The sequence below is a fragment of the Pseudoramibacter alactolyticus ATCC 23263 genome (genome assembly GCF_000185505.1).
GTDB lineage: Bacteria > Bacillota > Clostridia > Eubacteriales > Eubacteriaceae > Pseudoramibacter > Pseudoramibacter alactolyticus.
In genome coordinates, this window is sequence record NZ_GL622359.1 from 1,819,391 (window position 1) to 1,862,040 (window position 42,650).

The 42,650-nt window shown below is 54.3% G+C and carries 37 protein-coding genes, 1 tRNA gene and 1 pseudogene; 26 read left to right on the plus strand and 13 right to left on the minus strand.

Annotation, left to right across the window (positions count from 1 at the left end):
- Window positions 1–15 precede the first annotated feature (15 nt).
- From HMPREF0721_RS08710 to HMPREF0721_RS08740, 7 genes are all read right to left on the minus strand, one after another.
- Complete coding sequence (locus HMPREF0721_RS08710) at window positions 16–1,200, minus strand: sensor histidine kinase (protein WP_006599341.1); 1,185 nt, start codon at window positions 1,198–1,200, stop codon at window positions 16–18.
- A 94-nt stretch (window positions 1,201–1,294) separates the two neighbouring features.
- On the minus strand, window positions 1,295–3,829 hold the full coding sequence (locus tag HMPREF0721_RS08715) for a glycyl radical protein (protein ID WP_006599342.1): 2,535 nt from the start codon (window positions 3,827–3,829) through the stop codon (window positions 1,295–1,297).
- A gap of 342 nt (window positions 3,830–4,171) precedes the next feature.
- Entirely contained in the window at window positions 4,172–5,476 is a 1,305-nt protein-coding gene (locus tag HMPREF0721_RS08720; protein WP_006599344.1) for an MATE family efflux transporter, read from the minus strand.
- A gap of 47 nt (window positions 5,477–5,523) precedes the next feature.
- The gene (locus HMPREF0721_RS12135) at window positions 5,524–5,811 is read right to left on the minus strand and encodes a hypothetical protein (protein WP_006599345.1); all 288 of its coding nucleotides are present in this window, start codon (window positions 5,809–5,811) and stop codon (window positions 5,524–5,526) included.
- A gap of 142 nt (window positions 5,812–5,953) precedes the next feature.
- Window positions 5,954–8,332, minus strand: a complete 2,379-nt coding sequence (locus HMPREF0721_RS08730; protein WP_006599346.1) for a glycyl radical protein — start codon at window positions 8,330–8,332, stop codon at window positions 5,954–5,956.
- 633 nt (window positions 8,333–8,965) lie between these two features.
- On the minus strand, window positions 8,966–9,673 hold the full coding sequence (locus HMPREF0721_RS08735; RefSeq protein WP_006599350.1) for a helix-turn-helix transcriptional regulator: 708 nt from the start codon (window positions 9,671–9,673) through the stop codon (window positions 8,966–8,968).
- Between the two features lie 32 nt (window positions 9,674–9,705).
- Window positions 9,706–10,494 (minus strand): glycyl-radical enzyme activating protein, encoded by a 789-nt coding sequence (locus HMPREF0721_RS08740; RefSeq protein ID WP_006599351.1) that lies wholly within the window; start codon window positions 10,492–10,494, stop codon window positions 9,706–9,708.
- Between the two features lie 252 nt (window positions 10,495–10,746).
- Here HMPREF0721_RS08740 and HMPREF0721_RS08745 point away from each other — a divergent pair, with 252 nt between their 5' ends.
- Window positions 10,747–10,935, plus strand: coding sequence for a hypothetical protein (locus tag HMPREF0721_RS08745; RefSeq protein ID WP_006599352.1), 189 nt, complete (start codon window positions 10,747–10,749; stop codon window positions 10,933–10,935).
- Here HMPREF0721_RS08745 and HMPREF0721_RS08750 read toward each other — a convergent pair.
- Complete coding sequence (locus HMPREF0721_RS08750) at window positions 10,909–12,129, minus strand: NAD/NADP octopine/nopaline dehydrogenase family protein (protein ID WP_006599353.1); 1,221 nt, start codon at window positions 12,127–12,129, stop codon at window positions 10,909–10,911. The two genes, HMPREF0721_RS08745 and HMPREF0721_RS08750, sit on opposite strands and share 27 nt — an antisense overlap.
- 376 nt (window positions 12,130–12,505) lie before the next feature.
- Here HMPREF0721_RS08750 and eutH point away from each other — a divergent pair, with 376 nt between their 5' ends.
- The gene (gene eutH, locus HMPREF0721_RS08755; protein ID WP_006599354.1) at window positions 12,506–13,612 is read left to right on the plus strand and encodes an ethanolamine utilization protein EutH; all 1,107 of its coding nucleotides are present in this window, start codon (window positions 12,506–12,508) and stop codon (window positions 13,610–13,612) included.
- Window positions 13,613–13,674: 62 nt separating this feature from the next.
- Here eutH and HMPREF0721_RS08760 read toward each other — a convergent pair whose 3' ends face one another.
- Entirely contained in the window at window positions 13,675–14,868 is a 1,194-nt protein-coding gene (locus HMPREF0721_RS08760; protein WP_006599355.1) for a bactofilin family protein, read from the minus strand.
- A gap of 175 nt (window positions 14,869–15,043) precedes the next feature.
- Between HMPREF0721_RS08760 and HMPREF0721_RS12450 the strand changes: the two are divergent.
- A pseudogene (locus tag HMPREF0721_RS12450) lies at window positions 15,044–15,766 on the plus strand (HAD hydrolase family protein); the annotation flags it as partial.
- 56 nt (window positions 15,767–15,822) lie between these two features.
- Here the strand turns inward: HMPREF0721_RS12450 and HMPREF0721_RS11560 are convergent.
- Both HMPREF0721_RS11560 and HMPREF0721_RS08775 read right to left on the minus strand, forming a co-directional pair.
- Complete coding sequence (locus tag HMPREF0721_RS11560) at window positions 15,823–16,260, minus strand: Rrf2 family transcriptional regulator (protein ID WP_083798163.1); 438 nt, start codon at window positions 16,258–16,260, stop codon at window positions 15,823–15,825.
- A 98-nt stretch (window positions 16,261–16,358) separates the two neighbouring features.
- Window positions 16,359–17,258, minus strand: a complete 900-nt coding sequence (locus HMPREF0721_RS08775; RefSeq protein ID WP_006599357.1) for a LysR family transcriptional regulator — start codon at window positions 17,256–17,258, stop codon at window positions 16,359–16,361.
- Window positions 17,259–17,442: 184 nt separating this feature from the next.
- Between HMPREF0721_RS08775 and HMPREF0721_RS08780 the strand changes: the two genes are divergently transcribed.
- The 12 genes from HMPREF0721_RS08780 to HMPREF0721_RS08835 all read left to right on the plus strand — a co-directional run bounded on the left by HMPREF0721_RS08780 (window position 17,443) and on the right by HMPREF0721_RS08835 (window position 28,230).
- Window positions 17,443–18,468 (plus strand): YeiH family protein, encoded by a 1,026-nt coding sequence (locus HMPREF0721_RS08780; RefSeq protein ID WP_006599358.1) that lies wholly within the window; start codon window positions 17,443–17,445, stop codon window positions 18,466–18,468.
- Between the two features lie 136 nt (window positions 18,469–18,604).
- A tRNA-Arg gene (locus HMPREF0721_RS08785) sits at window positions 18,605–18,681 on the plus strand.
- A gap of 157 nt (window positions 18,682–18,838) precedes the next feature.
- The gene (locus HMPREF0721_RS08790) at window positions 18,839–19,429 is read left to right on the plus strand and encodes a TetR/AcrR family transcriptional regulator (RefSeq protein ID WP_006599359.1); all 591 of its coding nucleotides are present in this window, start codon (window positions 18,839–18,841) and stop codon (window positions 19,427–19,429) included.
- Between the two features lie 3 nt (window positions 19,430–19,432).
- Complete coding sequence (locus HMPREF0721_RS08795) at window positions 19,433–20,659, plus strand: radical SAM/SPASM domain-containing protein (RefSeq protein WP_006599360.1); 1,227 nt, start codon at window positions 19,433–19,435, stop codon at window positions 20,657–20,659.
- 19 nt (window positions 20,660–20,678) lie between these two features.
- A complete protein-coding gene (locus tag HMPREF0721_RS08800; protein ID WP_006599361.1) occupies window positions 20,679–21,695 on the plus strand; it encodes a 3-oxoacyl-ACP synthase III family protein in 1,017 nt (338 codons plus the stop codon).
- A 21-nt stretch (window positions 21,696–21,716) separates the two neighbouring features.
- Window positions 21,717–21,944 (plus strand): phosphopantetheine-binding protein, encoded by a 228-nt coding sequence (locus tag HMPREF0721_RS08805; RefSeq protein WP_040640440.1) that lies wholly within the window; start codon window positions 21,717–21,719, stop codon window positions 21,942–21,944.
- A gap of 15 nt (window positions 21,945–21,959) precedes the next feature.
- Entirely contained in the window at window positions 21,960–22,661 is a 702-nt protein-coding gene (locus tag HMPREF0721_RS08810; protein WP_006599363.1) for an ABC transporter ATP-binding protein, read from the plus strand.
- A gap of 5 nt (window positions 22,662–22,666) precedes the next feature.
- A complete protein-coding gene (locus tag HMPREF0721_RS08815) occupies window positions 22,667–24,976 on the plus strand; it encodes an ABC transporter permease (protein WP_156788723.1) in 2,310 nt (769 codons plus the stop codon).
- A 107-nt stretch (window positions 24,977–25,083) separates the two neighbouring features.
- Window positions 25,084–25,401 carry a hypothetical protein gene (locus HMPREF0721_RS08820; RefSeq protein WP_040640018.1) on the plus strand — a complete coding sequence of 106 codons (318 nt, stop codon included), beginning with the start codon at window positions 25,084–25,086 and terminating at the stop codon, window positions 25,399–25,401.
- A 147-nt stretch (window positions 25,402–25,548) separates the two neighbouring features.
- Entirely contained in the window at window positions 25,549–26,109 is a 561-nt protein-coding gene (locus HMPREF0721_RS08825; protein WP_006599367.1) for a biotin transporter BioY, read from the plus strand.
- 340 nt (window positions 26,110–26,449) lie between these two features.
- Window positions 26,450–27,517, plus strand: a complete 1,068-nt coding sequence (locus HMPREF0721_RS08830; RefSeq protein ID WP_006599368.1) for an ATP-binding protein — start codon at window positions 26,450–26,452, stop codon at window positions 27,515–27,517.
- Window positions 27,518–27,804: 287 nt separating this feature from the next.
- On the plus strand, window positions 27,805–28,230 hold the full coding sequence (locus HMPREF0721_RS08835; protein WP_040640441.1) for an Hsp20/alpha crystallin family protein: 426 nt from the start codon (window positions 27,805–27,807) through the stop codon (window positions 28,228–28,230).
- A 521-nt stretch (window positions 28,231–28,751) separates the two neighbouring features.
- On the opposite strand, the gene HMPREF0721_RS08840 is transcribed toward HMPREF0721_RS08835, so the two are convergent.
- Window positions 28,752–29,816 (minus strand): response regulator transcription factor, encoded by a 1,065-nt coding sequence (locus HMPREF0721_RS08840; RefSeq protein ID WP_006599371.1) that lies wholly within the window; start codon window positions 29,814–29,816, stop codon window positions 28,752–28,754.
- Between the two features lie 7 nt (window positions 29,817–29,823).
- Entirely contained in the window at window positions 29,824–31,101 is a 1,278-nt protein-coding gene (locus HMPREF0721_RS08845; RefSeq protein ID WP_006599372.1) for a sensor histidine kinase, read from the minus strand.
- A 365-nt stretch (window positions 31,102–31,466) separates the two neighbouring features.
- On the opposite strand from HMPREF0721_RS08845, the gene HMPREF0721_RS08850 reads away from it, so the two are divergent.
- From HMPREF0721_RS08850 to metK, 11 genes are all read left to right on the plus strand, one after another.
- On the plus strand, window positions 31,467–31,826 hold the full coding sequence (locus tag HMPREF0721_RS08850; protein WP_006599374.1) for a cupin domain-containing protein: 360 nt from the start codon (window positions 31,467–31,469) through the stop codon (window positions 31,824–31,826).
- A 1-nt stretch (window position 31,827) separates the two neighbouring features.
- The gene (locus HMPREF0721_RS08855; protein WP_006599375.1) at window positions 31,828–32,358 is read left to right on the plus strand and encodes a hypothetical protein; all 531 of its coding nucleotides are present in this window, start codon (window positions 31,828–31,830) and stop codon (window positions 32,356–32,358) included.
- A gap of 23 nt (window positions 32,359–32,381) precedes the next feature.
- Entirely contained in the window at window positions 32,382–32,945 is a 564-nt protein-coding gene (locus HMPREF0721_RS08860; protein ID WP_040640019.1) for a DJ-1/PfpI family protein, read from the plus strand.
- Between the two features lie 25 nt (window positions 32,946–32,970).
- Window positions 32,971–33,153, plus strand: a complete 183-nt coding sequence (locus HMPREF0721_RS08865) for a hypothetical protein (RefSeq protein ID WP_006599377.1) — start codon at window positions 32,971–32,973, stop codon at window positions 33,151–33,153.
- Window positions 33,154–33,492: 339 nt separating this feature from the next.
- Window positions 33,493–36,084 (plus strand): glycyl radical protein, encoded by a 2,592-nt coding sequence (locus HMPREF0721_RS08870; RefSeq protein WP_040640443.1) that lies wholly within the window; start codon window positions 33,493–33,495, stop codon window positions 36,082–36,084.
- A gap of 23 nt (window positions 36,085–36,107) precedes the next feature.
- Window positions 36,108–37,040 (plus strand): glycyl-radical enzyme activating protein, encoded by a 933-nt coding sequence (locus tag HMPREF0721_RS08875; RefSeq protein WP_207635244.1) that lies wholly within the window; start codon window positions 36,108–36,110, stop codon window positions 37,038–37,040.
- Between the two features lie 283 nt (window positions 37,041–37,323).
- The gene (locus tag HMPREF0721_RS12605; protein ID WP_006599380.1) at window positions 37,324–37,455 is read left to right on the plus strand and encodes a hypothetical protein; all 132 of its coding nucleotides are present in this window, start codon (window positions 37,324–37,326) and stop codon (window positions 37,453–37,455) included.
- Window positions 37,424–38,725, plus strand: coding sequence for an aldehyde dehydrogenase (locus HMPREF0721_RS08880; protein WP_006599381.1), 1,302 nt, complete (start codon window positions 37,424–37,426; stop codon window positions 38,723–38,725). The genes HMPREF0721_RS12605 and HMPREF0721_RS08880 overlap by 32 nt, the downstream gene beginning before the upstream one ends.
- Before the next feature lie 213 nt (window positions 38,726–38,938).
- The gene (locus HMPREF0721_RS08885) at window positions 38,939–40,159 is read left to right on the plus strand and encodes a sensor histidine kinase (protein WP_006599382.1); all 1,221 of its coding nucleotides are present in this window, start codon (window positions 38,939–38,941) and stop codon (window positions 40,157–40,159) included.
- Complete coding sequence (locus tag HMPREF0721_RS08890; RefSeq protein WP_006599383.1) at window positions 40,152–41,177, plus strand: response regulator; 1,026 nt, start codon at window positions 40,152–40,154, stop codon at window positions 41,175–41,177. Before HMPREF0721_RS08885 ends, HMPREF0721_RS08890 begins: the two co-directional genes overlap by 8 nt.
- Window positions 41,161–42,393: a methionine adenosyltransferase gene (gene metK / locus HMPREF0721_RS08895; RefSeq protein WP_006599384.1), complete on the plus strand. Its 1,233-nt coding sequence runs from the start codon at window positions 41,161–41,163 to the stop codon at window positions 42,391–42,393. The genes HMPREF0721_RS08890 and metK overlap by 17 nt, the downstream gene beginning before the upstream one ends.
- Window positions 42,394–42,650 lie beyond the last annotated feature (257 nt).

Genomic DNA, 42,650 nt, shown 5'->3' on the forward strand with positions numbered 1-42,650 from the left:
GTTTGCTTTTGTGCTTCAGCCATCTGTGCTGCGATAACTGCCCGACGACTGCGCTAAAAGATTGGGAACGCGAATCAGCCAGCCCTCTCCCCTTTCGAGGGAGAGCGCCTCGACTTCACAGATCCCTTTGCCAAAGATCGCTTCCAATTGCTTTTGAATCAGCCCGGCGTTTGGAAGCGGAGCCGAGGTGCATGTCGAAAGAGCCGCGTAACACTGCCGGGGCTGATCCTTATAAGGCGGGGTGTGAATGCGTCTCAGCACGATCTGATCCCCCGTCATAGCTGCCTCGATGCGCAAACTGCCGCCGGCCATCAGAAGCGGTCCCGTCGTGTGGGTCATAAAGGCCAGCCAAATGCCTGCCGGGATCTGGCAGAACGCAAGCTCTTCCGGAACCTGCAGATCAATCTGCAGCTTATCCCCCAGGCGGACACCTTGCAATTTGAGAAAATCAGCGATGTGCGCGGTTTCTTTTTCCACGGTCCAATAGGTTTCGTCGCCGAAAATGGCCGTTTTTATAAAATCCGACAGCTGCACCAGATACGCGTTGGTTTCCACGGCCCCCTCGATAATCGCCAGATTTGCCGCGGATATCAGGCTGTCCAAAATCATTTGGCGCGTTGCCGGCTGCTCCGGGCGCGCCTTGCTGCTGTGCGGTTGCGCTTTGGCGCCTTGTTTTGCCGGTTTCAAACAGACCTGCTGGCAAAATTGCGAAATCAGCTTTTCAATTATTTTGGCCAGCGCGCTGCACTGGGCATAGCCCATGGTCGGTATTTTGCGGCAGAGTGTTTTTTCCGCCGCCGTCAGCGCCAGGGTCGGGCTTTGGGTCAGGCGGTTCACCCGGATCATCTCCGAGGGTGCATCCGGGCAATGAACCTGCCCGGTGATAAAACCGCCCAGATACCGGCCGTCAACCACAATGGGAACGGCGATTTCTAAAAGCCCCACATGGCAGAGATAAAGGTGGCTTTGCAGGTCAATGCTGCCCTGAACACAGCCGTAGGCGTCGGAGGCCATGCAGCTGGTCAGTCCGTCCCGGCGTTTGCGCATTTCGCAGCAGAAGGGACAGAAGCCTACCAACTCGGATACCGGTTTGCCCTGCGCGTTGACAATGACGTTGGCCATGCCCGTCGCATCAGAAATGAGCTGCTGCAGCGCCAGCAGTTCTTCGCCCCGTTCTGTCATCAGTTGGGTGATTTCCATGACATGATCCCTCGTTTCATCTTGATGTTTTCATCATATCATGGTCCGGCGAGGATGTAAAATCGCCCAATCGTTTTTGCCGGCGCTTGCCGCCTTAGAAGGACTGCTCTGTCCGGTGGATGATATCGTCCTGCACTTCCTTGGCCAGTTCGACAAACATGGCGCTGTAACCGGCGACGCGGACCACGAGATCCCGATATGCTTCCGGATGCTGTTGGGCATCCAGCAATTTGTCGCGGTTGACGACGTTAAACTGAATGTGCTGACCTTTGTGGGCAAAGTAACTGCGCACCAGCCCGGCGAAGTTCTTGAGCCCCTGATCTCCGTCGACGCTTTCCGGCAGTAATTTCATATTGTAGAGGCTCCCGTTGGAGACCAGCTCGTGCTCCAGCTTGGCCACGGAGTTCGCCGCGGCCGTCGGGCCGTTGGTGTCCATCCCCGCTCTTGGCGAGCAGCCGTCGGCCAGAGGTTTTGTCGCCAGGCGGCCGTCGGCCATGGCGCCGACATCCTTCCCGAAGAGCACATTGGCCGAGACCGGATAAATCCCCGCCTGGAACTGACCGCCTCTTGGGTTCCTGTATTTTTGAACCTCGTAGCAATAGGCCTGTCCTACCTGCCGCGCGACCATATCCGCCGCGTCGATATCGTTGCCGTACCAGTCGGTGTTTTCCATGATGCGTTTGATCCGTTCGTATGGATTGTCACCGGCCGCTGCCGCGGGTTCGGCTTTTATGGTGCCGCCCGCATCGCCGATCACCTTGATGATTGTGTCGTAAATCGTCTGCTGGAGATCGGCCGGCGCCTGGGTGGTGATGGTTTTGACGTCCGGGCAGCAGGCGATCGGTGTCAGCTCGCTGCTCACCGGATAACCGAAGTTGTGATCCAGCGCATCTTTGAGATCTTCAAAGGTGACGTCTTTCTGCTCGAAGACATGTTTTTTGATCGCGCAGAGAGAATCCCCGGCATCGGCCACCCCGAAGGCCTGCGGACCGCTGAAGTTATACTTCGCGCCGCCGGCGTTGATATCCGTCCCCTGGGCGATGCAGTCGGCCACAAAACCGGAGAGGAAGGGCAACGGCACCCGTTCCCGATGGGCGTAGTCCATCGAGTTGATGGCGTTGACCACCTGGCGGACGAAAAAGGCCAGCTGCGTTTTGAAGGCAGCGATAAAGGCCTCATAGGTTTTGAAGTCGCTCACTTCCCCGGTCTTCGGACCGATCTGATCGCCGTCGACCCGGCCGTTGTTCATGGTGATCTCGAGGACCTTGGCCACGTTGAAGAATCCGGCGTCGTGCCAGCCCTGCTCTTTTCCGGGAACCGAGGGCTCCACACAGCCGATCAGGCCGAAGTTTCTGGCGTCGTAAAGGTCGATGCCCCGGTTGACCAGCGCCGGGATGATAACCTCGTCGTTGTACATGGCCGGCAGGCCGTAGCCCAGGCGGCAGAGCTCGCAGGCGCGGTATAAGAATTCGTCCGGCGTGCCTTCCCACACGCGGATAGAGAACGACGGTGCGCTCAGCCGCAGATGGGCCACCGTTTCGATCATCATGTAGGAGATGTCGTTGGTTGCGTCCTGACCGTCCGCCGTCTGTCCGCCGGCGCCGATGTTCTGGAATACCTGATATCCGGCGAAGGCCTGAGCCGAGACCGCGTCGCGGACCTTGTTCAGATCGTTCAACTTGACAAAAACGCAGTCGAGCAGCTCCTGGGCCTGATCGCGGGTTAGGCTCTGGTCGGTTTTGAAATACGGATACATATACTGGTCGAAGCGCCCCGGCGAGACGGAGTGCCCGCTGGATTCAAGCTGTACGATCATCTGGGTGAAGATGAAGGCCTGGCAGGCTTCCCAGAAGTTTTCCGCCGGATATTCCGGAACGCGGCGGCAGTTGGCGGCGATGCGTTCGAGCTCCGCCTTGCGGGCCGGATCCGAACAGCCAGCCGCCAGGCTCTGCGCTTTGTCTGCATAGCGGTGGGCAAATTTGATGGCCGCCGAGAAAATAATGATTTCCGCCTTTAGGAATGCCGCCTTTTTCTGATAATCCGGATCCTGGGCTTCCAGCTGCTGCAGCACGGCCGCCGCTTCTTCGACGATGGCCCGGTAGCCCACGCCAATGGCTTTGGCGTAATCGATGATGATGTGGCCGATTCCCGTGAACCAGTAGTTGCCGATGTTAAAGACCGAATGGTTCATGCTGTTTTTGCTGTCTTCTTCCATGTAACTGAGGGTCAGGTCATTGATCGTCTTGCCGTCCCAATAGGGCAGCACGTCGCGCAGAATCTGCTTATCCGCTTCTTCAATGACGAATTTGTCCGTCATCCGGTCGGCAATGGTGTCGAATTCTTCGATCAGCCATTTGTATGAGAATTCCGGATAAACCTGGCAGGAGCGGGTATGGCGGGTCAGCGTTCCGACGAGGAGTTCGTCGTCGCGGATGACTACCGGCAAATGGGTCAGGATATGATCCATCGCTTTGGCCCGGCGCAGCACCATGGGCTCGTTTTCCGTGCGCCTGTAGGATTCCGTCAGCAGTTTTGCCCGATCGGATTCGATATGCGGGACCGCATCGATAATTTGGTTTCTCAGCCGTTCAACACGTTCTGTGGGCTTACTGAAGCCTTTTGCAATCATACTATTACCTCCTCAAATGTGTCTGACACACCGATATATTTTGTATGATCATTATAGAAAGTCCATCGGCAGTCATACAGACACAATAAAGACTAAATTCTTGCCAATTCGTTGACAGCGGCTGCCGTAAAATCGGTACGATCGAATACCGTCGGGTTTGAAAGCGATGATTTTTGGCATCGGCCAGGCCGACTCCGGCTCGCCTGTCCAATCCAGACCATCCGCCTGCCAACGGATGGTTTGAATTTTATCGGGTTTCGGCGTTTTTTGTCCCCTTTCGATAGGTGCGGCTTGTTCCAACACAAAAAAGCACGGCGTATCCGTGCTTTTTTTGCGGGAGATTTATCGGGGATCCGACGGGGCAGCGGCGGCCTGAAAGATTTTATTGCGTTTCCACAGTCCGCTGAAATAATAGATCGCAAAGCTCATGGCAGCGATGCCCCAGGTGGCGGGGAAGACGATGCCGACAATTTGGTTCAGGGTATGCAGATAGTGCAGGGCGATGTTGAGGATCAGCACTCGAAAACCGCAGAGGGTCACCATGGTGATCACCATGGGCGGGGTGGTAGTGCCGGATCCGCGGATCGCCCCGGCCAGCACTTCCACAATGGCATAGAGAAAATAAAGCCCGTAGGCCGCGCGGGCGCTGCGCACGCTGATCTCGATCACCCAGGGATCAGCGGAGAAGGCGCGAAAGATCGGGTAAGCGGCGAGGATCGCAATGCCCGAGGTGATCAGGGTGATGCCGATGCCCATGGCCAAGGCCACTTTGGTGCTGCGCTCGGTGCGTTTTAAATTGCCGGCGCCCAGATTCTGGCTGACAAAGGTGGTGTTGGCCTGTCCCACCGACCATTGGGGAAAATAGATAAAGCCCTCCACTTTGCCGTAGGCGGCGTAGGCGGCCATGCTTGAGACGCCAAGGCCGTTGATCCCCGTCTGGATCAGGATGTTGGCGAAGGTCATGAGCATGCTGCGGATTGCCTCGGGAATGGCCAGGCGCATAATGCGGCGGGTGAGCGCCCAGTCGATGGTGATTTTGCGCAGTTCCAGCCGCCATCGATCCGGCAGGCGGCAAAGATAGCGCAAGGCCAGCGCGGCCGACAGCGCCTGGGAGAGTACCGTGGCGAGGGCCGCGCCGGCGATGCCCATGCGGAAAACAGACATCAAAAGCGCATCGGCGCCGACGTTGACGAGCCCGCCGATGATGGCATAAATCAAAGGCGAGCGGGCATTGCCCAGGGCCCGGATGATGCCGGTGGCCACGTTATAGCAGACAATGGCGAACATCCCCAATAGATACAGACGGATGTAGGTCAGGGCGAGGCCCGTGATGCGTTCGGGCACATGCATCCATTTTAGAAAAAACGGACAAATGGCCAGACCGATGGCCGTGGCGACGACGGACAAGGCGACGGCCAGGCCGATGGCGGTGTGGATGGTATTCTTGAGGGCTTTGTCTTGCCGGGCACCAAAAGCGTGGGCTGTGATGACGCCGACACCGACGCCCATCCCCATAAAGAAGCCGAGGATGCACACCGTGAGCAGACTGGTGGATCCCACGGCGGCGGAAGCTTCCTTGCCGACGATGTTTCCGACGAACATCAAGTCCACGGTGTTGTAAAGCTGCTGGATCAGGCTGCTGCCCAAAAGCGGCAGCGAAAAGAAAAAAAGACCTTTAAAGATGGATCCCTGGGTCAGGTCTTTGCTTTGGTTGGCGATGGCGGGACCTCCTTCGGGGTTTTTCGGCAGACGTCGCGGCGGGCGGCGCCGTCGTCGGCGATGTAAATCAGATGGCGGGTATTCATGGCAGATACGTCCGCACAGCAGACCTGGCATCCGCAGATCACGTAAACGGCGTCATAGGGGACGCCGGGTGCGGCGATCTCGACGGGATCGGGCAGACGGGCCATGAGCTGTTCGGCGCAGGCCTTGCGGTCGTATTGCGGATTACAGCCGCCGCAGAATTTGATACCGGTTGTCATAAGGGCCTCTTTTTATTGTCGCAGAATACATGAAAGAACAGAAAGAACAGCCAGAAAACAACGATCATTTTCTGGCTGTTCTTCAAGAAGATGCGCCGAGATGTCTGGCACCATCTTTCGCGCATGGGCTTAAAGCTGGGGGTTACCAGGCGCCGATTTCGGTCCGCTGGATGATATCGTCCTGGATGTCTTTGCCCAGTTCGACAAAAAAGGCCGAGTAGCCGGCCACGCGGACAAGCAGATCCTTGTGGTCTTCCGGATGTTTCTGGGCATCGATCAAAATATCGCGGTCGATGATGTTGTACTGGGTGTGATAAATATCCAGGGTACACTGGGTCTTTAACAGGTAGACCATGTTGTTGAGCCCGGTCTCGCCTTCCAGCATTTCCGGTTCGATCTTCAGGTTCATCTGGGTGCCCTGGGTGAAGCGCGAGTGCGGCAGGTGGGAGATGGACTTGAGCAGGGCGGTGGCGCCTTTCACATCGGTGCCGCCGGTGGCGCCGATCCCATCGGCCAGCGGGGCCCAGGCATTGCGGCCGGAGGGCAGCGCGCCGACGGATTTGCCGATCGGCACATTCCCGGAGACCGGCAGCATGCCGGCGGTCAGACGGCCGAATTTAGAGCCGTGGGCCTCGATGCAGTCGACCAAATAGTTGTAGATTTCGCCGACGCAAAAGTCCGCGCGTTCGTCGTCGTTGCCGTATTTCGGCGCGCCCAGGCACAGCTGCTGAATGTCTTCATAGCCTTCAAAGTTGGCATCGAGAGCCTTGCACATCTTATCCATAGAGACTTGCTTTTCGTCGTAAACCAGGTATTTGATGTCGGCCACTGAGTTGATGACGTCGGCCTGGCCGATGATATTGATCCCGTTGCCGACGTTGTATTCGGCGCCGCCGTTGGCATAGTCCTTTCCGACGACCATGCAGTTCGGATAGGTCAGGGAGAGGGCGGGCACCGGGCGGTAGCGTTCGCTCAGATAGTCGAGGTAGGAGTTCATGGATGCCATGACATCGACGAAATAGGCGATTTGTTTTTTAATGGCGCTCATGAAATCGTCGAAGGTCGCAAAGTCGCGGGGGTCGCCGGTCCGGATGGAGACCTGTTCGCCGGTGAGCCGGCTTTTGCCGTTGGTCATCACCATGTCGACCACGCCGCCCATGCTGATTTCGCCGATATCGGTGTAGGATTTGAGCCGACCTTCCAAATTGGTTTCCACACAGCCGCAGGGCGTCCAGTCCCAGGCTTCCGACAGCGGAATGCCTTTGTTGAGCAGCATGCGGATTCCGGCATCATCGTGATAGATGGCCGGCATGGTGCGGCCCATGCGGATGCACTCGGCCGCCTTGCGCAGGAAGCTGTCCGGATTCTTAGCGATGTTGTAGCGCACCGTCATGTTGGGTTCTTTAAGCGCGGTGTCTTCGGTGGCTTGGATGGTCATGTAGGACAATTCGTTGACCGCATCGTTGCCGTATTTATCGATCCCGCCGGCACAAACCTGAACGGTCATGTTGTAGCCTGCGGAGAATTCGGCGGAAGCCGCATCCTGGAAGAGGCCCATTTCGGCAATTTTGATCCAGAAACAATCCATGAGTTCCTGCGCGCCGTCTTCGGTGAGGATGCCGGCGGCCAGGTCGTCTTTGTAGAATTTATAGAGATATTGGTCCATCCGGCCCAGGTTGTAGGACGAGGCATTTTGTTCCATAAAGATGCCGTATTCATAGGTGAGCATGCACTGCAGGGCTTCATAGAAGGTGCGCGGGGCGTTTTCCGGCACGGTGCGGTTGATTTCGGCAATTTTGAGCAGTTCGGCCTTTCGGGTCGGGTCGTTTTCTTCGGCGGCCATCTTTTCGGCGAGGTCGGCGTGGCGGTTGGCCAGCGCGATGATGCCTTCGGCGACGATGATTTCCGATCGATAGAAGATGATCTGTTCGACAACGTCTTCGCCGGCAGCGTCGTCGAGGGCGGCGAGCTTGGCTTCGGCTTCGGCCTTGATGCCGCCGACGCCTTTCGCGAGCAAGGTGGTCCAGCCCGGGGTGTTTTCGCCGTAGCCGCGGACAAATTTCTTATCGACATAGAGCATGCCGCCGTCGCGCATGGTTCGGACATCGTCGGGCATCATCGCGTTCCAGCGGTCGAGCACGCATTTGCCGCGCCAATAGGGGGCGATTTTATCCATAAAGACTTTTTTCGCATCTTCGGAAAGGAAGAAGGGATCATAGGGGCGGGTGCTGATGGTGTCGAGTTCCTTTTCGATGACGGAGCAGGCGGAGTCGGGATTTAAGATCCCGCAGCGGGGCTTGAAGCCGACGCCGCCGACGAGCAGCTCGTGATCCTGAATATAGATGTCTTTCTTTTCGCAGACATTTTTGTAGCCGGTGGCCTTCTGAATGGCCCAAGGCTGGCCTTCGGACGCCTGGAAGCCTTCGGTCATATAGAGCGCGTCCCAAACGTCCATGTCGACGCGGGTGCTCAGATACTGCTGCCTTAACGCTTCGATGCGTTTCATATAATCCTTTGCCATAGTGATACCTCCCTCAAAATCAATGCATGATACATCGGGCCCGCCGGATGCGAGCCGCTTTGCTTATTTATATACGCAAGCTTTATGCCAAAAAACGGAAAAGCTTCGAAAAAAATTTTTATTTTAGAAAACGTTTGTTTTTCGCTCTTTTAAATGCCCGCTTTTGGACGCAGGGATTGAAAGGTTCATAGGGAGCGAGGGCAAAAAGCAAAAAAAGTTTCGGTTTTGGGCAAAACGACGCAAAAAAATAGGCACTTTTGCGTTGACTGCGGCAGAAAAAACGGCGCTGGGCGCTGTCGGAAAAAGAAGTTCAGCGCCCTTAGGCGGCTTCGGTCTCAGCCAGAGATAAGCCCGAATTTCAGGGGGTCAAGATCATTGTTTTCGCTGGTCGTCCGAAGGCCAGGCGGAGATAAAGCTCAGGCACCGCCCTTTGAAAGGTGAGGCGGCCGACCGATTCAAAATAACGCCCGGCGAGGGAAAGGCCGCTCATCGGTGGACCAGCCTTTCGGCATGGGCGGGCCCGTTGCGTGTTCGCGGGCTTCGCCAAAGAGCTCGGGATAGGCGGCGTGGGTAGCCTTCAGCGCGAATGGTGGACAGGAAGTCAACGCAGAATTGGATCAATGCTGTTATCGGTTATTGGGCCAGGGGTATTGTCCGCTTACGGTAGGCCTTGGGGGTCATACCGGTGATGTTGCGAAAGGCGCGGGTAAAGGTGGAATTGCAGCTGTAGCCCACCATCACGGCGACGTGGGTCACGCTGAAAGAGGTGTTTTGAAGCAACTCCTTGGCCTTTTCTACCCGGGTGCGCCGGAGATAGATCCCCGGGGAGACGCCGGTTTTGTGTTTAAACCAGTCGTTGTAGTAGGTGACGTTGTAGCGCTCGATCTCTGCGAGCTGATCCACGGTGATGGGCAGATCGTAATGCTCGGCGATGTAGCGGATGGATGGGGGTTCGTGGTTTTCCAGCAGCTTGCTGTAAAGAAAGTTATAAAGATAGTGAACGGAGCTGCTGTTGGGGCTGTGTTTAAGCTCCGCCTGGATGAGCTCGACCAACTGCATGATCTGGCCGCGCATGGAGACGATGATGGGTTCGCCGAGCAGGACCTTGTCTTTGTCGTCCGGAGCTTCGGTGAGGTTGAGCACGAGCATGCGCCCACTGAAGTCACATTCGTGGGGCATCTTTCGGGGCACCAGGCAAAGTTCCTGCGGGGTCACGTCGTAAACCCGGTCGGCAATGTTGAGGCGCAGGGTTTTTTCCAGGGGCACCATGATTTGAATATAGGGGTGAGCGTGTTCGCCCCGGCATTCGTGAAACATGCGAATATCAATGACTTTTTTCATTTCTCCAAGTCCTCCTTCAGTTGATATTTTTATTACCACACGACGCGTTCGAGGTGCTGGGCGACAATATCGCGGCAGGCCTCCATATGTTCCGGAGAAGGTGTGTCGATATCGCCCAGCGCGTAGGGGATGCCGAGTTTGCGATAGGTATCGGTGCCCAGTTTGTGATAGGGCAGAAGTTGAATCCAGTCGAGCTTTTTGAGCTGGGTGCAAAATTGGCCGATGCGGTGAAGTTCCGCCTCGGAATCGTTGAGGCCGGGGATTAACGGTGTGCGCACAATCAGCCGGAAGGGGTGCCGCAGGCTGTTGGTGTGCAGCAGATTGCTCAGAATCGGCCGGTTGTCGACGCCGCAAAACCGGCGGTGCAGCTCGGGATCGACGAATTTAATATCGATATAGGCCGTATCGACATGTTGAAGGATGCTTTCGACCACGGTCCATTTGGCAAAAAGCGCCGTTTCGATGGCGGTGTTGATGCCCTCCTTTTGGGCCTGCTGCAGCAGGCAGCGGGCGAAATCCGGCTGGGCCATCATCTCGCCGCCGGAGACCGTCATCCCGCCGCCGGAGTGAAAATAAAAGGGAATGTCCTTGCGGACTTCCTTCAAAACTTCTTCGACGGTCATTACCTCGCCGTAGGTCTGGTCTTCGGCCGTGGTTTGGATTTCAAAGGGCTGGCTTTCCGGGGTGGAGCACCAGGCGCAGCGCAGATGGCAGCCCTTCATGAAAACAACCGTGCGGAAGCCGGTGCCGTCGTGAATCGAGCTGCGCTCCATGCGCAGAACGATTCCTTTATGATCTTTCCCCTCGTATTGAAAATTCATAGCGTGCAAGTGCTCCTTCATTGTGATGATCGATGCGATTTCTTTGTTGTTTAATCATCGCAAGTTTGATGCCAAAATGGGGGAATAATCGGAGAAAAAGCAGAGAAGCGCGCCATCGCCGCATCTAAGCCATTTAAATCACGGGTAAATTTTTGCCGTTTCTCAGGTAGAAGGAGAAATAGCAGCAGCGCAAAAAAATGAACGAGAATACTGCAAAAATATTGGCGTTTATGCGGGAGAAAATGCAAAATAATGGTCGATTTTTATCGTCTTTCGGAGCTGGTGCACCGGAAGGATCGGAATGGCACGGGAAGCTTTGCGCTGTTTATAGCCTGCACGGGGAAGGACGGCGGCAAATCGCCAAAAAAAGCACACACCCAAGACTGGGTGTGTGCGGTGATGATGGGGCTTTGCTTATTTGGCGGTGAAGTTGCCGTTTAAGATATAATCCTTCAGCTGGGCATCATTCATGTGGCCGATTTCGAGATAATCCAGGGTGAATTTGCTGTTTCCGGTCAGATCGCGGTCGAGCATGGTGCTGGCGAGCAGGATCATCGAATCGACGATCGGCGTCGGAACGTCGTATTTATCGCCGAGCTGCTGGATGAAGTAGCAGCCGACCGGCACGTCTTCTGTGATGTAGCGGTCTTCCAGGGAGAAAGGACCATCGCCGAAGAAGTTTTCATATTTTTCTTCAAACGGAACGGCGAAGTCCGGCCCCATGTATTCTTTCCCATACATGGTGGTGCGGGAGAAGAAGTCTTCGTAGTTCACGGTGGTCAGGCCGACGTTCATGGCTTTGGCAAGGGCCTTTTCTTCTTCCCAGAACACGGACTGAACCTGGGCAATGGCCGGGCACAGCGCGAAGCCGTAGAGCGAGTAATTTTTCATTTCCTGGCCGAGAACGGTATCGAAGTTCTGCATGGTGGAGACCCCAAGAACAGTACCGGGAACATGGATCACCGGGTTGACGTTGCCGAGGTTGACGTCGATGACGTCCGTCCCTTTAATAAAGCCGTCGCCGGTGCGGATGGCGTCGAAAGCGCCGATATAATCGGCGGCGGCGATGAAGTCGTCGCTGTCGGATGCCGGCAGGGCAGCCCCGCGGATGAAGGTGATGCGGTCTTCCACCTTGCATTCGTTGGTGGTGACCCCGCCGCGGCGGACAATGCGCACGCCGTAGGGGGCGGTGTACCAGGCGCCGACGATCACTTTCGTGGTGCAGCCGAGTTCGCGCATGATTTTTCTGAATTCAAAGGTCCCGAGGTTGTCTGGAATGATGTGAACCACCTGACCGTCTTCCAGCAGGGGAATCAGTTCACGAAAAACCGTTTCGTGTGCGCCGGCGATGGTCGTCACGATGATATTGCCGGCGCCTTTAACGGCTTCGGCCATGTCGGTAGTGGCCATGTTCAGGCGGCCGATACCCTTCCTTTCGAAGCCATAGGTGCTGAACTGGTTGCCGGACAGCTTAATGCCGGTTCTCATGATGTTGGTCAGATTCTTTTTAAAGCCTTCCTGTTCCCACAGGTTGACCTTCTGGCCCGCCAGCGCGCAGTCACCGGCCATGGTTTTACCAACACCGCCGGCCCCGATGATTGCAATCGGTTTGTCTTTCAGATAACGCATATCCATTGTTCGTTCCTCCTTGAATTTGATGCCGGTTTTTCCGGCATGCTAACGCAGCGGATTCAGTCGATGACTTAAACTCATTGACTTAAGTTCATTATAGGAGCTCGTCGGTTGTTTGTAAAGGACGAATTTGAAATTTTTTTAAATGCTTCTCTTACACGATTTTAGCTTTCATAATTATATAGGGGAACAAAAATAGCGCACTTGGAAGCGCGCTGTATTTCGTTTATTTTAAGGTTTTCGTTCAATTTGCCGAATGTCGCCATTTTTTGACTTTCTTTCGCCTTTGGTTGCCAAACGCTTGATTGAGAAAAAGGGCTGCGCTACGATGAAGGCGCCTATAACAAAGCCTTAACGATTTTAGAATGGAGAAATCATCATGAGTACTATTGCCGCGGTCTTTTTTTGTCTGGGTGCGGTTGATTATTTGCTGGGCAATCGTTTTGGGATTGGAGAATCCTTTTACGAAGGGCTCAATGCCATCGTCGAGCTGCTGTTTTTAATGACGGGTTTTATCGCTTTGGCACCCTGGATCAAAGCGGTGCTTGGGCCGGCCATCACGCCATTTTTTATGCGGATTGGCTGTGACCCGTCGCTTTTTGCCGGGATGTTGCTCTCCTGTGATAGCGGCGGGGCGGTGCTGGGCAAGGCCATGGCCGTCGATGCGACGGCAGGTCTTTATAACGGGATGGTTGTTGGCGCCTTTCTGGGGATCAACATCATGATCACCATTCCGCTGGTATTGGAAAACACCAAAGGCGAACGGCAGCAGGCGGCGACGAAAGGCTTGCTCATCGGGTTTGTGACGTTGCCCTTTGGCTGCGTGCTCACCGGATGGATCGCCGGATTTAAAACCGGGTTGATTCTGGCCAATACCTGGCCGGTTTTATGCTTTGCGCTTTTGCTGTTCGTCTTGTTTAAGGCCTGCGGGGAGCACATCCTCATGGTGTTTAAGGGGCTGTCCTTTGTCATCCGCACCATTGCCCTGACGGGTTTTGCCATCGACGCGGTGCAGCAGACTTTGGGCGTTGCCATTTTGCACGGATTGACGCCGCTGAGCGAAATTTTCCCGGTGATCTGCAGCATCGGGGTTTTTCTGGCGGGGATTCTGCCCTTTATGGCCCTGCTTCAGCGCGTGATCCAGCGTCCGCTGAAAAAGCTGGGAACGCTTTTAAAAATCAACGGCCGCTCGGTCATCAGTTTGCTGATTTGCGCGGCCAATCCCATCCCGGTGATGCTCGACAGCGAAAAGCTGGATGTCCGGGGCTGTTTTTACAACGTCGCGTTCTTGACGGCGGCCTGTTTTGCCGCCGGGGATTTCCTCGCCTTTTCGATGCAATTTCACCCGGCGATCGCCATGCCGCTGATGGCGGGCAAACTGATCACCGGTCTTGTGAGTCTGGGCATTGCCATTATGGTTTCCCGCGGCGATTCGATGGCGTTGCGCCCGAATCGAACGTGCCGGCCGACTGAAACCGCCGATTGATCCATTTGATTGCAAAAAAGCGCCGCTTTCCCAAAGGGGAAAACGACGCTTTTGGGTCAGATTTAAAGATCGGACGGATTGCCGGGGATCTTCGGCGCATCGGACGGCCGTTTGCGCAGGCGATGGGCCCACATCCAAAGCAGGACCGTACCGGTGAGATAAGCGCAGGATGCAAAGATCAGCACAGGGCCGATCACGGGAATCTGCTCGAGCAGGGAGAGCGCACAGGCGCCGAGAATCGCCGTGAGCCAATGGTTTTGCTTCGGGAAAATGAGTCGGCCGAAGGCGGCGCCGGTAAAGGCGTTGGCCGGCAGAATCAGCGCCGCGAAGCTCAGCAGCGCAAAGGCAGCCACCGGAATGCCGATGAAGGTCAGGCAGGCAATGAGCGCGGCCGGCACGATGAGCAGCAAAGCGACGAGGCCCGGCACGATGGGCTGCCATTTCTTTTCCCGGGTGAGGCGGACGGCATTATTTAATGCCGGAGTGGCAAATACCGCGATCAAAATGGCCATCAGGGCCGAGGCCAAAAGCCAGTACACAATGGCACGGCCCTTCTTGGCGGCGGCTGCGTGGGCAAGCTGCTGTGCGCTGCGGTCGTTATCGGCCTTATGGAAGGTCATGTTGCCGACAGCGGCGCCCTTGGGAATGGTGGGGCGTTGCTTGGCAGTTACCTTCAGGGTGCCGGTGATTTTGGCGTCGGCGCCGATGATCACCGTTTCGGCGTCCAGGGTGACGTCGCCGTCGACCTGACCGTTAAAGGTGACGGTTTCGCCGGCGAGGTTTGCGGCCTGGGCCTTGCCGGCAAAGGTGACATCCTGGCCGCTGGCGTAAAAGCCGGCGGCCTTGGTTTTGCGGTCGGCGGTGACGCCTTGCCCGGCAACGGTGATATTGTGGCGGGCCGTCACCTGATGCAGGTTCAGGTTTTGACCGGCGGCACGCAGACTGCCGTCGATGCGGGTGTTCGTCAGGGTGACGGTGCTGCCGGCAACAAAGGCCGAGCCGCCGATGTGGACGCTGTCGGCGCTGATCGACTGGCCGGCCGCGAAGAGATCGCCGCCGATCTGCCGATGCGCCAGGGCAACGTTGGCGTCAGTTGTGAACAAATCGTTGCGGACATCGCCTGTCAGCTCATTGCTGAAGACATTGCCGGCGCTGTCGGCGGTGTCGGCTGCCGCGAAAACCGGCACGGCAAGGGTGAGGCCAATGGCCAAAATGGCCAAGCCGGCCAAAATCGGACGGGGCTTTAAATGTTTCATAAGACCTCCTCTGAATTCATAAATTTAAATTAAAGAAATTTAGTCAAGCTTATCATGATAGGCGGAAGAAGTCAAATGCGATTAAGCTGGCGCCGTTGCACTTTGACGCCCGATTTTGCTATAATAGGGAACGTTCTGCCGCGGTGCAGAAAATTCGAAATGAAAGAGGCGAACCATGCGTCATAAAATTTTATTTTTTGATGTCGACGGCACCCTGGTGAATTTTGATCGGCAGCTGCCGGCGTCTGCAGCGAAGGCGCTGCGCGCGGCCCGGGCGGCGGGGCATCGCCTGATTCTTTGCACTGGGCGCAGCCGGTCCCAGATTTATCCTTTTTTGAAAGTCTTCGGCTTTGACGGCATGGTCGGTGCGGCGGGCAGCCACGTTATTTTGGACGGCAGGGAGGTGGCCCACCACACCTTCGGGGAGCGGCGGCTGGCACCGCTGGTGGCCATGCTCAATGAGAAGGATGTGCCCATGCTGCTGCAGACGGCCGGAGGCGGCGTTTTGACGCCGGATGCGGTGCCGGCTCTGGGACGGTTTCGCTTGTTCCAAACGGATCCCGCCCGTCCGCTGGTGGCGGCGATTCGCGAGGCCATTGGTCCGATGCGCATCGATCCCGACCGGACGGTCTATGCGGCGCATTACGGCGAGACGGAGTGTCTGGTGTATTGCAACGCGCCGATGGATCACCGGGCAATGGATGCGGCGCTGGCGCCATTGGGACTGACGGCGACGCCCAGCAGCTTGGAGCCGGCGGACGAGCACGCCGGTGAGATTACCTTGCGCGATGTGAGCAAGGCGGCGGGGATGCAGGAGCTTTTGACGGCGATGGACGCTGATGTGGCGGACACAATTGCCTTTGGAGACGGCCCCAACGATCTCGAGATGCTGGCTTTTGCCGGCATCGGGGTAGCCATGGGCAACGGTGTGGCGGCGGCAAAAGAGGCTGCCGATCAGCCCTGCGCGGCAAGTCGGGTATCCAAATCGGTCAGCAGATCGGCTAAGGTGGTCGCGGCCAGGCTCGCCGCCATGGCCCGGGCGGCTGCTGTCAGTTTATCGTCGAGGACCGCGTGCACATTGCGTCCCACCGGGCAGTCGGGGTTGGGATTTTTGTGAAAGTGAAACAGCGGTTTGTCGCGGCCTTCCACAGCGTTAAAGATGTCGAGCAGGGTAATGGTTTCCGGCGCCTTTAAAAGACGGGCGCCGCCGATCCCGGCTTCCACCTGCACCAGGCCCGCGCGCTTAAGCTGGCCTAAAATATTGCGGATGATCACCGGATTGACATTGACGCTGCCGGCAAGAAAGCTGGATGTGGTTTTGGCTTGGCCTTCAAAGGTAACGATCGCCAGCAGGACGTGGGTGGCAATGGTGGTTCGGGATGAAAAGGGCATAGCGTTCTCCTTTGCGCCGGCGGTGCCGGCGATCGTGCTTATTGATGGGATTTATTGTATCAAAAGGGAGATGTTGCCGCAATGGTTACAGGGAAAAATCAGTCCGGGCGCGCGCTGGGGGCGGCGACCAGTTCGCGGCTGACGGACTCGATCTGATCCGAGAGCACGGAGTGGCGGTTCCACAGGATGGTGAAATCGTGGTTGATTTTAAAGTCTGTCAGGGGAATGGTGCGCAGCGTGCCGCGGGCCAGGGCCTCTTCCGCCGCGGTTTGATAGAGAAAGGAGATGCCGCAGTCCCGTTCGAGCAGGGCGATGATGGCGTGCATATTGCCAACCTCGACAAAATGGGCGAAGTCGGTGACGGCCAGCCCCATGACGGCCAGACTGCGCTCCAGTATGGCACGGGTGCCCGAGCCCGTCTCCCGGATCAGGATGCGTTCGCCGAGTAGATCCCGGGTGGCGCGAATGGGTCGGGCAAAGCGATGGCCGGCGGCGCACACGGGGATATAGGGCACACTGCGGTAGACGCGCTTTTCATAATAGCCGGGATCGTAATACCCCTCTACCACGGCAAAGTCGATGCGGCCGTGGTTCAGATCGGCGAGGAGCTTTTGCGTGTTGCCGTAGCGCACCCGCAGGTCCGTGTGGGGATGACGGTGGATGAAGGCGGCCATGGGCGCAATGAGATCAAACTCGCCGATGGTCATCGTCACGCCGAAGGTCAGCCGGTGACGGCCCGGACGGCTTTCCCGAATCCGGGTGCGGATCCGGGCTTCGTCGTTGCACATGGTTGTCATCGCGTCGCGCAGGATACGTCCGGCGGCGGTCAGCTGCAGTTTTTTCCCTTCCCGGGAAAAGAGCGTTTCGCCGAATTCGGCCTCAAGGGCGTGGATTTGCTGAGAGACGGCCGGCTGGGTGATGTGCATGGTCTCGGCGGTTTTGGAAAAATTCAGCGTTTCGCAGGCGTTCAGAAAGGTGTAAATTTTAAAATCGAGCATGGTGTCCTCCGAATATAATAGGGCGTTATCGGTCTGTTCGAGCCGATGCCCAGGATGCGGCCAAAGGGGTTGTGGTGATTATCATAAATTTTATTGATGATTAAATCAATATTTATTATTTTATCTTTTGAAAAATTGCGATTATACTGGATTTAAAACAAAGAGAAAATTTGGAGGGACAACGATGGATTGGATTCGAGAACATAGCCGCGGCGTTTTGCTTTGCCTGGCGATCGCGCTGCCCAGCTGGTTTCTGGGGCAGGCCTTTCCGATTGTGGGCGGCCCGGTCATTGGGATTTTGCTGGGGATGATCGTCACGCTGTTGATCAGAGATAAATCGGCTTTGAACGCGGGGATCGGCTTTGTGTCGAAAAAGGTGCTGCAGTACGCGGTGATTTTGCTGGGCTTCGGTCTGAACCTGAGCGTGGTGCTCGAGACCGGGCGTCAGTCGTTGCCGATCATCGCGGTGACCATCGCCACGTCGCTGGTGCTGGCTTTTGCGCTCAGTCGGGCTTTTCACATCCCCGGCAAGATTGCGACGCTGATTGGCGTGGGCTCTTCCATCTGCGGGGGATCGGCCATTGCGGCGACGGCGCCGGTGATCGACGCCGACGACGAGCAGGTGGCCCAGGCGATTTCCGTGATCTTTTTATTTAACCTGATCGCGGCGCTGATTTTCCCGACGCTGGGCAATCTCATCGGTTTTGCCCATGGCAGCGAAGCCTTCGGCATTTTCGCGGGGACCGCGGTGAACGACACCTCCTCGGTGACGGCGACGGCCTCTGTTTGGGACAGCATGCACCATCTGGGAAGCGCCACGCTGGACAAAGCCGTCACGGTGAAGCTCACGCGGACGCTGGCCATCATCCCGATCACCCTGGTGCTGGCGCTGCATCGGGCGCGCAGGGAGCAAAACGAAGATAATAGCTTCAGTTTTAAACGGGCGTTTCCGATGTTCATTTTGTATTTTGTGATCGCCTCGCTCATCACGACCGTCTGTGTGCACTTCGGCGTGGACGCGGCGGTTTTCAACCCGCTGAAGACCTTGAGCAAATTCTTTATCGTGCTGGCGATGTCGGCGATCGGCTTGAATACCGATATTGTGAAGCTGGTGAAAAGCGGCGGCAAGCCGATTCTGCTGGGGTTTTGCTGTTGGGTGGGCATTGCCGCGATGAGCCTGCTCATGCAGCATCTCACCGGGCTTTGGTAATCGGCGGGGCGAAGCCGATGCCCGGAAGGGGGGCGCCAATGCGTCCTTTTCGGTGTTTGGCGTTAAATTTGGATTTTTTTGAGATTTTTCTTGATTTATCGCGATTTCCTGCTATAATAGATCGAGTAAGGTTGATGCGCCAATAGCTCAGCTGGATAGAGCGTTCGGCTACGAACCGAAAGGGCAGGGGTTCGAATCCCTTTTGGCGCACCACTTTGTAAGGTATGTCGCAGGTCTAAGGACCTGCTTTTTTATTGCGCGTTTTGTGCATAGAAAGGTTCCGCTAAGTGTTTGCTTGATTTAATAATTGATTTGTGTTACCATTTTATTGACTTAAGTCAGTCAATTTTTAAAATTGAAGGAGCTTCGGATGAGAACGACAAAGAAACCGGAAGAAAGAAAAGAAGAAATTGTCCAAACGGCAAAGCGTTTATTTGTTGAAAGGGGATACAAAAGAACCCAGATAAAGGACATTGTCGGCGCGGTCGGCGTTGCACAGGGATTGTTTTATTATTATTTCAAATCAAAAGAAGACGTGATGGAAGCGGTCGCGGTGGAATACGGGACGAAAATTTTCTGCAGGATTCGAGAATTGGTCAATCAGGATATATCGGCCATTCAGAAACTGATGGTCATTTATGATTTTTTTATCGACGCGGCGCAGCAGCAAAAGGCTTTATTTTTGGAAATCCAAAACGCGGGAGGCGGCGAAGTTCACGAGAAAATCATATTGGATGTCGGCGGGAAACTTATTCCCTATATCAGTCAGATTATAAAAGAAGGAAAAAAGAACGGGGAATTGAGCTGCGAGGCTCCCGATTTGGTTTCACATTTTTGTGTCAGCGGGATGATACAGGTTTTAAATGCCGTTCCGGCAGATCGAAAGATTCAATTTATGACAGATAACAGAAAGATTTTCATTGGTCTTTTTGTTCGAATACTTGAAATAAAGGAGTGTTAATCCATGAGTCAGCATAAGGTCTTTTCCGATTTGAACGATCGCATTGAATCTGCCATGTCCGTCCGGAATTTGGAGCGGGAAAGCCGTCAGATTGCTCATTTTATCAATAAGCATGGCGAAAGATTCCATTATGATGCGCAAAAAAAGCGTTTTTTTATCAACAGCTTTTATCCGTCCTTTCCGGGAAAGGCATGGACGCGTTTTATTTTGGGCGGCAAGAAAATTGTAAAAGACAATACCAGAATCCCGATTCAGGCGGATATCGTGGTGACGGGGAAATGCCACTGCAATTGTTGGCATTGCTTTCGGATAAAAGATAAACGGGAAGATCTGTCGTTAAAGGAAATTGAACGCGTGATGGGGGAGCTTTACGCATTAGGGACGGCCACTGTGGGGATCACGGGCGGAGAGCCGATGCTGCGGGAAGACATTCGGGATATTTTAAAATTGATTCCGGAAGGCATGGAAGGACAGCTTTATACCACAGGCCACCAGATAGACAAAAATTTTGCCGAATTTATTCAATCGACAAACGTGACGAGGGTTATCGTCAGCCTGGATCACTACCTTGAAGATGCGGCAAACGCGATGCGACATTACGGCCACGCATATGAGGAAGCCGTCAAGGCCATCCAGTGTTTGGTTTCATCCGGCGTTTATACGGCCGTGACGGTTTGCATCACTGAAAATTTATTGAATGAAGAAAAACTGACGACTTATTTCAGACTGGTCAGCTCGCTGGGGCTGAATGAAATCAGAATTATTCTTCCCATTCCGCAGGGAAATTTGGAAGGCCGGCGCGTCAGCCGCATTTATTCAGATGCGATTAAATATATTAAAAACATCAAGAAAAAATATGAAAAGGATATTTCATTTCCCGGTATTTTAAATTTCTGTGAATTTGAAAGCCCCGATTATCTGGGCTGCAGCGCGGGCGCCAATTATATTTCGATCAATAACGACGGCCTGGTTACGCCGTGTGTCGCGGTTCCCCTGTCCTTTGGCAATATCCGAAAGAAGCATCTGAAAGATATTTTTGAAGAGATGAAGCGCTATTTCCCGAAATCCGGAAGAATTTGCTACGGTAAGCTTTCGGGCAGGGCCATGTCGGGGATGGATGTGGATACGCGCGTCACGCCGTTGGGCGTTGAAGATTCCGCCCAGGTCGCCTGTCGCTGCGCCAAGTCAAAGCGCCGGGCGGCGCTGTTTGACTGTTTTAACTTAAAATAAAGAATGGGGGAAAGAAAGAATGACGAGCATAATCGGAACGGGAAGTTTTTGTCCGCCGGTCGTCAAAGACGAAGCGTTTATAAAAAAATATGGCAAGAAAGCGGTGGCGGCCGGCCGGCTGCTGGCGCACCATGAGCACTATCAGGCCACGGTCCCCGATACGGGCGAACGGCTGCATTCCAATCTGGATATGGCTGAAGAAGCATCCCGGCGAGCCATCCTTTCAGCGGGGCTCGATCCCAATGATGTGGACATGATAATCTATTCGTCATGCTCGCCGGAAATGTTGCTGCCGCCCTCTTTTGCATTATTGCAAAAACGCATGGGAATTGACCGCTGTGCAGGTGTCGACATCCGGTCTGGCTGCGCGGGATTCGGCACGGCATTGACGGTGGCGGATGCCGCCGTCAAGACGGGAAAGGCGAACCGGGTGCTGGTGGTCGGCGCGGATGCCATATCTTCGCGGTTTACGATGCTGCCGGCAAAAACGGCCGGCATCAAAACCGTCTTCAACCACATGTTTTTCGGCGATGCGGCAGGCGCGGTCGTTTTGGCCGATGTGCAGGATCGCGGCATTTTATATTCTGAAATGGTTTCGGATCATGCGGATGTTGTCAGCGGCTCGTCGATGACAATCGGCGGCTCGCGTTTTCCATATCCGAATGAAGCGGTTCCGGAAGATGATTGGGCGGTCTATCAAAAGGGCGGCGTCAGTGAAAAATATTTGTCGGAAGCGCTGATCAATACGCTGGGCCGGCTGAAGGATCGGCAAAAAGTGGCCATGGATCAGATCGATGCGTTTATCATGCCAATTGAATCGGAAAAAATCCGCCAAAAGGTTTTATGCGCATTCCCGGAAATCGATGCGCACAAAATTTTAAGCGGCGGGGAGGGCGGCGCGCTGATCAACGCGGCCATCCCGCTGACCATCGATCGAGCGGTAAAGGCAAACCAGATAAAGGAAAACGATCGCGTGTTGATTTATGCCGCGGAGAACACGCAGTGGCAGCACGCTGTCGTTATCATGAAGTGGTAAAGGAGGTTGATCGTGGACGTGATGGAAAGACTCGGGGATTTGATAGGCGAGAATTATAATTTGGATCATGTTGAGCTTCGCGAGGATACGCGGTTAATCGAGGATTTACACCTCGACAGTTTGGATATGGTCGAAATGGTGGTGGAAATAGAGGATGCCTTTGATATTGTCATCCCGGAAGAAAAGATGGAAGCCATGGAGAATATCGGCGACGTCGTCGGCGTCATCGAAGCATTATCCGGCAAATAAAATGGAGGTACGGAATTGAAGGCAATCGCATTTGATAAGGTGTCCAAGGAATATCAGGTGGGCCGGGGAAGCGTCAAGGCGCTGGACCAGGTCAGCTTTGGTATCGAGCCGCAGAAGGTAACGGTCATTTTGGGACCGAGCGGTTCGGGGAAAAGTACGATATTGAATTTAATGGGGGGAATGGATCATCCGACATCAGGGAAAATTGAAGTGTTTCAGGAGGATATTTCCGGCTTGTCGGAGAAAGCGCTGACGATTTACCGCCGGCAGAAAATCGGCTTTGTATTTCAATTCTATAATTTAATTCCGTCGCTGAACGCGCTCGAGAATATCAGCATTGTCGAAAAGATGACGCATCACGCGTTTGATGCCGGCGAGATGATCGCACGCGTGGGGCTGGCAGATCGGAAAAGGCATTTTCCGGCGGAGCTTTCCGGCGGGGAGATGCAGCGCCTGTCCATCGCGAGGGCCCTGTGCAAAAATCCAGATATTTTGCTGTGTGACGAGCCGACCGGCGCATTGGACAGCGCGACGGGCAGGGCGATCTTGACGTTGCTGATGGATATGGCCGAAACTTATCAGAAAACTGTTATCATTGTCACGCACAATGCTGCGATTGCCCGGTGCGCGGATGCCGTGCTCCACCTGAAGGATGGGAAAATCGAGGCGATGGAAACCAATCCGAGACCGCTGAAGGTCGATGAAATACAATGGTGACGAAAATGCTTTTTAAGAAAATGTGCCGCGACGTGTGGCGGCTGAGAGCACAGTTTTTGTCTATTTTGATGATGTGCTTTGTGGGCATGCTCATTTATGCCGGCATCGAGGGCGTGTGGCACGGCATGCAGGTCGAAGCGGACGCTTATTTTAAAGAGACCCGTCTGGCCGATATCTGGGTGACGGGCCAATTTTTGGACAGCGAGGATGTCCGCGAGATTGAAAAAATCAAAAAAATTGACAGCGCGCAGTTATCGGTCGTTCAAAATGCGTATCTGGATTATCAAAAAAACCGTACGATTCAACTTGTGGCCAATAACAAAAACCAATTGTCGAAGCCGAAGGTTATCAGCGGCAAAAGCTATGATGCAGATGGTCCGGGGATCTGGCTGGACAAAGACTATGCCGCGCAAAGACATGTGTACGCGGGCGATACCATCACATTGTACAGCGACGGCAGAAGCGTTGAGGAGAAAGTCAGCGGATTGATTTATCATCCGAAATACATTAACTATACCGGAACGCGTTCGCCGCTGGTTCCCGATCACGCCAAGGATACCTACGGCCTGGTTTCCCCGGATACCCTAAACCGGTTAACGGGGAGAAAACTGTGCTTTAATCAGATTCAGATCAAAACCACTGCGGCGGGAAAAGCGCAGACGCAGTTAAAATCAGACATCCGCAGCGCGCTGGGCGATAAATACACAAACAGCATGAACCGGGAAGAGGTGACGGCTGTCTCGGCCTATCTCAATAAAATACAGCAGATCAAAAAGATGTCGGTCCTGTTTTCGATCATTTTCTTTCTTCTGGCGCTGCTGACGATTTATACAACTATGAAGCGCATCGTTTGGCAGCAGCGGCCGCAGATCGGCGTTTTAAAGGCGCTGGGATTCACGAATTTTCAGATCAAGGCGCATTATGCGCTGTACGGGCTGACGGTTAGCAGTCTGGGCGCCGCATTGGGGCGGCTTGCGGCTCCGTATACAGTGACGCCGGTGCTTTTGAATTTGCAAAAGGAATTTTACAGTATGCCCCGGTGGCGGGAAAGCAACACGTATTATTCAATCGCGATTATTTTTTTAATCGTCGGGATCTGCACGCTGGCGGCGTGGCTGTCCAGCCGGTCGATTGTCAGAGAAATGCCGGCGGAGTCCCTGCGCAACGAAATGAAAAGCGGGAGCCGGCAGGTCGTTATTGAAAAGATACCGGGCCTTTGGAAAGCGCTCAGCTTTGACTGGCGGTGGGCGCTGCGGGATATGGCCAAAAATAAAACGCGGACGCTCATTGGCATCATTGGAGTTCTCGGCAGCATGGTGTTATTGATGGCGAGCTTTGGTTTGCAGGATACGATCACGATCACGAATCGAAAAATATACGGCGCCCAATATTCGTATCATGAAAAAATAAAGGTCGCGCCGACGATGACGCCGGAGCAGAAAGCGGCGGCTGAAAGGCTGCTGCGAGGGGAGGATCAATGGGCCAGCGAAAACGGCTGCGAAATTCAAAGTGGACGCGCGATCCGCTCGGAAAATGTCTTTGTGTTCGATACTGGATTTTATTTGACGCTGCGCGGCCGCGGGGGCCGGCCCGTCAAATTGCCGGACCACGGGGCCCTGCTCTCGCGCCGTGCGGCAACCGAGCTGGGGGTTCAGAAAAACGACACGATCAATGTTCTGGCACATTATCAGCAAATTATTCGGGTGCGGGTCGCGGGCATCGTTGACGTGCCGTCCCCGCAGGGGGTTTACCTGTCGAAAAAGGCCTGGGAAGCGACGGGCAGTGCCTTTGTGCCCAACGAATTATTGATCGGAAAGAACAAAAATGTCCGTGCAATCGAAAAAATACCAAGCATGGGGCAAGCGGTCAAACTAAACGATCAGCTGGCGGATGCGGAAAAGGTTTTAAAGAGCGTTCAGGGAGTGGTCATCTTGCTGCTGGCGGCCGCCGTCGTTCTGAGCGTCGTGATCCTCTATAATCTCGGGCTTTTAAATTTTGCGGAAAGATATCGGGAATATGCTACGTTGAGGGTTCTGGGCGCCACCCATTCGGAAATCAGGCAATTGATTTTGAAAAATAACGGGATGAATATCGTCATCGGCTGGGTGCTCGGCGTCGTCGCGGGTTATCAATTTCTCGGCGTGTACGTGAAGGCCATCTCGACATCGACCACGGTCTATTCCCCGTATTTAAGTGCGGCGTCTTTTATGATGGCCTCGACCATTTCGATGGGGTGCGCCTTTCTTGTCAATTTGTTGGTCGCCGGGAAAGCGGCCCGACTTGATATGGTCGAATCGCTCAAGTCCGTCGAATAAAAAAGTGCAACGGGATGAAAAAGTTATCAGCTTTATGATTGGCATAGACGGGCGGCGAATTTTAGAGATATAATTAAAACCGACACCGCAATTTGGGAGGGAACATTTTGACATTGGATAAATTGGCAGATGAGATTATAGCGGGACGGCGTTTAAAAACGGCATCGGCCGCGCTCGAAAAAGAGGACGGAACGCCGAATCTTTTGCAGGCGGAGCTTGGAGAGGCGACGGCCGGTGCGGATCGGATTCGCAAGGCACTCTGTGGCGATAATGGGGATCTTTGTCCCATTGTCCACGGCAAGAGCGGAGGTTGCGGCGAGGATTGCAATTTCTGTGCGCAATTCCGTTATAATCACGCCGGAATTGACGAGCGTGGTTTTCCGGTGCCATGCTCGCCAATCTTGGGTTCTCACTCAGGTCTTTAAAACGGCGTGAGGCAACGCGGAGGCTCTGACCGATCGATTCAAAATAGACCGCAAAAGCCGATGCCGATAATGCAAAGCTCGAAGGCTCCATTGAATAAATTGAATCAAGTGATGAAATGACATTTGGATATTTGAAAGGAAATTAAGATGAAAATCACTGATAACACGAAAAATTTGACGTTTATCGCGCTGATGACGGCGTTCATCTGCATTCTTGGGCCATTATCCATTCCGATCGGGCCGGTTCCGGTTTCGCTGCAGAATTTTGCCATATACCTCGCGCTGTATATCGTGGGAATGAAACGGGGAACGATCGCCTTTTTACTTTATATGCTTTTGGGGCTTGTGGGGCTTCCCGTCTTTGCGGGATTCACAGGCGGGCTTCAAAAGATTGTGGGGCCGACCGGGGGATACCTTGTAGGATTTATATTCATGACGGTTTTGGCAGGATGGGTTTTGGACAATTATTATCAAAATAGGATTCTATGCGTTGCGGGAATGTTTTTAGCGACCTGTATTCCGTATCTTCTCGGAACATTATGGCTTTCACACAGTGCCGGGATGCGTCTGGCCTCGGCGTTCGCCGTCGGCGTGATGCCGTTCGTCTTGGAGGATTTGGCAAAGATGGTGGTTGCGGCCATCGTCGGCCCGCGGCTTAGAGAAAGATTGGACAAGGCCGGCGTCATCACGTACGCGAAGAAATCATAAGCCGAAAAGGGCAGGCGTCGGCTGCCGCAGATTGACGCGATCGTTGCGTTGCCCGGAGATGAAGGGCGGGATATCGCCGATCCGGCACCTGGGATTATTCGCAAGCATTTATGATTTAGCGTATAAACAGCAGGGGCGCGCCGCCTCAGCAGCTTTATGGCGCGTATCGATCGGTTTGATTAAGCCTATTCAGATGTCGGGAGCCCGAGATCCGGATGGGTTATTTTTGTGTTGAAAAAAGTTATAAAAACCTATAAAATAATGGTAAAGTTATAAAAATAATAAAAACTTATAAAAACTTTGGAAAGCTATAAAAGCTATATAAAGAAAGGAGCTTTAAATGGCGGCTTATCAAAAAAATCCATTCACGTTGTCCTTCGGGCGCAAACCCGCCCATTATATTTCCCGGCTGAATCAGTCGCAGAAAATCATTGAGACCTTCACGCTGGCGCCGGTGACCGAGCAATTGTTTGTTATTACGGGAGTGCGCGGCTCCGGGAAGACGGTGCTGATGGCCGGCATTGCCAATGAATTGGATCGCAAAGATGAATGGATTGTCATTCGCCTCAGTCCGGATGAGGATGATCTTGTGACGACGCTGTGCGCCAATTTGTATCATCATCAAAAGGTGCATCAGACATTTTTAAAAGCCGACGTGGCCGTTCATGTCCTCGGCATCGGCGTGACCGTCGAAAATCAGTCGCCGGCCATGACCGCGCTCAACGCCATTGAGGAGATGCTGACGGCGATCGCGTCGCGTCATCAAAAGGTGCTCATCGCCATCGACGAAGTGACCAACACCAAACAGATCCGAAAACTGGCCAGCGCCTTTCAGCTGCTCATCGGAAACGAACAGCCGATCTTTTTATTAATGACCGGCTTATACGAAAATATCAAAAATCTTCAGGATCAGAAAAATCTGACCTTTCTTTACCGGGCGCCGAAAATCTTTTTGGATCCGCTGGATCTCGGCGCCATCCGGGATGCCTACCGCCGGGTTTTTAACATTGATGAAGCCACGGCGATCCAGATGGCGAAGATGACCAAGGGATATCCCTTTGCCTTTCAGGTGCTGGGGTATATCTGCTGGGAACTCGGGGAGATTGACATCCGCCGCCTGCCGGAGATTCGGTCGCGTTACGATCAGATTTTGAGCGAGGCCGTTTATAGTAAAATTTGGAGCGAACTTTCCAATGAAGACCGGAAGATTCTCCGCGCCATTGCGGAACAGGATGATGCCGACAACATCAAGGTGCAGGCCATCCGGCAGACCAGCGGGATGCCGTCTAATAAATTTTCGGTTTATCGCCAAAGACTTAAAGAGAGGGGCCTTTTGGATACCCGCCAATATGGCTATGTGTCGCTGTCCCTGCCGCGCTTTGCCGCTTTTGTGAAAGTGAATGCATAATATCAAAAAATACCAGGGCCGCTTTTGAAATGGCGGCTGGCGCAGTTGATCAATGCGATCGATCATTATTTGCCTTATGAGTGGTGACAGGAAGGAAATTTATCATAAATCGTCATCATAACTATATAAACAAAATATCAAAAATATTAAAATGAACTTAAATTCAAAACGAAATTAGCACTCATCTCTTGACACTGCTAATAAAACGATCTATAATGATTTTGCAATCAGGAAAGAAGTCCTGAAGGCCAATGCGATAACACCATTCTAAAGGAGGTTTGATGACCATGTTACCGACAATTTTTGGTGAAAATATTTTTGATAATCTGATGAACACATTTGATCGTGACTTTTTCAGCCACTGGGATTCATCGAAGCTCATGAGAACGGACGTTAAGGAAAATGATGACAGCTATGAACTGAAGGTGAATCTGCCGGGCCTTAAAAAAGAAGATGTTCGCATCGAATTGAATCAGGATTATCTGACGATTTCCGCCAAGGCTCAAAATGCCAACGACGAAAAGGACGACAGCGGCAAGTACGTTCGCAGAGAACGCTACTATGGCAGTTATCAGCGTCAGTTTTATTTGGGCGAAGGGGTCAAACAGGAAGATATCCACGCCAGCATGGCCGATGGGGTTTTGACCCTGACCATTCCGAAAGTGGATCAACAGCAGGTCGAAACCGCTCATAGGATCGAGATTGAAGGCTGAGTTCTTTTTTCCTCTTCTTCACGGAAAAATCCCAACGCAATCGTGTTGGGATTTTTTATTTGGCGGCCGCGGCGGCATGCGAATGACAAAAAATATTCGCGCGCCGAAAAAATAACATTGGTTGAAAATTTTTCAAAAAAGAGGATATTTTTGATTTAAATCAAAGAAGAAGTAGTTTGATAGATTTATACTGCAGATAGCATTAAATAAGGATTCGTTGACCGCTTGAATCGGCAACCGTATCCGGGCGATCAACCTTAGCATTCAGAAAGAAGGTAACACAATGACTTGCAAAGGTGCAGAACTCAAACGTCTATATCGGAAACCGACCCGTGTGCGCGAAATGCTGGGTGCAGCTGAAAATTTAAAGCGGCTGAATCGTGATCCGAAAAATGTTTGGATCCTCGGTCGTCGAATTAGTGACTGATGAAATAGTCCTCCATGCACACCATACACTCAAAAAGACCGCGAAAGCGGTCTTTTTGAGTGTGATTGAAATTTGATGATAACCCCCTGTCCGGTCACGCATCCCGGCTCTGAGCTTCTTTTTTACGGAATTTCCGGCGGAAGGCCGTCAGGGTCATGCCGACGTTTTTCTTGAAAACTTTGCTGAAATAATTGGGCTCGTGATAGGAAAGGTCCAGTGCGATGTTGATGATAGGAATATCGGTGTTGATGAGCATGTCCTTGGCGATTTCGATTTTCTGATTGGTCAAGTAGGTCACGAAGTTCATGCCCGTTTCCTTCTTGAAGATCTTGGAAAGATAATAGGAGCTCATGTTGGCGTATTCGCCGACCTGCTCGAGGGAAACGTCGTTTTGGGCGTTGCGGTCGATGTAATTGAGAATATCGTCGATGGTGTTTTTGTGTTCCGGGCTGTTTTCCGTCATCTTGTCAAAAATCTTGTCGATGGCCTTCATGATCTCAATTTTCAGATCGTAGCGGTTTTGGTAGCTTTGCACAAAATGCTGGTGGCCGGTACCGCCGCTGAGGGGCGAAATGATGTCGTAATCACAGCTGTCCTTGGCGATGCGGTCCAGCTCGTTCATAAAGTGGCGGATTTCGTCCTGCACCGAAAGCAAGTCGTAGCCATAGTGATTGTAAAGCAGATCCAGATAAGCTGTCAGCGCCTGGCGGCATCGGGCATATTTTTGGTGGACGACGGTGTAAATCACTTCGTTGAGTTTTTCGTCGATGGCACTGCGGGTATTGGCCTGTAGGGCCTTGATGGCCTGGTTAATGGATTCGAGCAGCTGCTCGGCGCGGATGGGCTTGAGCAGCAAATCGTCAACCTTGGCCTTGATGGCCTGATGGGCAAAATCAAACTCGTTGAAGGCGGTGATGAGAATCACTTTTTTGGCGGGATCGGCTTTTTTTACCCGGCGCAGCACCTCAATGCCGTTGATCTCCGGAATATTGATATCCATTAAAATGATCTGCGGATTGGTCTCCGCGATGCCCTCGAGGGCGACTTTCCCGGAGGAAGCCGAGCCGACGATTTCCACATCGGGCGCTTGGTTGTCTAAGATCATTTTAAGGGCTTCTCGTTCAAGGTGTTCGTCCTCGACGATATAAACTTTATACATGGTTACCTCATTTCTTTGGTGCTGTTCCCGGCATGCGCTTCTGGGGAATGGTGATGATAACATCCGTGCCGGACGTGATGTTTTTATTGAAAGTGACACCGTAATCGGGGCCGTAATAATATTTCAGGCGTTTGTTGGTGTTACGGATGCCGATGCCCATGCCCTTTTTGCTCTCGATGTGGCGCTCTTCGTCGAGGAGCTCATCGATGCGCTCGCTGGCGATGCCGACGCCGTTGTCGATGACGTGAATTTCCACATCGTTGCCGGACAGATGAGCGCTGACGCTGATATGGGCGCCGTTTTCCCGGGCTTCTACCGCGTATTTAATGGCATTTTCGACAAAGGGCTGAATGGACATGAAAGGACAGAGCACCGTTTTGAGTTCCTTACTGATGTCGAAGTCGTAGGTCAAGCGGTCGCCCTGGCGCACCTTTTGGATGTGCAGATAGTTGCGTACATGGCGGATTTCCTCCTGGAGGGTGACAAAATCGTTTTCATCCCGGCGCATGGTGTAACGCAGCAAATCGGAGAAACGATAGACCATATCCTGGGTTTGGTTCGCCCCTTCGATCATGGCCAGACGGCCGATGGTATTGAGCACGTTAAAAAAGAAATGGGGGTTGATCTGGGCCTGCAGCGCCTTGAGGTTGGCCTTTTGCAAAGCGCTTTCCATGTCGCTGCGACGGTTGATTTCCTCCATAAGTTCCATGTTGGCTTCGTTAAGTTCCCGCTGCATGACGACGATCAGTTGGCGCTCTACCAGGTAATTGGCAATGGTAAAGAGCAGATCGGCGGCGGCCTGCACCCGCTCAAGGGTGGTCATGGTCACCTGGCTGCGCATGCGGGCAAGATCCTGCCGGCCGTAAAGGTTGGTGAGCTTGCCGGGAGAGCCCATGGGCAATTTGGCCATTTCCTCTTTGGGAATCTGCACCTGTCCGGCGAGGATGGCGCCGATGTAGTTGCCTTTGGCCATGATGGGCACGGCCATGTCCACCAGACCGCCGTGACAGACATAGATGGCCGGCTTGCCGGTGCGCACCGATTCGATCCCGCCGTCGGCGTCAGAGCGCATGCAGTGTTCGTAGCATTCTGGAATTTTGCGGATATTGGTGCAAAAGTCCGTAAAATTGCTGTACTCCAAAACGGGGTTGCCTTTGTAGTCGACGATGATCGCGGCCACACCGGTCGCCGCCGAAAAGGCGTCCTGAATTTTTTGAAGCACCTCCATATCAAAAACATCTGAAATGCTCAAAATGGAAGAAGATTTGGTTTGCGTCTTCGCCATGGATGATAACGTCTCCTACTTTTAATCTCAATTCATTATAGCACAGTCGACAAAAAATTCCAGTTGCTCAGTAAAAAACAGACAAAAAATTGGCAAAATTCTATCAATTCCTGTAAAAATTTTAAATGAATGGTAAAAAATTAAGGTTTTAAAAGCCAAAAATTATCTTTAGGGATAAAATCGGTGGGAAAAATGTAAAAACAGCGGCGCGTTTGAAATTCACTGGCCGACGGTTTGGAATCTGCATCTTTGAAGAGGGCGCACGTGATAAAATAAAATCACACGGCGATCGGCAGCCGATCATTGGTTAAAGCAAGACAAAAAGCGCGACCGATAACGCTGCCGCGCAGGGAAAGGGGGAGACCATGATTCGAAAGACACAGCGGGAGGCGGTGACCGGCCTGGCCGGCGGCAAGGGCACGATTTATATCGATCACATCGCGAGCGAGCGGGAGCTCATGGGTCACGCGAAGATGTATGCCCGGGTGACGCTGCCGCCGGGAACGTCCATCGGCGTCCATACCCATACCGGTGAAACAGAGCCTTATTTTATCGTGGAGGGCGTCGGCGACTTTACCGATAACGACGGATCGGTAACGCCGGTGGTGCCCGGGGACTGCTGCGTGATCGTGCCGGGGCAGTGCCACGGCATCGCTAATCCTTATAACGGAAATCTGGTATTCATGGCGCTGATTTATTACGATGATCAGCCGAGGCAGGTGTGAGATGCGGCATTCTCAGGATTTTAAAGCGCTGAAGATCAATCCGTTTAAATTGTTTGACGAAGATTGGGGATTGGTGACGGCAGGCACGCCGGCAGATTTCAACACCATGACCATCGGCTGGGGGACCATGGGTTCCATCTGGGGCAAGCCCGGCCAGACCAGGCCTGTCGTCACGGTATATGTGAAGCCCGTCCGGCACACCTTCGGCTATCTCAACGCGAACGAGATGTTCACGGTTAGCTTTTTTGATGCGGCGTATCACAGGGATCTGATGACCCTCGGCACCCTCAGCGGCCGGGACGGCGACAAGGTGGCGGCGACGCAGCTCACGCCGGAGGCGGTGAATCTGCCGGCCGGCGGCCGGACGGTAACGTTCCGGGAAGCGAAGCTGACCCTGGTGTGCCAAAAGTTGTACGCCCAGGATTTAGATATCAACCGCATTCCCGTCGACGTGGTCGCGGGGTTTTATGCGGAGGAAGCGCCCCACCGTCAATACATCGGTCAGGTGACGGATATGCTGATGCCGGATTGAGGACAGCCGATAAGGAAGGGAAAATGAAAAAAATTTTAATGATCGCCGGCGATTTTGCCGAGGATTACGAAGTGATGGTGCCCTATCAGGCGCTGAGCGTCTGCGGTTTTGCGGTGGACGTGGTCTGTCCGGACAAAAAAGCGGGGGAAACCATAAAAACGGCGATCCACGATTTTCTCGGCGATCAGACTTATGTGGAGATGCCCGGGCATCGGTTTGCGTTGAACAAAGATTTCGAGGCGGTGCGCTGCGCTGATTATGACGGGCTCTATCTCACCGGCGGCCGCGCGCCGGAGTATCTGCGTCTGGATGCGCGGGTGATTGAGATTGTCCGGACGTTCATGGTGCATAATCTGCCGGTGGCGGCCATTTGCCACGGCATTCAGATTTTGACGGCCGCTGACGTTCTTGACGGGCGCAGGCTCACGGCCTACCCGGCGGTGGCGCCGGAGATCGTCCTGGCCGGCGGCACCTATATTGAGGCAGCGGCAGATGAGGCCGTGACCGACGGCAATTTGGTGACATCGCCGGCCTGGCCGGGCAATACGGCGATTTTAAAAGCTTTTATTGCAAAATTCGGCGCGTGAGCGAGGCGGAAAGAGAGGAAGGCCGATGGATGAAGTGACGTTCAGACGGTTGATGCGGGAGAGCGGCATCCCCCAGGCCGAAACCGAGCGGACCATTCGCATGGTGGAAGCGGTGCGCGCCGGTGATCCGGCGGCGGATATCCATATTCCCATCGACTATACCCGGGTGTTTGAAGGGATGTGCGTGACCCGGGAAAAGCGTGGATGATCAGCGGCCGTGATGTGCGGCACAGATAAGCCAAGCGTTACGGGCAACGGCCAATGCGAAAGCTCCCCGACGGATTGTGTCGGGGGGCTTTTTGAATGGCGGAAAAAGCCGTCGGCCGGCATAAAGGGATCGGAAAAAAGAAAAGTGCAAAAAAGTTTCGGCGCGGGTCATAAAAATACAGAAAGGGTCTTAAAAATGCAAAAAAATGGTTTGAAGGGTGTTCTCGGCCCTTTTCGCTCCCATCGTATAATGAAAACAGAAATGACGACCTGCGTGGATGGCGTTTTTTCTCAAGCAAAAAAGCTTGACCAAAAATCAATTTTTTATGAGGAGGCTAATATGGCTATTGCAAAAGGATTCAGCGAACCGACTGATCGCATTAAACAGCTTAAAGCGCGCATCATCGACGCGATGCCGACGGTTGAAGCGGACCGTGCGGAGCTGCTCACCGAAGCGTACAAAAAGTATGAAGGTGCGACACCGGTGATTCGTAATGCCCGCGCGAATGAAGCGATCTTTAACGGCATTCCGGTGACGATTCGTCCGGGGGAACTGATCGTCGGCGCGCTGACCGTCACGGACCGCGGCTGCCAGATTTATCCTGAATTTTCTTACGACTGGGTCGAAGCCGAATTTGACACCATGGCGACCCGCAAATGCGACCCGTTTGAAATTCCGGAGGACACCAAGCGCCGTCTGTCGGAAGTGTTCAAATACTGGCCGGGCAAAACCAACTCGGATCTCGCCCATTCGCTGATGTCCGATAAAGCGCTCGAATGTCAGGCGGAAGGGGTTTTCACCGTCGGCAACTATTATTTTGGGGGGATCGGCCACGTCTGCGTTGATTATGGCAAGGTGCTGAGAGTCGGTTTTTCCGGCATCGTCAAGGAAGCGGCCGAAAAGAAAGCGGCCCTCGATCCGGAAGATCCGGAAACCATCGTCAAGACCCAGTTTTACGATGCGGTGATCATCACCTATAACGCGGCGATTAATCTCGCGCACCGCTACGCGGCAAAGGCCCTCGAAATGGCCCAGACCGAAATCAACCCGCAGCGCAAGAAAGAGCTTCTGCAGATCGCTCAGAACTGCGCGAATGTGCCGGAAAAACCGGCGCAGAACTTCTGGGAAGCCTGCCAGGCTTTCTGGTTTGTGCAGCTGATCATGCATCTCGAATCCTCCGGACACTCCATTTCGCCGGGGCGCTTCGACCAATATATGTATCCCTATTACCAGAACGACACCATCGACCGCGACTTTGCCCAGGAACTGGTAGACTGCATCTTTATCAAGCTCAACGACCTGAACAAAACCCGCGACGCCATTTCCGACGAGCTCTTTGCCGGATACGCGATCTTCCAGAACATGTGCGCCGGCGGTCAGACGCCGGAAGGGCTCGATGCCACCAACGACGTTTCCTACATGCAGCTGGATGCCATTGCCCATGTCGGGCTGCCCCAGCCATCGATGTCCATTCGTTACTGGGACGGCACGCCGGATGAATTCCTGCTCCGCGCCTGCGAAGTGGTTCGTCTGGGTCACGGCCTGCCGGCGATGTATTCCGATGAAGTTGCGATCCCGATGCTCGAAAACGACGGCGTCTGCCTCGAGGATGCCCGCGACTGGCTGCCGATCGGCTGTGTCGAGCCGCAGCCCCAGCATAAGGCCGACGGCTGGCACGACGCCGCTTTCTTCAACTGCTGCAAGGTGCTCGATATCACCCTGCACAACGGGAAGAGCCGCGGCAAGCAGCTCGGGCCGAAGACCGGCGAAATGACCGAAATGCAAACCTTCGAGGATTTTGTCAAGGCTTATGAAGAACAGATGAAATTCTTCGTGCATTACCTGGTCGAATCTGACAACTGTGTGGACTACGCCCACATGATGAACATGCCGATGCCCTTCGAATCCGCGCTGGTGGACGGCTGTCTCGACAAGGGAAAATCCGTTCAGGAAGGAGCCGCGAAGTATAACTTTACCGGGCCGCAGGCCTTCGGGACCGCGGACGTCATCGACTCTTTCGTCGCCGTGAAGCAAAACGTCTTTGAAGATCACAAATACACCATGGCGGAAATGATGGACGCCATCGACAACAACTTTGGCTACACCGTCGATCCGAATTTCAACCCGACGGGTTCCGACCGGGAACAGGGCTGCGGCACCGCTCCGGCATCCGCCGGCGGCGGCAGCACCCGCTCCGCGATGGAACAGAAAGTCTGGGAAGTGGTTCAGTCGGTGCTGGGCGAAAGCAACGCGATTGATCTATCGGCGCTGAACGGCGGCGAACCGGTGGTCACCGGCGCATCCGCCGGCAGCGATCAGCTTGCCAAGTGGAATAAGATTCATAAGCAAATGCTGAGCGCACCGCATTTTGGCAACGACATTCCGGAAGTCGACCTGCTCGGCCGCCGCGTCACCAAAATCTATTCCAGCGAAGTTCACGGCCAGAAGAACCCCCGCGGCGGGATCTATCACGCCGGCTGCTACACCGTTTCTGCCAACGTCGGGATGGGCCGCGATGTCGACGCTCTGCCGGACGGCCGCCTGGCACAGTCGGCGCTGTCCGACAACATTTCGCCGCGCCACGGCTTTGACGTCAGCGGGCCGACCGCAGCCAATGCGTCCTCCGCGACCATCGACGCCCTGGACTTCGGGAATGGGACCCTGCTCAACCAGAAGCTGCTGCCGTCGGCCGTCGCCGGTGACGAAGGTCTCAAGCGCTTCGCGGCACTGGTGCGCGCCTACTTCGATCACAAGGGTTATCATATCCAGTTCAACATCGTCAACAGAGAGTCCCTGCTTGAAGCGCAGGCGCATCCGGAACAGCATAAGGATCTGATCGTCCGCGTCGCCGGCTATTCGGCACAATTCGTCGTGCTTGCCAAGGACGTTCAGGATGACATCATTGCCCGGACAGAACAGACATTCGAATAAGTAAAACGATTGGAGGCGCCGCGTTGAGGTCCGTGAATATTGACTATGCATTAGAAGGGGACGTATTTAATATACAACGCTTCTCCCTCAATGACGGTCCCGGTATCCGAACGATCGTATTCCTGAAAGGTTGTCCGCTGCGCTGTTGGTGGTGCTGCAACCCGGAATCCCAAAAACTGCGTCCGGTCATTCTTTACGATGTGGTGAGCTGCATCCATTGCGGCTCCTGCCTGAAAGTGTGCCCGGAGCCGGGGGCTCTGTCCCCGGAAAACCCCGCCTTTGTCGATTATCAAAAATGTACGGGCTGCGGCGAATGTGTCGCCGTCTGCCCGGCGGGGGCCTTGGCGCAGAAGGGCAAGAAAATGACGGTGCAGCAGGTGATTCGCGAAGTGAAAAAAGATGCCGCATATTATCGCCGGACCGGCGGCGGCATCACCATTTCCGGCGGAGAGCCGCTGATGCAGTACCGCTTCACGGCGGAGATTTTAAAAGCCGGACAGGCCCAAGGCTGGAACACGGCGATCGAAACCACCGGATACACCTATGAAGAGGCGGCACTCGATGCCGTGCTGCCGTATTTGGATCTCGCATTGATGGACGCGAAAGCGCCCAACGATGAGCTCCACAAAAAATTTACCGGCGTCAGCAACGAGGTGATCAAAAAGAATGCCCGGCGCATCGCGAAGGAGGCGGGGAACACCATCATCCGCGTTCCGACCATTCCGGGCGTCAACGCATCCGCGGAAACCATCCGCGAGATCGCGGACTTTGCGAAGGATCTCGGTGTGAAGGAAGTGCATCTGCTGCCCTATCACAAATTGGGTGAAAATAAATATCATCTGATGGGGTTGGAATATAAAATGCCGGAGGATACCAAGACGCCAAACAGAGAAGAGATGGCCGCTTTTAAAAAAGTGGTTGAATCGGCAGGGCTCGCTTGCAAGATCGGGGGGTAAACCGGTCGCGCAAGCGCACGCTGCCAAAAGATGGTTAAAAACATGAATGGATCAGGCTGAACGCGTCGGTCGGCGCGCAGTCTGTGGCTAACCAACCGGTTTTAAATTGTTGAACACAGCCGAAAGGCTGGTTCAAATAAAGCAGGAAGGAAAGCTGATTTCGCTTGAGGCGCCAAATGTGGGAACCCTTCGGGGATTTTGACGATTCAAGTCGGACGGCAATACCAGAGCTTCCTGATTTTTGGTCTCGTGGGGTCCTGGCTGCTTTGCTGGGATCCCATTTTTGCATGAAGCATTGGATAAAAGCATTTTGAAAAAACAGCAAGATAAAAATATCGGTCAAGGCATCGCGATGATGCCGGAGAAGAAAGGGGGAAGTATTGATGGAATCAACCGTTGGCAACCTGGCGCTTAAGGCCCGGGCGGCCTTTAAACAATTTGCGGGTAAGCCCCTGAAAGACAGAGAGGCGGTGATCCGAGCCATTCGTATGGTGCTGGCGAGCGAGGCAGAGGATCTGGCTCGCCGCGCTTTTAATGAAACGGGCATGGGCATCGTTGCCGACAAGCAGGAGAAAATTGCACTCGCAATCCATCAGACGCCGGGCACGGAGGATCTTATTACGGAGGTGGTGACCAACGACGACGGCATGGTTCTTTACGAACTGTCGGCTTTCGGGGTGGTGTGCGCGGTGCATCCGGCGACCAATCCGGCGGCGATGCTTATCAACATCACGATTTCGGCACTGGCGGCGGGCAACGCGGTGATTCACTGCGCCCATCCGAGGGCGCTCGAAACGAGCAAGCATATCGTCGCGTTGATGAACGAAACCGCCAGGCGCGTTCTGGGCATCGATCATTTAATTGGCATCCTGCCCACCGGCGGCATGCAGGCCATCCAGGAAATGATGAACCATCCGGATGTGGACATGATCGTGATGACAGGCTCGCACACGGCGGTGAGCCGCGCCTGCAGTGCCGACAAAAAGGTCATCGGCGCAGGACCGGCCAACCCGCCGGTGATCGTCGACGAAACGGCCAACGTGATCAAGGCGGCGGAGGACATTGTGAAATCCGCATCTTTTGACAATAATTTAATGTGCGTAACGGAAAAGGCCATTGTCGCGGTGAACGCCATCGCCGATACCCTGGCGAGAGAAATGGAAGCCTGCGGCGCACAATATATTGAGGCGCCGGAGGATATTGAAAAACTGACCCGCGCCATCATCGACGGCGATATGCAGCCGCGCAAGGTTTTTGACGGCCGCAATGCGGAAGATATCCTCGAATCGGCGGGCATTCCGGCCAAGCCCGGGGTGAAGCTCGTCGTCGTGCGCGCGGCGCCGGAGCATCCCTTTGTCACGAAGGAACTCAAGATGCCGGTGGTGCCGATGGTGCGCACCGCCAATTTTGACGAGGCCGTGGCGGCGGCGCTGGCCATTGAGCAAGGCTGCCATCACACGGCGATGCTCCACAGTCAATCCATTGAGCGGCTCAACTATGCAGCTAAGATCATGCAGACGTCGGTCTTTGTGAAGAACGGGCCGGGATATGCGGGCATCGGCTATCAAATGGACGCGCCCTGCTCCTTTGCCGTCGCCACGAAAACGGGGGAAGGCACCGTCACGGCCAGACACTTCGGCCGTCGCCGCCGCTGCTTCCTGACAGAAGCTTTCACCATTCGCTGACACCGCGGGCGCCCTGTAAAAATGTAAAAAACAAACCTTTTAAAGCAGTCGGGATATTGAAACGTGCATCGCATTTCTGTTAAAATGAAACTGGCCGTCGGCAAATAGCCGAGAACTTCCCAAAGGGGCACCGTCCGGTGTTTTAAAGGGGGCATTTGATCGGAAACGATCGAAGAAAGATTAAAGAATGTGCGAAGAAAAAGAGGGAATGCGATGAAAATGATAACGGGCCAGTTAACAGAGGAAACCCTGCTGGATATTCAGCGGACGCTGTCCGCGGCGACAACACTGCCCTTTTATATTGTCGATTATAAAGGCGAGGTGGTGCTGCCGCCGGTCGACGAGTCAGACTTCATGAAGGAAGTGCACCAATGGACCGCGGTGAGTGACGCCATGCGCGTGGCCGATGCGGCCGGCGGTATCCGGGCGGCCGCCAAGGGCGAGCCGTTGATTTACAAAATCCCCTGCGCGCTTTATAAGCTGGCGGTGCCCATCGTCGTGGACAATCAGTTTTGGGGCAGCCTGATCGGCGGGCCGGTGCGCCTGGATGCGGCGCCTGCTGTTTTTTTTGAACAGGACGGCGATGCCCGGGAGGAAAGCGAAACCTTTCTTGCGGTGCACCGCCATCTCTGGGAGCAGATCGTTTGCCTGCCGGAGACGACGCTTTTGCGGGATGCGGACCTTGCGGGCACCATCACCGCGAAAGTCGTGATGCTGGCGGCGGGCTGGCAGCGCGAAAAAGAGCAACGGGAAGCGGCGGAGCAGATCATCGACAAGCAATACCGCCAACTCGAGGCCTACAAGCGCAGTGAGTCGCTGCCGCGCAAAGAGCATCTGGCGGATCGGCTCAACATGCATTTCTGGTTTAACGCGCTGACTTCGGCGGCCAATCTGTCCATTCTGGAGGGGGCGCTGCGCACCAACGAAATGGTGACGTTGATTTCCGAATTTTTGCGGGATACCTTGTTTAACAACCGCGATTTTTGGAGCCTGAAGCAGGAAATCAAAGCCATTGAATGTTTTTTGCGTATCCAGGCGGTGCGCTTCGGCGATCGGATCCAATACAAAATCGACGTGCCGCGCAATCTGATGAAAACCCGGATGCCGAAGATGATGACGATGCCCTTTGTGGAATTTGCCATGAGCGGGCTGACCGGCCAGCGGGAAGGCGGCAGCCTTTTGGTGAAGATCACACGGCAGGACGGCTGGATCAGCGTGCTGCTGGAAGACAACGCCCAGCGGCGGGAACCGGCGCCGGAAGATCCGGTTGTCAAAGAGCGAAGCAGTTATTTTTCGCTGGCCGACAATATCGGCGCGGTGAAAGAGCGGCTGAACCGCGTGTACGGCACCGGCTACCGCGTGGTGGAAGAACGTGTCGGCGGGCAGAACCGCTGCATTATCCGCATTCCGGAAGAGGAGGCGGCCGATGTTTAAGGTGCTCATTGCCGACGACGAATATCTGATGCGCGAAGCGCTCAAGCGCATGGTGGAAATGGTTGACGGGTTCGAAGTCTGTGCGACGGCGAATACCGGGCAGGAAGCGGTGGACCAGGCGGCGGCGCTGTCGCCGGACATCATCTTTATCGATGTGGTGATGCCGGATCTGGGCGGAATTGAGGCGGCCAAACGCATCAAAGACAGCGGGAACCGCGCGCCGATTTATCTGATATCGGCCTACAATGAATTTCAATTCGCGAAGGAAGCCATCTATATCGGGGTGGCGGAGTATTTGACGAAGCCCCTGGGCTATACCGACGTGAAGCGGGTGCTCGAAACCTACCGCGGGCTGAACACCAAGCGCGATGAGACTTTTGAGAGCATCTGTCGCTGTGTGGACGCGCAGCATTACGGCGATATGTATTATCGGCTGCCGGATTTGATTGCCGACATCCGCGAGGAGAGCTGGGACTCGCCGGAAGAAATTGTCGAATACTATTACGATATTGAAAGCCGATTGTTTGAACGTTATGCGTGTTCGCTGGAGACGAACTACGTCAACCGGCCGGCGGGGAAAATGCTGCCGATCGTGCGCTGGCTGGAGTTTAGGCTCTATGCCACCCTGGATTTGATCTATCGGCACAACGCCGTGGCCCAATACCCGGTGATGGCCCGTTCGTTTGCCTATATCGATCAGCACACTGGCGACAATATCGGCCTGCGGGAAGTCCGGGACGACAGCGGCCTGTCTCAGGGGTACCTCAGCCGCATTTTCAAAAAGACCCTGGGCATCTCGGTGATGTCCTATATCCATTTGTGCCGCATGATGCAGGCCAAGTGGTATTTCTGCACAGAGGATGCCAATGTCACCGATGTGGCGTATCAACTGGGCTATAACGAAAGCTCTTATTTCAGCAAACTCTTTAAGAAATACGAACACACCACCATTTCGCAATATAAAAAGATGATTAAACAGGAAAGGAGAGAAAAACATCAAGATGAAACGAACAGCTGAATCTGTGACGGAAGGCCATCCGGACAAAGTCTGCGACCAAATTGCCGACGGCATTCTGGATGCCTGCCTGAAGCAGGATCCGGACGCGCATACCGCCATCGAGGTGATGGCTTCTAAAAACACGCTGATGATCGCCGGCGAACTCTCACAAGGCGTTCGCGAGAGCGGCGCCGTGAATCTGGTGACTATCGCCCGTCAGGTCGTCCGTGAAATCGGCTACACATCAGAAGAAACCGGCCTGGACGCCGATCGCTGCAATGTGCTGACCAATGTGAATGTGCAATCGGCGGATATCGCCGGAGCCGTCAGCAAGGCGGCGACAAGCGAGACGGCTAAATGGCAGGCCGGCAAGGTGCGCTGCAAATGGCTGCCGCCGGAAGGCGTCGATCCCGGCGAGCATCGGCGCGTCCCGCATGTGGGTGCCGGCGACCAGGGCGTGATGATCGGCTACGCGACGGACGAAACGCCGGAACTGATGCCGATGCCCTTTGTGCTGGCGACAAAATTGGTGCAGCGCCTGGCAGCGGTGCGGAAGAACGGTACCCTGCCCTGGCTGCGTCCCGACGGCAAGTCCCAGGTGACCATGACCTACGACGATGCCGGAAATCCGGAGCGCATTGACAGCGTTGTGCTTTCGGCTCAGCATGATCCAGCCGTCGATTTGCCGGAACTTCAGCAGGCGCTGATGGAGGCCGTGGTGCTGCCGGTGATCGATGCCGAACGCATCACGGCGACCACGGCGCTGCGCATCAACCCGTCCGGCCGGTTTGTGATCGGCGGGCCGCTGGGCGATACCGGGCTCACCGGGCGCAAGCTCATGGTGGATACCTACGGCTCGATCGCCCGTCACGGCGGCGGCGCCTTCTCCGGCAAGGATCCGACCAAAGTCGATCGTTCCGGCGCATACATGGCGCGCTACGTGGCGAAAAACATCGTGGGCTGCGGGCTGGCGAAGCGCTGCGAGGTTTCGCTGGCTTATGCCATCGGGCTGGAGCAGCCGGAAATGGTCGCCATCAATACCTTTGGCACGGCCCGGGTGGCGGAGCATAAAATTGCCCGCATGGTGGAGGAGGTAGTCTCCTTCTCGGTGGCGGATATTATCGAAGGGCTGCAGCTGCGTCAGCCGATTTACCGAGAGACGGCGGCTTACGGCCATTTCGGCCGGGACGTATTCCCCTGGGAAAAGGTTGACGAATTGGCATCCGTCCAGAAATAGAAGACGAGTGGATGAATTTATAGAGGAAAAGGTATTTGAATCCGCTTTTAAAGTCGTTTGAGACCGGGGTGAAATGTGCCGTTTGAATGCCCGAAAACGGGGATTGGGGCTGAAAAAATTGCAAACACATGAAAATGAATCAGCCCTTGAAAAACCTAATTGTAAAGCGTAAAAAACCGTATTTTTTGCTCAAACAGCGCAATTAATTACCCCACGAAATGGTTTAAAATAAGGACAGTAACAATAATACCATACAA

Bases quoted from the DNA above. Each gene is read 5' to 3' on its own strand.
- HMPREF0721_RS08745 (WP_006599352.1), top strand. From the start codon at position 10,747: ATGGTCGATTTTTATCGTCTTTCGGAGCTGGTGCACCGGAAGGATCGG.
- HMPREF0721_RS08795 (WP_006599360.1), top strand. From the start codon at position 19,433: ATGAGTCAGCATAAGGTCTTTTCCGATTTGAACGATCGCATTGAATCT.
- HMPREF0721_RS08735 (WP_006599350.1), bottom strand. From the start codon at position 9,673: ATGAAAAAAGTCATTGATATTCGCATGTTTCACGAATGCCGGGGCGAA.
- HMPREF0721_RS08825 (WP_006599367.1), top strand. From the start codon at position 25,549: ATGAAAATCACTGATAACACGAAAAATTTGACGTTTATCGCGCTGATG.
- HMPREF0721_RS08870 (WP_040640443.1), top strand. From the start codon at position 33,493: ATGGCTATTGCAAAAGGATTCAGCGAACCGACTGATCGCATTAAACAG.
- HMPREF0721_RS08835 (WP_040640441.1), top strand. From the start codon at position 27,805: ATGTTACCGACAATTTTTGGTGAAAATATTTTTGATAATCTGATGAAC.
- HMPREF0721_RS08740 (WP_006599351.1), bottom strand. From the start codon at position 10,494: ATGAATTTTCAATACGAGGGGAAAGATCATAAAGGAATCGTTCTGCGC.
- HMPREF0721_RS08790 (WP_006599359.1), top strand. From the start codon at position 18,839: ATGAGAACGACAAAGAAACCGGAAGAAAGAAAAGAAGAAATTGTCCAA.
- HMPREF0721_RS08710 (WP_006599341.1), bottom strand. From the start codon at position 1,200: ATGGAAATCACCCAACTGATGACAGAACGGGGCGAAGAACTGCTGGCG.
- HMPREF0721_RS08855 (WP_006599375.1), top strand. From the start codon at position 31,828: ATGCGGCATTCTCAGGATTTTAAAGCGCTGAAGATCAATCCGTTTAAA.
- HMPREF0721_RS08830 (WP_006599368.1), top strand. From the start codon at position 26,450: ATGGCGGCTTATCAAAAAAATCCATTCACGTTGTCCTTCGGGCGCAAA.
- metK (WP_006599384.1), top strand. From the start codon at position 41,161: ATGAAACGAACAGCTGAATCTGTGACGGAAGGCCATCCGGACAAAGTC.
- HMPREF0721_RS08800 (WP_006599361.1), top strand. From the start codon at position 20,679: ATGACGAGCATAATCGGAACGGGAAGTTTTTGTCCGCCGGTCGTCAAA.
- HMPREF0721_RS08845 (WP_006599372.1), bottom strand. From the start codon at position 31,101: ATGGCGAAGACGCAAACCAAATCTTCTTCCATTTTGAGCATTTCAGAT.
- HMPREF0721_RS08730 (WP_006599346.1), bottom strand. From the start codon at position 8,332: ATGGCAAAGGATTATATGAAACGCATCGAAGCGTTAAGGCAGCAGTAT.
- HMPREF0721_RS08865 (WP_006599377.1), top strand. From the start codon at position 32,971: ATGGATGAAGTGACGTTCAGACGGTTGATGCGGGAGAGCGGCATCCCC.
- HMPREF0721_RS08885 (WP_006599382.1), top strand. From the start codon at position 38,939: ATGAAAATGATAACGGGCCAGTTAACAGAGGAAACCCTGCTGGATATT.
- eutH (WP_006599354.1), top strand. From the start codon at position 12,506: ATGAGTACTATTGCCGCGGTCTTTTTTTGTCTGGGTGCGGTTGATTAT.
- HMPREF0721_RS08780 (WP_006599358.1), top strand. From the start codon at position 17,443: ATGGATTGGATTCGAGAACATAGCCGCGGCGTTTTGCTTTGCCTGGCG.
- HMPREF0721_RS08775 (WP_006599357.1), bottom strand. From the start codon at position 17,258: ATGCTCGATTTTAAAATTTACACCTTTCTGAACGCCTGCGAAACGCTG.
- HMPREF0721_RS08715 (WP_006599342.1), bottom strand. From the start codon at position 3,829: ATGATTGCAAAAGGCTTCAGTAAGCCCACAGAACGTGTTGAACGGCTG.
- HMPREF0721_RS08860 (WP_040640019.1), top strand. From the start codon at position 32,382: ATGAAAAAAATTTTAATGATCGCCGGCGATTTTGCCGAGGATTACGAA.
- HMPREF0721_RS08880 (WP_006599381.1), top strand. From the start codon at position 37,424: ATGGAATCAACCGTTGGCAACCTGGCGCTTAAGGCCCGGGCGGCCTTT.
- HMPREF0721_RS08890 (WP_006599383.1), top strand. From the start codon at position 40,152: ATGTTTAAGGTGCTCATTGCCGACGACGAATATCTGATGCGCGAAGCG.
- HMPREF0721_RS08760 (WP_006599355.1), bottom strand. From the start codon at position 14,868: ATGAAACATTTAAAGCCCCGTCCGATTTTGGCCGGCTTGGCCATTTTG.
- HMPREF0721_RS08840 (WP_006599371.1), bottom strand. From the start codon at position 29,816: ATGTATAAAGTTTATATCGTCGAGGACGAACACCTTGAACGAGAAGCC.
- HMPREF0721_RS11560 (WP_083798163.1), bottom strand. From the start codon at position 16,260: ATGCCCTTTTCATCCCGAACCACCATTGCCACCCACGTCCTGCTGGCG.
- HMPREF0721_RS08850 (WP_006599374.1), top strand. From the start codon at position 31,467: ATGATTCGAAAGACACAGCGGGAGGCGGTGACCGGCCTGGCCGGCGGC.
- HMPREF0721_RS12135 (WP_006599345.1), bottom strand. From the start codon at position 5,811: ATGACAACCGGTATCAAATTCTGCGGCGGCTGTAATCCGCAATACGAC.
- HMPREF0721_RS08750 (WP_006599353.1), bottom strand. From the start codon at position 12,129: ATGGATATGCGTTATCTGAAAGACAAACCGATTGCAATCATCGGGGCC.
- HMPREF0721_RS08815 (WP_156788723.1), top strand. From the start codon at position 22,667: ATGCTTTTTAAGAAAATGTGCCGCGACGTGTGGCGGCTGAGAGCACAG.
- HMPREF0721_RS08805 (WP_040640440.1), top strand. From the start codon at position 21,717: ATGGAAAGACTCGGGGATTTGATAGGCGAGAATTATAATTTGGATCAT.